58 protein-coding genes (1 of these 58 running past the window's edge) are annotated in these 56,669 nt (G+C 51.6%); 28 read left to right on the forward strand and 30 right to left on the reverse strand.

Annotation, left to right across the window (positions count from 1 at the left end; all coding sequences use genetic code 11):
• The first annotated feature begins 225 nt into the window (after positions 1 to 225).
• Together BCF53_RS00005 and BCF53_RS00010 are read left to right on the forward strand one after the other, a co-directional pair.
• Positions 226 to 960: an NYN domain-containing protein gene (locus BCF53_RS00005; RefSeq protein WP_132698587.1), complete on the forward strand. Its 735-nt coding sequence runs from the start codon at positions 226 to 228 to the stop codon at positions 958 to 960.
• Positions 961 to 970: 10 nt separating this feature from the next.
• Complete coding sequence (locus tag BCF53_RS00010; protein ID WP_132698589.1) at positions 971 to 1,207, forward strand: VF530 family protein; 237 nt, start codon at positions 971 to 973, stop codon at positions 1,205 to 1,207.
• Positions 1,208 to 1,383: 176 nt separating this feature from the next.
• Here BCF53_RS00010 and BCF53_RS00015 read toward each other — a convergent pair whose 3' ends face one another.
• The 3 genes from BCF53_RS00015 to trpB all read right to left on the reverse strand — a co-directional run bounded on the left by BCF53_RS00015 (position 1,384) and on the right by trpB (position 4,041).
• Positions 1,384 to 1,821, reverse strand: coding sequence for a hypothetical protein (locus BCF53_RS00015; protein WP_132698591.1), 438 nt, complete (start codon positions 1,819 to 1,821; stop codon positions 1,384 to 1,386).
• A 193-nt stretch (positions 1,822 to 2,014) separates the two neighbouring features.
• Positions 2,015 to 2,779, reverse strand: coding sequence for a tryptophan synthase subunit alpha (gene trpA, locus BCF53_RS00020; protein WP_132698593.1), 765 nt, complete (start codon positions 2,777 to 2,779; stop codon positions 2,015 to 2,017).
• Positions 2,779 to 4,041 (reverse strand): tryptophan synthase subunit beta, encoded by a 1,263-nt coding sequence (gene trpB / locus BCF53_RS00025; protein ID WP_132698595.1) that lies wholly within the window; start codon positions 4,039 to 4,041, stop codon positions 2,779 to 2,781. The genes trpA and trpB overlap by 1 nt, the downstream gene beginning before the upstream one ends.
• A gap of 394 nt (positions 4,042 to 4,435) precedes the next feature.
• Here trpB and BCF53_RS00030 point away from each other — a divergent pair, with 394 nt between their 5' ends.
• From BCF53_RS00030 to BCF53_RS00040, 3 genes are read left to right on the forward strand one after another with little or no spacing between them, the layout of a single operon-like run.
• Entirely contained in the window at positions 4,436 to 4,912 is a 477-nt protein-coding gene (locus BCF53_RS00030) for a TetR/AcrR family transcriptional regulator (RefSeq protein ID WP_243645739.1), read from the forward strand.
• A 38-nt stretch (positions 4,913 to 4,950) separates the two neighbouring features.
• Positions 4,951 to 5,712, forward strand: a complete 762-nt coding sequence (locus BCF53_RS00035; protein WP_132698597.1) for a hypothetical protein — start codon at positions 4,951 to 4,953, stop codon at positions 5,710 to 5,712.
• A complete protein-coding gene (locus BCF53_RS00040) occupies positions 5,713 to 6,447 on the forward strand; it encodes an NUDIX hydrolase (RefSeq protein WP_132698599.1) in 735 nt (244 codons plus the stop codon).
• Positions 6,448 to 6,460: 13 nt separating this feature from the next.
• On the opposite strand, the gene BCF53_RS00045 is transcribed toward BCF53_RS00040, so the two are convergent.
• Positions 6,461 to 7,762, reverse strand: coding sequence for a sensor domain-containing diguanylate cyclase (locus BCF53_RS00045; protein ID WP_132698601.1), 1,302 nt, complete (start codon positions 7,760 to 7,762; stop codon positions 6,461 to 6,463).
• Positions 7,759 to 8,640, reverse strand: a complete 882-nt coding sequence (locus tag BCF53_RS00050; protein ID WP_132698603.1) for a phosphate/phosphite/phosphonate ABC transporter substrate-binding protein — start codon at positions 8,638 to 8,640, stop codon at positions 7,759 to 7,761. The genes BCF53_RS00045 and BCF53_RS00050 overlap by 4 nt, the downstream gene beginning before the upstream one ends.
• A 288-nt stretch (positions 8,641 to 8,928) precedes the next feature.
• Between BCF53_RS00050 and BCF53_RS00055 the strand changes: the two genes are divergently transcribed.
• A complete protein-coding gene (locus BCF53_RS00055) occupies positions 8,929 to 10,602 on the forward strand; it encodes a methyl-accepting chemotaxis protein (protein WP_165901760.1) in 1,674 nt (557 codons plus the stop codon).
• A gap of 114 nt (positions 10,603 to 10,716) precedes the next feature.
• A complete protein-coding gene (gene zntR, locus BCF53_RS00060) occupies positions 10,717 to 11,130 on the forward strand; it encodes a Zn(2+)-responsive transcriptional regulator (RefSeq protein ID WP_132698607.1) in 414 nt (137 codons plus the stop codon).
• Positions 11,131 to 11,138: 8 nt separating this feature from the next.
• Here zntR and BCF53_RS00065 read toward each other — a convergent pair whose 3' ends face one another.
• Both BCF53_RS00065 and BCF53_RS00070 read right to left on the reverse strand, forming a co-directional pair.
• A complete protein-coding gene (locus tag BCF53_RS00065) occupies positions 11,139 to 11,630 on the reverse strand; it encodes a GNAT family N-acetyltransferase (protein ID WP_132698609.1) in 492 nt (163 codons plus the stop codon).
• Positions 11,631 to 11,648: 18 nt separating this feature from the next.
• Entirely contained in the window at positions 11,649 to 12,935 is a 1,287-nt protein-coding gene (locus tag BCF53_RS00070) for a ribonuclease J (protein WP_132698611.1), read from the reverse strand.
• Between the two features lie 280 nt (positions 12,936 to 13,215).
• On the opposite strand from BCF53_RS00070, the gene BCF53_RS00075 reads away from it, so the two are divergent.
• The 4 genes from BCF53_RS00075 to BCF53_RS00090 all read left to right on the forward strand — a co-directional run bounded on the left by BCF53_RS00075 (position 13,216) and on the right by BCF53_RS00090 (position 16,352).
• On the forward strand, positions 13,216 to 13,917 hold the full coding sequence (locus tag BCF53_RS00075; protein WP_132698613.1) for a PEP-CTERM sorting domain-containing protein: 702 nt from the start codon (positions 13,216 to 13,218) through the stop codon (positions 13,915 to 13,917).
• Between the two features lie 158 nt (positions 13,918 to 14,075).
• A complete protein-coding gene (locus BCF53_RS00080; protein ID WP_132698615.1) occupies positions 14,076 to 15,440 on the forward strand; it encodes an AlkA N-terminal domain-containing protein in 1,365 nt (454 codons plus the stop codon).
• Complete coding sequence (locus BCF53_RS00085; RefSeq protein WP_132698617.1) at positions 15,437 to 15,904, forward strand: methylated-DNA--[protein]-cysteine S-methyltransferase; 468 nt, start codon at positions 15,437 to 15,439, stop codon at positions 15,902 to 15,904. Before BCF53_RS00080 ends, BCF53_RS00085 begins: the two co-directional genes overlap by 4 nt.
• Positions 15,905 to 15,971: 67 nt before the next feature.
• Entirely contained in the window at positions 15,972 to 16,352 is a 381-nt protein-coding gene (locus tag BCF53_RS00090) for a hypothetical protein (protein ID WP_132698619.1), read from the forward strand.
• A 167-nt stretch (positions 16,353 to 16,519) separates the two neighbouring features.
• Here the strand turns inward: BCF53_RS00090 and BCF53_RS00095 are convergent, their stop codons facing one another.
• The 5 genes from BCF53_RS00095 to bfr (BCF53_RS00115) form a co-directional block, all read right to left on the reverse strand.
• Positions 16,520 to 16,666, reverse strand: coding sequence for a FeoB-associated Cys-rich membrane protein (locus BCF53_RS00095; RefSeq protein WP_165901761.1), 147 nt, complete (start codon positions 16,664 to 16,666; stop codon positions 16,520 to 16,522).
• A gap of 9 nt (positions 16,667 to 16,675) precedes the next feature.
• On the reverse strand, positions 16,676 to 18,679 hold the full coding sequence (gene feoB, locus BCF53_RS00100) for a ferrous iron transport protein B (RefSeq protein ID WP_132698623.1): 2,004 nt from the start codon (positions 18,677 to 18,679) through the stop codon (positions 16,676 to 16,678).
• 20 nt (positions 18,680 to 18,699) lie between these two features.
• Positions 18,700 to 19,017, reverse strand: coding sequence for a FeoA family protein (locus BCF53_RS00105; protein WP_132698625.1), 318 nt, complete (start codon positions 19,015 to 19,017; stop codon positions 18,700 to 18,702).
• A 296-nt stretch (positions 19,018 to 19,313) separates the two neighbouring features.
• Positions 19,314 to 19,781, reverse strand: coding sequence for a bacterioferritin (gene bfr, locus BCF53_RS00110; RefSeq protein WP_132698627.1), 468 nt, complete (start codon positions 19,779 to 19,781; stop codon positions 19,314 to 19,316).
• Positions 19,782 to 19,793: 12 nt separating this feature from the next.
• A complete protein-coding gene (gene bfr / locus BCF53_RS00115; protein WP_132698628.1) occupies positions 19,794 to 20,267 on the reverse strand; it encodes a bacterioferritin in 474 nt (157 codons plus the stop codon).
• A 175-nt stretch (positions 20,268 to 20,442) separates the two neighbouring features.
• On the opposite strand from bfr (BCF53_RS00115), the gene BCF53_RS00120 reads away from it, so the two are divergent.
• Positions 20,443 to 21,006: a cyclin-dependent kinase inhibitor 3 family protein gene (locus tag BCF53_RS00120; RefSeq protein WP_132698630.1), complete on the forward strand. Its 564-nt coding sequence runs from the start codon at positions 20,443 to 20,445 to the stop codon at positions 21,004 to 21,006.
• Positions 21,003 to 21,686 carry a hypothetical protein gene (locus tag BCF53_RS00125; protein ID WP_132698632.1) on the forward strand — a complete coding sequence of 228 codons (684 nt, stop codon included), beginning with the start codon at positions 21,003 to 21,005 and terminating at the stop codon, positions 21,684 to 21,686. The genes BCF53_RS00120 and BCF53_RS00125 overlap by 4 nt, the downstream gene beginning before the upstream one ends.
• 7 nt (positions 21,687 to 21,693) lie before the next feature.
• Here the strand turns inward: BCF53_RS00125 and BCF53_RS00130 are convergent, their stop codons facing one another.
• Positions 21,694 to 22,488: an acyl-CoA thioesterase gene (locus BCF53_RS00130; protein ID WP_132698634.1), complete on the reverse strand. Its 795-nt coding sequence runs from the start codon at positions 22,486 to 22,488 to the stop codon at positions 21,694 to 21,696.
• A 51-nt stretch (positions 22,489 to 22,539) separates the two neighbouring features.
• Entirely contained in the window at positions 22,540 to 22,998 is a 459-nt protein-coding gene (locus BCF53_RS00135) for an NUDIX domain-containing protein (RefSeq protein ID WP_132698636.1), read from the reverse strand.
• 174 nt (positions 22,999 to 23,172) lie between these two features.
• On the opposite strand from BCF53_RS00135, the gene BCF53_RS00140 reads away from it, so the two are divergent.
• Together BCF53_RS00140 and BCF53_RS00145 are read left to right on the forward strand one after the other, a co-directional pair.
• A complete protein-coding gene (locus tag BCF53_RS00140; RefSeq protein WP_132698638.1) occupies positions 23,173 to 23,412 on the forward strand; it encodes a YecH family metal-binding protein in 240 nt (79 codons plus the stop codon).
• 149 nt (positions 23,413 to 23,561) lie between these two features.
• Positions 23,562 to 24,227 carry a DUF7847 domain-containing protein gene (locus tag BCF53_RS00145; protein ID WP_132698640.1) on the forward strand — a complete coding sequence of 222 codons (666 nt, stop codon included), beginning with the start codon at positions 23,562 to 23,564 and terminating at the stop codon, positions 24,225 to 24,227.
• A gap of 10 nt (positions 24,228 to 24,237) precedes the next feature.
• Here BCF53_RS00145 and BCF53_RS00150 read toward each other — a convergent pair whose 3' ends face one another.
• Entirely contained in the window at positions 24,238 to 25,194 is a 957-nt protein-coding gene (locus tag BCF53_RS00150; RefSeq protein ID WP_132698642.1) for a sensor domain-containing diguanylate cyclase, read from the reverse strand.
• A gap of 430 nt (positions 25,195 to 25,624) precedes the next feature.
• Here BCF53_RS00150 and BCF53_RS00155 point away from each other — a divergent pair, with 430 nt between their 5' ends.
• Positions 25,625 to 26,344 (forward strand): PEP-CTERM sorting domain-containing protein, encoded by a 720-nt coding sequence (locus tag BCF53_RS00155; RefSeq protein ID WP_132698644.1) that lies wholly within the window; start codon positions 25,625 to 25,627, stop codon positions 26,342 to 26,344.
• 76 nt (positions 26,345 to 26,420) lie between these two features.
• Here the strand turns inward: BCF53_RS00155 and BCF53_RS00160 are convergent, their stop codons facing one another.
• The 5 genes from BCF53_RS00160 to BCF53_RS00180 all read right to left on the reverse strand — a co-directional run bounded on the left by BCF53_RS00160 (position 26,421) and on the right by BCF53_RS00180 (position 34,073).
• Entirely contained in the window at positions 26,421 to 28,694 is a 2,274-nt protein-coding gene (locus BCF53_RS00160) for a bifunctional diguanylate cyclase/phosphodiesterase (protein ID WP_132698646.1), read from the reverse strand.
• 132 nt (positions 28,695 to 28,826) lie between these two features.
• Positions 28,827 to 29,756, reverse strand: a complete 930-nt coding sequence (locus BCF53_RS00165) for a sensor domain-containing diguanylate cyclase (RefSeq protein WP_165901762.1) — start codon at positions 29,754 to 29,756, stop codon at positions 28,827 to 28,829.
• Positions 29,757 to 29,962: 206 nt separating this feature from the next.
• The gene (locus tag BCF53_RS00170) at positions 29,963 to 30,529 is read right to left on the reverse strand and encodes a 3'-5' exonuclease (protein ID WP_132698650.1); all 567 of its coding nucleotides are present in this window, start codon (positions 30,527 to 30,529) and stop codon (positions 29,963 to 29,965) included.
• Position 30,530: 1 nt separating this feature from the next.
• The gene (locus BCF53_RS00175) at positions 30,531 to 32,393 is read right to left on the reverse strand and encodes a DUF294 nucleotidyltransferase-like domain-containing protein (protein ID WP_132698652.1); all 1,863 of its coding nucleotides are present in this window, start codon (positions 32,391 to 32,393) and stop codon (positions 30,531 to 30,533) included.
• A gap of 96 nt (positions 32,394 to 32,489) precedes the next feature.
• The gene (locus BCF53_RS00180; RefSeq protein ID WP_132698654.1) at positions 32,490 to 34,073 is read right to left on the reverse strand and encodes a sensor domain-containing diguanylate cyclase; all 1,584 of its coding nucleotides are present in this window, start codon (positions 34,071 to 34,073) and stop codon (positions 32,490 to 32,492) included.
• 180 nt (positions 34,074 to 34,253) lie between these two features.
• On the opposite strand from BCF53_RS00180, the gene BCF53_RS00185 reads away from it, so the two are divergent.
• Positions 34,254 to 35,063, forward strand: coding sequence for a ferritin-like domain-containing protein (locus BCF53_RS00185; RefSeq protein ID WP_132698656.1), 810 nt, complete (start codon positions 34,254 to 34,256; stop codon positions 35,061 to 35,063).
• Positions 35,064 to 35,617: 554 nt separating this feature from the next.
• On the opposite strand, the gene BCF53_RS00190 is transcribed toward BCF53_RS00185, so the two are convergent.
• Together BCF53_RS00190 and BCF53_RS00195 are read right to left on the reverse strand one after the other, a co-directional pair.
• Positions 35,618 to 37,321, reverse strand: a complete 1,704-nt coding sequence (locus BCF53_RS00190; RefSeq protein ID WP_132698658.1) for a sodium:solute symporter family protein — start codon at positions 37,319 to 37,321, stop codon at positions 35,618 to 35,620.
• A 10-nt stretch (positions 37,322 to 37,331) separates the two neighbouring features.
• Entirely contained in the window at positions 37,332 to 37,598 is a 267-nt protein-coding gene (locus tag BCF53_RS00195; RefSeq protein WP_132698660.1) for a DUF4212 domain-containing protein, read from the reverse strand.
• 223 nt (positions 37,599 to 37,821) lie between these two features.
• Between BCF53_RS00195 and BCF53_RS00200 the strand changes: the two genes are divergently transcribed.
• Complete coding sequence (locus tag BCF53_RS00200) at positions 37,822 to 38,652, forward strand: mechanosensitive ion channel family protein (protein WP_132698662.1); 831 nt, start codon at positions 37,822 to 37,824, stop codon at positions 38,650 to 38,652.
• Positions 38,653 to 38,724: 72 nt separating this feature from the next.
• Here BCF53_RS00200 and BCF53_RS00205 read toward each other — a convergent pair whose 3' ends face one another.
• Complete coding sequence (locus tag BCF53_RS00205) at positions 38,725 to 38,919, reverse strand: DUF5363 family protein (protein WP_132698664.1); 195 nt, start codon at positions 38,917 to 38,919, stop codon at positions 38,725 to 38,727.
• 207 nt (positions 38,920 to 39,126) lie between these two features.
• On the opposite strand from BCF53_RS00205, the gene BCF53_RS00210 reads away from it, so the two are divergent.
• Positions 39,127 to 39,780, forward strand: coding sequence for a LysE family translocator (locus BCF53_RS00210; protein ID WP_132698666.1), 654 nt, complete (start codon positions 39,127 to 39,129; stop codon positions 39,778 to 39,780).
• A gap of 22 nt (positions 39,781 to 39,802) precedes the next feature.
• Positions 39,803 to 40,624 (forward strand): AraC family transcriptional regulator, encoded by an 822-nt coding sequence (locus tag BCF53_RS00215; protein ID WP_132698668.1) that lies wholly within the window; start codon positions 39,803 to 39,805, stop codon positions 40,622 to 40,624.
• Here the strand turns inward: BCF53_RS00215 and BCF53_RS00220 are convergent.
• Positions 40,621 to 41,394: an SDR family oxidoreductase gene (locus BCF53_RS00220; RefSeq protein WP_132698670.1), complete on the reverse strand. Its 774-nt coding sequence runs from the start codon at positions 41,392 to 41,394 to the stop codon at positions 40,621 to 40,623. The genes BCF53_RS00215 and BCF53_RS00220 overlap by 4 nt on opposite strands.
• A 12-nt stretch (positions 41,395 to 41,406) precedes the next feature.
• Entirely contained in the window at positions 41,407 to 41,901 is a 495-nt protein-coding gene (locus BCF53_RS00225; RefSeq protein WP_207902604.1) for a GNAT family N-acetyltransferase, read from the reverse strand.
• Between the two features lie 114 nt (positions 41,902 to 42,015).
• Between BCF53_RS00225 and BCF53_RS00230 the strand changes: the two genes are divergently transcribed.
• The 5 genes from BCF53_RS00230 to BCF53_RS00250 all read left to right on the forward strand — a co-directional run bounded on the left by BCF53_RS00230 (position 42,016) and on the right by BCF53_RS00250 (position 48,361).
• A complete protein-coding gene (locus tag BCF53_RS00230) occupies positions 42,016 to 42,474 on the forward strand; it encodes an SRPBCC family protein (protein ID WP_132698674.1) in 459 nt (152 codons plus the stop codon).
• A 376-nt stretch (positions 42,475 to 42,850) separates the two neighbouring features.
• Entirely contained in the window at positions 42,851 to 43,288 is a 438-nt protein-coding gene (locus BCF53_RS00235; protein WP_132698676.1) for a MarR family winged helix-turn-helix transcriptional regulator, read from the forward strand.
• A 124-nt stretch (positions 43,289 to 43,412) separates the two neighbouring features.
• Complete coding sequence (locus BCF53_RS00240; protein ID WP_132698678.1) at positions 43,413 to 45,077, forward strand: FAD-dependent oxidoreductase; 1,665 nt, start codon at positions 43,413 to 43,415, stop codon at positions 45,075 to 45,077.
• Positions 45,078 to 45,087: 10 nt separating this feature from the next.
• Complete coding sequence (locus BCF53_RS00245; RefSeq protein ID WP_132698680.1) at positions 45,088 to 46,830, forward strand: FAD-dependent oxidoreductase; 1,743 nt, start codon at positions 45,088 to 45,090, stop codon at positions 46,828 to 46,830.
• Positions 46,831 to 47,032: 202 nt separating this feature from the next.
• Positions 47,033 to 48,361, forward strand: a complete 1,329-nt coding sequence (locus BCF53_RS00250; protein WP_132698682.1) for an MFS transporter — start codon at positions 47,033 to 47,035, stop codon at positions 48,359 to 48,361.
• A gap of 414 nt (positions 48,362 to 48,775) precedes the next feature.
• Here the strand turns inward: BCF53_RS00250 and BCF53_RS00255 are convergent, their stop codons facing one another.
• Positions 48,776 to 49,459, reverse strand: coding sequence for an LrgB family protein (locus BCF53_RS00255; protein WP_132698684.1), 684 nt, complete (start codon positions 49,457 to 49,459; stop codon positions 48,776 to 48,778).
• On the reverse strand, positions 49,456 to 49,842 hold the full coding sequence (locus BCF53_RS00260; RefSeq protein ID WP_132698685.1) for a CidA/LrgA family protein: 387 nt from the start codon (positions 49,840 to 49,842) through the stop codon (positions 49,456 to 49,458). Before BCF53_RS00260 ends, BCF53_RS00255 begins: the two co-directional genes overlap by 4 nt.
• A gap of 62 nt (positions 49,843 to 49,904) precedes the next feature.
• Here BCF53_RS00260 and BCF53_RS00265 point away from each other — a divergent pair, with 62 nt between their 5' ends.
• Together BCF53_RS00265 and BCF53_RS00270 are read left to right on the forward strand one after the other, a co-directional pair.
• On the forward strand, positions 49,905 to 50,933 hold the full coding sequence (locus BCF53_RS00265) for a 2-hydroxyacid dehydrogenase (RefSeq protein WP_132698686.1): 1,029 nt from the start codon (positions 49,905 to 49,907) through the stop codon (positions 50,931 to 50,933).
• 221 nt (positions 50,934 to 51,154) lie between these two features.
• Positions 51,155 to 52,408 carry a DNA/RNA non-specific endonuclease gene (locus BCF53_RS00270; RefSeq protein WP_132698688.1) on the forward strand — a complete coding sequence of 418 codons (1,254 nt, stop codon included), beginning with the start codon at positions 51,155 to 51,157 and terminating at the stop codon, positions 52,406 to 52,408.
• Between the two features lie 114 nt (positions 52,409 to 52,522).
• Here BCF53_RS00270 and BCF53_RS00275 read toward each other — a convergent pair whose 3' ends face one another.
• Positions 52,523 to 53,446, reverse strand: a complete 924-nt coding sequence (locus tag BCF53_RS00275; protein WP_132698690.1) for a sensor domain-containing diguanylate cyclase — start codon at positions 53,444 to 53,446, stop codon at positions 52,523 to 52,525.
• A gap of 168 nt (positions 53,447 to 53,614) precedes the next feature.
• Here BCF53_RS00275 and BCF53_RS00280 point away from each other — a divergent pair, with 168 nt between their 5' ends.
• The gene (locus BCF53_RS00280; protein ID WP_132698692.1) at positions 53,615 to 54,151 is read left to right on the forward strand and encodes an RICIN domain-containing protein; all 537 of its coding nucleotides are present in this window, start codon (positions 53,615 to 53,617) and stop codon (positions 54,149 to 54,151) included.
• A 67-nt stretch (positions 54,152 to 54,218) separates the two neighbouring features.
• On the opposite strand, the gene BCF53_RS00285 is transcribed toward BCF53_RS00280, so the two are convergent.
• Positions 54,219 to 55,373 (reverse strand): FAD-dependent oxidoreductase, encoded by a 1,155-nt coding sequence (locus tag BCF53_RS00285; RefSeq protein WP_132698694.1) that lies wholly within the window; start codon positions 55,371 to 55,373, stop codon positions 54,219 to 54,221.
• Positions 55,374 to 55,479: 106 nt separating this feature from the next.
• Positions 55,480 to 56,669: the 3' portion of a hypothetical protein gene (locus BCF53_RS00290; protein WP_132698696.1), read on the reverse strand. 952 nt of this gene lie beyond the right edge of the window; 1,190 of the gene's 2,142 nt are visible here — the last part of the coding sequence; the start codon falls outside the window, past its right edge — the gene reads right to left on this strand; it ends in the stop codon at positions 55,480 to 55,482.

The raw sequence follows: 56,669 nt of genomic DNA on the forward strand, positions 1-56,669 counted from the left end.
GTCTAATTCACTTCTTGCCGGGAGCGAAAAAGACGGAGTATTGCAGGTCACCTCCATTTTTTGAATGTGTGTCGCACTTAGTTTATGAATTCGGCCATCGTAAAAGGGTGTTGAATCGTACGGCCTTGTTTTGCCTACGCCGTACAGCAACGCTGGTGCTCATTGACAACCTTAAGATTTAAACGGAAGCTAACCATTCCACTGAATGCAAACAGGCATAAATACATGGAACAACCGTACAAACAAAAAATCGCCCTGTTCATCGATGCAGATAATGCACCCGCCAAAAAGTTTGAAGACGTTTTGAATGAAGTGGCCAAATATGGCGTTGTCAGTATCAGAAAGGCTTACGGCAACTGGAAGAAAGAGTCTATAAAACCCTGGGAAGAGCATCTGCACGAATACGCGATACAGCCTGTTCAGCAGTACGATTTAGTCAAGGGCAAGAACGCTTCAGATATTGCATTGGTCATCGATGCAATGGATGTGCTGTACACTAAAGATATCGACGTGATGTGTTTTGTTTCATCCGATTGCGATTTTACACCGATGGTGACCCGCGCACTGGCCGAAGGCAAAGTGGTACTCGGCTTTGGTGAACGTAAAACACCCGCCCCCTTCGTAAACGCCTGTTCTAAGTTTTTGTTTTTGGATGATGAAAACCAAAATGGTGAAGAGACGCTCAGCAGTTCGGTTAAAAAGCAGAACAAGAATATCAAATCCAATACCAAGCTGATTAATCTGATCCGGCGCGCCATTCAGGCCACGGAAGATGAAAACGGTTGGGCACTGTTGGGCCCGGTGGGTTCTCACATTTCCAATAAGGTTTCGTTCGATACCCGCAACTACGGTTACAAGAATTTAAGCAGCCTGATCAATGCGATTGACCTGTTTGAGTTGAAGCGCGGACCGGGAAATTCCTATATGGTACGCGATATCCGAAAGAAGAAATCAAACTGAGTTAATATCAATGAGTACCGAACAACCGAACAATCCGTTACACGGTTTAACACTGGAAAACATACTGAAGCAGCTAGTCGAGCATTATGGCTGGGATGGTCTGGCCGCCCGCATTGATATTCGCTGCTTTAAGAGCGACCCATCGGTGAAGTCGTCACTGAAGTTTTTACGCAAAACAGGCTGGGCGCGGGATAAGGTTGAGAAGCTTTATGTAACGACGTTCAGTGGGGATAATCCCTGGCTTTAGCGAGCCTGTTCCCGTAATTTTGACAACTTTATCTACCGGCTTCAGTTGTCATATACATGACTTATTTATTGCAATAAGAAAGGCCGCAACTGCGACCTTAAATGTAGGCATACGTCAGCAAACGACTTCAAGTATGCTACAGCAATTAACTCGACTTAATACCTGTTTAATGCTTATTAGTAATCGCATTCAGGAGTTAAGTCAGCTTCGATCATATTCGTCTTGACCATTGAAAAACTCTCACTACCCGTCGAGAACGTATACTTACTGCCCTCTGATGTGACCGTTACATTCTCGTCGTTATATTCACTATAAAATGTGCTACCAGAGACATGCGTTAGAGTATCTTCATCATCAAAAATCCAGTAACAATCATCGTAGTCATCATAACTATCACCGGCGTAATCGAAGCTGGCAACAGAGCCATTTTCCCTAACTAAAATAAAATACTCATCAACTGTACCATCTTCATAACTATCAGAGTCATCATAAACCCCTGCAAGGTCCTTAAGGCTAGTGATATCGGCAGATTCACCGCCACCACTTTCTGACCCACAGGAGGATAATGTAACCGCTGCAATTGCCAATGCGACAGATAGAATTTTCTTTTCCATTCCAATTATTTCCTTATTACAAGTTGGAATCGGGAAGTCTCCCACCTTGTCAGCATCAGGTCAATATATTGAATGGATAATGTGCAGGCTGTGCAGATAATATGTAGAGAAAAATAAAAAAAGGCCGCCATGGCGACCTTAGTTTCTATATATGCACCTTATTGAATCAACAGACTCGATCCCGACCCGAAATTTAAGCCAACTCCGAATCCACCAACAGCTGCTTCATCTTCGCCGCCGCCTTCTCACTGCCTTCTTCCCGTTGCCATTCAATATATTTAGAACAGAACGCAGCAATTTCTGCGGTGCCGGTCAGCGCTTTTAAATCTTCTGCGGCGCGAACACCAAAGCCGATGGCAAGTGGCAAATCGGTATGCGCACGAATGCGGGCAACGTAAGCTTCAAACTCTTCGCCCCATTGCGTTTGCTTACCGGTCACGCCCATGCGTGAAACCACGTAAATAAAACCGCGAGCAGATGCGCAAATTTTTGCAACACGCTCTTCACTGGTGTTTGGCGTCACCATTAAAATAGGTGCAATGCCAAGTGCATCTAACTTAGGTAACCAGGGTTCAATTTGCTCAACAGGCATATCCGGAATAATCATGGCTTTAATGCCCGCAGCGGCGGCATCTTCAAACAGTTTTTCCAGGCCGTAGCGGTAAAGCGGGTTTAAATAGCTCATTAAGATGAACGTTGCCTGCGGGTGTTTTTTAGAAACCTTCGCAGCCAGTTCTAACGTCGCTTTTACGGAGCCGCCGGTTTTTAAGGCATCGTAACAGGCGTTCACCAGGGTGTGGCCATCGGCCACCGGATCGCTGAACGGTACCTGCAATTCAATCATGGTGACGCCGGCTTCAACCAAGCCAGCAATGGCTTTTTCGTTTTCATCTAACGTTGGGAAGCCAACAACAGCGTGTGACATCACCTGCAATTTTTGATGCTGTGCTGGAATCATTATTTCTCTCCCTTAGTTGCTTCTTCCAGTTCTTGTGCACGCTTGGCTTCGCGTTGCAGAAACTGTGTCCATTCCGGTTGCGGGAAGGCATGAGCGATGTTGAAAATGTCTTTATCGCCGCGGCCGGATAGATTGATGACGATGTGTTGATCGGGACTCATTTCCTTGGCACGTTTAAAGCCGCCAGCCAGTGCGTGAGAAGATTCCAGTGCGGGAATAATGCCTTCGGTTTTCATCAGCAGTTTAAAGGCTTCAATCACTTCGGTATCGGTGGCGCTGTCGGCTGTGACACGGCCGGTACGCGACAGGTGCGATAGGATCGGTGACACGCCAACGTAATCGAGACCGGCGGCGATGGAATGGGTATCGCCCAACTGGCCGTCTTCGTCCTGCAGGAACAGGGTTTTGTAGCCTTGGGCAATGCCGTCTTCGCCGGTATTCGGCAACATACGGATGGAGTGTTCGCCCGGCAGGAAAGAACGACCGCCGGCTTCTACGCCGATCAGCTGTACGCTTGTATCGTCTAAAAAGTTACTGAATGCGCCCATGGCGTTAGAGCCACCGCCCACGCAGGCACAGACGGCATCCGGCAGTCGGCCGATTTGATCCAGCGCCTGCTGTTTCATTTCCTGTGAGATCACGCTCTGGAAGTAAGTGACCAGCTCCGGGAACGGTGCAGGGCCACAGGCGGTGCCCAGCACATAGTGTGTGGTTTCAACGGTGGCGGCCCAGTCGCGCAGGGCTTCATCGAGCGCTTCCTTCAGGGTACGGGCACCGGTTTCTACGCCGACCACTTCTGCGCCCAGCTGACGCATCCAGAAGACGTTGGAATACTGACGTTCAATGTCGTCGGCACCCATGTAGATGGTGGCCTGTAACCCTAAACGGGCAGACATGATGGCGGTAGCCAGGCCGTGCTGACCGGCACCGGTTTCGGCAATCACGCGCTTTTTACCCATGCGTTGTACCAGCAAGCCCTGGCCAAGTACGTTGTTGACCTTGTGTGCGCCGGAGTGGTTCAGGTCTTCACGCTTCAGCCAGATTTGAGCGCCGCCGAGCTCTTTGGAAAGACGACGCAGCGGTGTGAGTGGCGTTGGGCGGCCACTGAATTCCTGGCACAGGCCGACGTATTCCTGCCAGAAGCTTGGGTCGTCGCGCAGATCTGAAAACATTGTTTCCAGCTCCTGCAGTGCAGGGAGCAGAATTTCCGGCACGTATCGGCCGCCAAATTCACCAAAATAGCCTTCTTCGCTACGTATCATTCTCTATTTTCCTCTTCGACAGAGCTTTGTGCTTTCGTTACGGTTTGCTGCCGGATCATCTTTTTACAGGACGCTCAAGTACATCCTTGTATCGCTCAACCTCGCACATCCATGTGCTCAAATGCCTGTAAAAAGATGATCCGGCAGCAAACCTCTATTCAGTGCCATTAGCAAGCTTCCAACTAAATGTATAACGTGCCAAACATGCTTCACTAAGGCTGGTAATCGGTGCGGCTTTCAATGGGCATCCGAGCACATGGATGTGCGAGGTTGAGCGCTACATGGATGTACTTGAGCGACCATTGAAAGCCGCACCGATTGCCAGCCTAACCACCGACCTTAACTTTCCCGTGACTTTAACTAAACGGTTTAGTAAAGTTTGCGCCAGATATTCATGAGATTCAAGACCGAAATGGCGCAAAATTCAAAAAAACTGCAAATCGCCGAATCTGCCCTGCCCCTGTTCCTGGAAAACGGCATTAAAGGCACCTCAGTCGATATGGTGGTGAAGGCTTCGGGCGTGTCCAAGCCTACGGTATACAACCACTTTCCGGATAAAAGCTCGCTGCTGCACTACACACTGCAATGCTGGCTGGAAGACCAGCCGAAGCCCACGTTTGATGCCGCCGATGAGGATACCCTACTCTCGCAAATTGAAAACCAATGGTTAACAACGGCCGCCACCCGGCTATACGGCCTGTTCATGGGTGAAGGCAACCGAGCGCCGGAGGCCCGGGAACTTTTCAGTACAGTGTATGATCAAACCCGAAGAGAACTGCTCGCTGCATGGGCTGCTGCCCATAACCAACCCAATGAAGGGTGGCAAGCAACGGTAAGTCATCTTATCTTCAACAGAACACTCTACGCTTAGTAGAAACTGTGCAGCAGACGATTTCAGGGATCAACACTATGCGCGTCATACTTTCATTGCTGGCAGCCCTATTGCCGGTGCTCAGCGTTGCCGAAACTGGCTGGTCTGTCGGGCTAATTTCAGCCAGTGCCGATAACTACGAAAGCGATGCCGAAAGCCAGCTGTTGTTCCCTCCGATCATTCACGCAGATGATAAAGATTTTCTGTTTATACCCAACGTTCAATACGACTGGCAACAATGGTCCGCCGGGCTTACCGGCATCAGCTGGCACAGCAAAGAGGTTGAAAACAAACCCACCACCACCGTCAAGATTGGTTATCCTTTCTCGTACATTGATGTTTCCGGCGGTGAAGGTTTTAAACGCTACGGCGTTCGTGCCGGCACCCAATACGATGACGGCTTTATCGGCCAGTTGAATCTGACCGGCGGGCCGCTCGATTACATATTGCAGCAGGGTTTTGGCGAGCGCGACGATCAGTTTGGCCAAACCGTTCGATTATCCGCACCGGTTTATTTCAGTGAAGGTCGCCCTTCCGTGTTTGCCAATGCATCACTCACCCTGAATAACGCCGAACTGGAGCAGCATAATCTAGACCTTGATTATGCTCTGAGCGAAGATAACTACCTGCACCCGGCGATCGGTGTGTTTGGTTTTTACGATTTCACTGCCAAGCTCTCGATTTTCCAGTCATTTGAATTGCGGTTAAACAGCAATAAACTGGTTGACGAAGTAGACGATATGAAACGGTTAAGCTTCAACTATGTCACTGTGCTGACCTATAAATTTGGTAACGAATAGATGGATGTTTTTGAAATAACTTTTAACCCGTTCAACGGTGCTGAAGTTTCACATACCGGCAAGACCATTTGTGATCAGTCGATTAACAATTTGCTCATGGCCATGCGCGAATTAAATAAAGATTTAATCTGGCTGACCATCAGTATTGAAAACGCTTACGCCATTCCGTTACTGACCAGCGCCGGTTTCGTTTTTCACATCTGTCAGGAAGATAAAATCACGTTAATCCATCGCCTCACCGATGGCGCACTGGCACCTTTTGCACCCACCCATACCGTCGGCGTTGGTGGTTTTGTGCAACGTGAAAATGGTGATGTTCTGCTGATTCGCGACCGAATGATGAACGGCAAAGGTTTTAAACTACCCGGTGGTTATGTCGATGCCGGCGAAGGAATAGAACAGGCCGCCCAACGCGAAGTGTTTGAGGAAACCGGCATCCATGCTGCTTTTGATAGCCTGGTCGGCATGGTTTCTAAGCACCCGCATCAGTTCAACAAAACCAATCTCTATATCATTTGTGCGCTCAACCCGAGCAGCTTTGAAATAAATATTCAGGACACAATGGAAATTGAAACTGCTGTGTGGATGAGGCCGGCAGACTTTATTGCCGACAACGACAGCAGCCGTTTCCATCGCCACCTGGTAGAAAGCCTGATCGATAAAAATGGTTTGGGAAAAAACAGTTTTAGGTTTGAATTTCAATCGCAAGCGATGCGGGAAATGTTTTTAATTTAGTGCAGCTTCAATTTTATTCTTCGCCGTACATCTGCACCTGATTTTTCCCTTTATGCTTGGCGGCATACATGGCAAGGTCGGCGTGAATCAGCAGCGTTTCCAGATTACTGCCATGCTCAGGAAAACAGGCACCGCCCACACTGACACCAATTTCACAAAGCGCCTGCTGCACACGGAACGGCTGAGCCGTGGCTTCCACTAAGGTATTGGCAACCTTTATGACGTCTTCCTGTGTAATGACATTACGCAGTGTCAGTACAAACTCATCACCACCAACACGGTAGAGCCTGAAATCATTCGCACCGGTTAACGACAACCGCCCAATCGCACGGTTACCAAAAGCACTCAACAACTCATCACCAATGGAATGCCCCTTGGTATCGTTAACCGCTTTAAAATCATCAAGATCACAAAACAGAATACAAAAGGGTTCACCCTCTTCAATCAACCGTTCAACATCATTGTGAAACTTGTGGCGGTTGGGCAGCTCTGTAACTTTATCGAAGTAAGCCAGCCGGCGCTGTCGGGAGTTTGATGTTCGCAACATGGCTCTCATGGTATCGAGCGATTGCGCCAGATCGACAAGTTCTTCGTCGGCCAGCAGCTTTATTTTTTCATCATAGTTCTGCAACCCGACCTGATGCGCTCGGGTGGCAAGGTACTGCAGCGGCTTCAACAGGTAACGGGTAATGGCATAGTTGTAATAGAAGCTGGTGGCAACCACCAGAGCCGCAGCGAGCAGCAAAATAATACTCAGCTGCGTAATAAAATCATTGCTCATGTCTTCAAACTGAGAGGCAATTTTACTTTCAACAACCTGCTTTGAATCCAGGCTGACAATCGCCACAACATAACCCAGCTGCACAGACTGGCTGGCCACCGGGTGGACAAACAGCAGATCGTCTCCAAACGGCAACGAGCTGATCATTTGTAACGGCGTGGTCTTTATCAGCTGCAGCAGTGCAACCTCATCTTCAACGGTTTGGTTAAGATTCACCAACAGCCTTGAGTCGTTATCGAAAATAAAAACGTTAGAAACTTCGCGGTTACGGGCAACCGATTTCAGAATTATTTCCATTTCGTTGAAATCGTAATTGTAAATAGGATTGAACAGGCTTGATGCCATTGAATCCATCAAAATAGAAACCTTCTGTCGCACCTCTGCATCGAGCGCGGCATCCACGGATTCAACAATTAATACCTGCTGATTTTTACTGACCTGAAAAAAGGCAAAAACAGACAGGCCCATAATCGCAAATACCGATACGATCATGACCAGCAGGTAAAATTGCTTTATACGTGTACTTAGTTTCATTCAGCCCGATCAGTCAACACAAAATCGTAGATGGATTTCAGGTTCTGGTAGTCGTCCGCATTCAGTTCATCAAACTGGTAAGATTTTTCATACGCTTTTAACACCGGGTGCTCACCCTCTGCGGCCAATGCGTACAAGGCGGAAATGATCTTCCCGATGTTTTCCTCACCCAGCTGTTGAGAGAACAATTCAACGGCACGCGGGTAATCCGGTGATTGCCAAAAGCGTTTCAGGTGAGCGGCCTGCGGCTGCTGTAAATAGCCCTCGTCTTCCACATCGGTACTGCTGAAGATAGCGCTGTCGGTCAAACCGCGGGAAAGCCAGGCCCAGCTGTTCTCCTCATCGCTACTGAAAACAATATTAACGTGATCTGCCGATTTGGTATCTCTCAGGCCACTGAGAAAGTTAATCGGCAAGCCCTGCTCACGCAATTGACGGTAAACCAGAAAGTAACCACTAAAGCTGCCATTATCTTCCGCGGTGATACTTTTACCCAGCAAGTCCGCCCAGTCGTTTATCTGGTCATTACTGAGCAGTACCGATCCATAACTGGCCACGCCCTTTTTATGGCGGCGCAGATAGGCCTTCATATCGCTTTCCGAGTGAATCAAGGCTGCGGCATAGGCGGATTCTGACACCCAATGCACCTTGCCGGCCTTGACCTCTGCCAGCAGAGCATCAAGGTTTGGCATCACCTTAACCTCAACCCGATCGAACTGACTAAGCCCGGCCTGCTCGATCACCGTTTCAGCAACCGGCTTGAGTGAGTCGACGACCTTTTTGGTATTGTTTCCAACACGGGCAACAACAAAGGGTTCTGCCCAGGCAGAAGAAAAGAATATCCATAGCACAACTAAAGAAATGAATCGTATCAACACGCTTGTCTCTGCTTCTTAATCTTAGAGTGATAAAAAAAATATAGCAGTGAAAACCCACTAAAACGATTGGTAAAGTTAATTCGTACATAGTTCAAATTCGATTAGCTGCTGCAATCCACGATAAAACGGTCGGTTGCACCGGCAGATTTAGCATTTAACAACTAAACTCCCCGAAAACAGCAGTGCTTTGTTTTCGTTTGCTGTGCAAACCGATTGCACGGCCCGCCTAAAGCTTGCTGTTGAATTGTCGATAACAATAAAAATACCAATGCACAGAGGATGTCCAACATGTTCAAATCTTTAAAAGTACAAATGTTTGCTCTGGCATTAATTCCATTTGTCATTATTTCTATCACCAGCCTGTTTATTCAAAGCTATGCACTGAATAAATTTGATGACAGCGTCTCCAGCCTGACCGAGAAAAACCTGCTCGAAGCCAACAAGGTTCGCTTAAAATCCATTATGGAAAGCGTTGAATCGTTGTTAGAGCCTTATACCGCAAAACCCGGTAAAGAAGGTATGGAAGATGCTCTGAATATGCTTAAGGGCTTTGCCTTTGATGGCGGCAGCGGTTACCTCTTCGGTTACGATGGCAAAGGGAACCGGTTACTGCTGGGCACCTCTGACACCGGTATTGGCACCAACTATTGGAACCTGAAAGACACCAAGGGCAACTTCCTGGTCCAGGACCTGATGAGAGAAGGCAAGGCCGGCGGCGGCTACGTTACATACTGGTTCCCAAAACCCGGGTCGAATGTCTCCGAGCCGAAATACGGCTACGCCATTTATGTTCCTCAGTGGGATTTAATGCTCGGTACCGGTTTTTACATTGACGGGCTGGAAGAGAGCCTCGCTGAAATCAATAGCAAAGCCGTGGAAGCCAAGAAGCACGCAGGAACAATTTCCTCCATTGTTACGTTGCTTATTGCAGCCGTTATCGTTGTGGCACTGATACTGTTCATCCGCATGATCAGCAGCAGCCTGAATAACTTTAAACAGTCGGTTCAGGCATTGGCCAGTGGTGAGGGTGACCTGACCAAGACCATTGCGCCCAGCTTTATCACCGAACTGAACGAAATTGCCAACGACTTCAACACCTTCCTGGCGTCTATGGCCGGCGACATTCGGGCGCTGATCAGTTCCAGTGATTTGCTGAGCAGGCTGGCCAACGATTCAATGGAGCGGCAACAGCATCAGGTTGAATCGACCGAGCAGCAGAAGCAGGAAACCATTCAAACGGCCACCGCGGTTGAAGAGATGGTTGCCACGGCCAGCGAAATAGCCAACAGCGCCGAGGTGACTCGCGGCGCAACGGAAGATACCGAATCTGAAATCACCAACGTACTTACCCAAGTGCATCATTCCGGCGAAAATCTGGATGAACTCAGCGAGCTGCTCATGAACGTGGAAGCCAGTGTTCAGGAGCTGGGCGCCAGTGTTGATTCCATCAACGAGGTGCTCAGTGTGATTCAGGGGATTTCTGAACAAACCAACCTGCTGGCGCTCAATGCTGCCATCGAGGCCGCCCGCGCCGGTGAACAAGGCCGCGGCTTTGCCGTGGTGGCCGACGAGGTGCGCTCACTGGCGCAACGCTCACAACAGAGTACCATCGAGATTGGCGAAATTCTGGAGAAGCTACAGAGCAGTGCCGGCCGCACCGCACGCGACATGAAGCTCTCGACAGACAAGCGACAGACAGTGGTCGACTCTATGAACAACATCCGTGAGTTGATCGATTCGGCGACGGTATCCATTAAGAAGCTGACAGAAATGAACGTTCAGGTCGCCACGGCGGCGACCGAGCAATCGGCTGTTGCCGGTGAGATTTCCGGCTCAGTCAGTGGCATTGCCAACCTGGCTGAAGACATTGGCCTGAGCGCGACCCAATCTAAAGAGAAGTTTGAAGAGCTGCACCAGATTGCCGGCCAGCTAAACGCCATTTCCGCCAAGTTCACCGTTTAAAGACAGCGATCAGGCAACAGGCCACAGCGTTGTGGCCTTTTTTATGCCCGCCGTAGCAACCCTAAACGTTAGACTATACTCCTAACTTCTTTGATCGAGACTGAGGATCCTGCAATGAAAATCGGGCAACTGGCCAAGCTTTCCGGTCTTTCGGTGCACACACTGCGCTATTACGAAAAGTCCGGCTTGCTCAAGGCTTCCGGGCGCAGCAGTGGGAACTACCGCATTTACAGCCAGGACGATTTAGCCACCGCGCAATTTATCAGACGGGCGCGCAATATTGGCTTCAGCCTGGAAGATGTTGCCGAGTTCCTCTCTATCCGGGCCGACCTTTCCGGCCACCAGTGCGGCGATGCCAAGGCACTGGCCGATCAGAAAATTACCGAAGTGGAAGCAAAAATTGCCGAACTGCAGCAGGTGCTGGCAGCACTGCACCGGCTTTCCGATGCCTGCTGCGGCGGCAGTAAGAGCGCGATTCACTGCACCATCATGGAAGCCCTGGATGGCACCGACGCGCTCACTCCCTAAGGCCCGGGTTACAGAGCCAGGCGCATCTCCTGCCAGCTGAGGCCGCCGTGGTCAGAATCGGACGGGCCCAAATCCTGATAACCGAAACTCTGGTAGAAGCCAATCAGCCCCGTCTGGCAAATCAGATAGATAGACGCCTTCTGCATGTGCTTCATGCGGCGAATGTACTCGTGCATCAGCTGCTGTGCATAACCACGGCGCTGAAACGCCGGGTCTACCACTACCGACATAATCACAATGTGGCGGCCTGCCGGGTCATGGCCGATCAGTTCTTTGAATTCTTCATCTGACAGCTGCACGCTGTCGGTCGCGCCGCCATTGATAAAGCCAGCCACCTCGCCAGCCTGCTCCAGAACAATAAAGCCCTGTGGATAAGTTTCTATACGTTTGGCTATTTTCTCACGACTGGCGGCCTCATCACCGCCGTAGCCCAGGGTTTCAATTTCAAAACAACGATCCAGGTCAGCCATGGTGACCGGGCGAATTTGCACTTCCTGCATTCGGGTTCCTGCTTATATTTACGATTGATTAATGGCAATGCGACCGATGGTCACCTGTTGCGGGCGAACACCGACAGGCTCATTGAGAATAAAGATATCGCCATCCTTGCCGGTCAGTTGCCGCTGCACGCCCGCCCTTCTGGCAATGGAGGCATTCGCCAGTAAGTGCTCACGCTCACCATGCACCGGTACCGCAACCTTCGGCTTCACCCATTCATAAAGCTTGGCAAGCTCATCGGCGCAGGGGTGGCCGGAGGCATGAATCAGCCATTCAGAATCTGCCGACTCAATCACCCTGATCTCTTTACGCTTCAGCTGCTCCACCAGCCGTTGCACCGGCTGTTCATTGCCAGGAATCACCATGGAGCTGAATATAACGGTATCGCCGGCGCTGATTTCAAAGTCGTAAAACCGGTCATTGGCCAGGCGGTTCAGCGCCGTTCGCGGCTCGCCCTGACTGCCGGTTGCCACCGCCAGAACCTCTTCCGGCAACAGGTATGAAAGATGGCTGGAATCCGCCAGTGTCAGATCTTCCGGCCATAAGCCGGCCCGCCGCGCGGTTCGATACATGGTCTGCATGGAGCGGCCCAACAGCGCCATATAGCGCCCGGTTTGCTGAGCAATGCGGCCCAGCGTAATCAGCCGCGCAATATTACTGCCAAAGCAGCTGACAACAACTCTGCCCTTTGCCTGCTGAATATGATTCAACAAGCCTTCGTAGCAATCGCCTTCCGATTCTGAGTGCCCCGGCTTCACAGCATTGGTGGAATCACACACCATGGCAGTGATGTTCTCCTGCGCCAGTTCTTTAAACTGATCGGCATTGAACGGGTCACCCACCACCGGGTCGGGATCAATCTTCCAGTCTGCGGTATGCAGCACATTGGCGGCTGGGGTGCGGATAACAATGGAGTGTGAATCGGGAATGGAGTGCGTCACCGGCAGCCATTCAACACAGAAGCAGCCCATCTCCACCCGGCTGCCCGAAGGCACGACCGTTAGCGGCACCTTACTGAGCAAGCCTTCACTGTTGAGCTTGTTGGTCAGTATCTCTGCTGTGAATGCCGTGGTGTACACCGGGCACTGCAGTCGTGGCCAAAGTTGTGCAACGGCACCGATGTGGTCTTCATGGCCATGGGTGATCACCATGCCTGCCAGCTGTTCTTTGCGATCTGCAATAAACTGAGGGTTGGCGGCCACCAGCTCGTGCAGCTGCTTACTGTCGGGCGTCAACGGTTCGTTAAAGGTCATGCCACAGTCGACAATCAGCCACTGGCCGTTGTGGCCGTATAGGTTCAGGTTCATACCGATCTCACCGGTGCCACCTAAAGGAATAAACCAAAAGTCCTTCTCACCCGGCGTCAAAGTTTTAATGGTTATTCTCCCGTTTACTGAGCCTGAAGCTATTTATAGAGTGCATTTTAGTGAAAAAAACGAATAAATCGCAGCGTTATGCCTGAAAAGCTTCAGCAAAGTTCCCACTTTAGTGGCAGAACACTGACAGAAGCGTGATCAAATGTTTACTTAAGTTGTGATACGCATCACAATAACGATCGATTAATTATTATCCAAGAAGGAAGCCACCATGACCAAGCTCGTCAAGGCAGGCGTAATAGCACTGGTTACACTGTTTTCTATTGGCGCACACGCCAACCTGATCACCAATGGCTCGTTTGAAGCTAATGATGTGGACAGCATTAACAATAACGGCGGTTCCAGCTGGGAAGTGTTCGAGTCCATTGATGGCTGGACAACCTACAGCGGTGCCGGCATTGAGATTCAGACCAACGACACGCTGAGCAAGCTGGACACGCCCTTTGGCGATCAGTATGTCGAGCTTGATTCTGCCAATGTATTTCGCACCGGTCGCAACACTAACAGCCTTATGGCTCAAGAAGTGACCGGATTAACAGTCGGCAGCTACTACGAACTGTCTTATTGGTACATGCCTCGTACAAGTACGACTAACGATAATGGCATTAACGTGTACTGGTGGGCCGATGGCGATGCGGTCAATAACAGCATCGTTGCAGATGCCGTTGCAAATTCAGTTTTCTATAGTGGCATAGACTGGGAAGAGATAACCAGTACACTGCTGGCCACCGCCGAAACCATGTACCTGGGCTTTGGCGCCTTTGGTCGCGACAATGCTGTTGGTGGCCTGATCGATAACGTCACGTTGGTGGAAGTACCCGAACCCGCCACCCTGGCTTTATTTGCCATCGGCCTGATCGGCCTCGGTGCCGCGCGGCGCGCCAATCGAAGCGAAGCTGTAAACACGCCATAGGCTTCACAGGCTAAGTTTTCACAGACACCCGCTTTTTCGCGGGTGTTTTTGTTTTCAGACCCGGTAAATTTCCCGCCTTAAACCTTCAGTTCCGAAAATGGCTAAACTTCACGGCTCAATTCGCTAGACTCCCTGTATCTTTTACCGAGTTGACCTTCATGGAACTGTCTCTGACCGCTGAACAATGTCAGGCCGCACGGCTGGCACGCGACCCACGCTTCGATGGCCGCTTCTTTACCGCGGTAAAGACCACCGGCATATTCTGCCGCCCGGTCTGCCCGGCAGTGGCACCCAAAGAAACCAACGTCGAGTATTTCGCTAACGCCACCCAAGCGCTGCAAGCCGGCTATCGCCCCTGCCTGCGCTGCCGCCCGGAGAGTGCGCCCGGCTCCCGCGCCTGGTTGGGCACAACCACCAGCTTCCGGCGCGCAGTGCAATTGATCGATGAAGGCGCACTGCAGGAGCAGAGCTTGCCCGATCTGGCCGAACGGCTGGGCATGACAGACCGGCACCTGCGCAACCTGTTCCGTCAACAGATGGGTTTGTCACCAAAAGCCTATGCCACCCTGAGTCAGCTGCTGTTTGCTAAGCAACTGCTGCACAACAGCAACCTGAGCATTAGCAACATTGCCTTTGCCGCCGGCTTCAATTCTGTACGCCGCTTCAATGATGCCTTTCACAAACATCTGAAGCTAACACCCAGCGCGGTCCGTGATCAGCCGTCAGTATCCGCATCCGCCAATAAGCTGGTGCTGACACTCAAAGAACCCTTTAACTGGCAACAGATGCTCACCTTTTACCGGCTGCGCGCGATTGACAAGGTAGAGTCTGTCAGCGATCAAAGCTACGGCCGAAACTTTCGCCTCAACGGCTCTGATGGCTGGTTTAACGCCACACAGGCAGCAGCCAACAAGCTGGAGATTGAGTTTACCCTCAGTGATATCCGCCAGCTGAAATCCGTTGTCGCCAACATTCGTCGCATGTTCGATCTGGATGCAGACACCCAGCAGATTGAAGAGCAACTGAACACCAGCGCCCTGGCCGGCCGGCTCACCACGGGGCTGCGCATTCCCGGTGTCTGGTCACCGTGGGAGGCCGGCGTCCGCGCCATTCTTGGTCAGCAGGTCTCGGTCAAAGCCGCAATTACCCACTTAAACCGACTGGTAGAGAGCCTGAACAGCCATCAGCGTGAAGACTGGCAGTTCCCAAGCGCCGAACAGATAGCCCAGGCCGATCTCTCCGTTCTGCGTATGCCCGATAACCGAAGACAAACGCTGCACCGATTTGCATGCTATGTTGCCGAACACGGCGATCACCAGCCGGAAGACTGGCTGCAGCTTAAGGGCGTCGGCCCATGGACAGTCAACTACGCCCGGCTCAGAGGTTTATCGGAACCGGACTGTTTTCTATCAACCGATCTGATCGTTAAGAAGGCGTTGTCGGCGTTAGGCGCTGAGCCACACACCCGTTTTTCCCCGTGGGGAAGCTACGCCACCTTTCATTGCTGGAATTTAGCCCTATGAAATACACCACCTGCCCCAGCCCGCTCGGCATCATCACCCTGCAGGCCAACCGCCATAGCCTGACCGGTGCCTGGTTTGAAACCCAAACGACCCAACCTGCGAATCTGGGGAATGAAGACAGTACGGACCCCGTTCTGCAACTGGCGGTCACTGAGCTAAAGCAATACTTTGCCGGCACACTGACCCGCTTTACCGTGCCCTGTGCGCCAAGCGGTACGGCATTTCAGCAGAGCGTCTGGCAAGCATTGAGGCAAATCCCCTTCGGTGAGACACGAAGCTACCAGCAACTGGCCGAAGCCATCGGCAACACCAAAGCGGTGCGGGCGGTGGGCCTGGCTAATGGCAAAAACCCGGTTTCGATTATCGTGCCCTGCCACCGGGTGATTGGTAAAAGCGGAAAGCTCACCGGTTACGCCGGCGGTGTTGAGCGCAAAGCCTGGCTACTGAATCACGAAAGCTCTTAAGCGAACGAACTATGCTGCTATCGTCCGGTCGAACAAACCAGCTGCACTTTTATGGAGGCTTATCGCTATGGGAAAACTACTCAGGTTCAGCACACTGATACTCGCCACACTGCTGCTGACTGCATCGCCGGTGTTCGCGGCGGAACAGCAATACCCGGATGTTATCGAGGTTGTCATCATTCCAACCGGCACCAGCTACACCTTTAACGTCACACTGTCTTCACCCTACGATTCTGCCAGCCGCTATGCCGATGCCTTTCGGGTCATGTCTGCCAATGGCGAGGTTTACGGCGTACGTGAGCTACTGCACGACCACGCCTACGAGCAACCCTTCACCCGGGCGTTGCGTCAGGTTGAGATTCCACAAGGGGTCGCCGAAGTTATCGTAGAGGGGCGTGACCAGAAATACGGCTGGGGCGGCAAGACAGTAACCATCAGCCTGCCCTGACCTGAGCCAGCTGCTGCAACCCACGCCTTACGGTTGTGAAAAAACTCATCTTAGTGGCAGCCGTTTCAACTATTCCGTTGATGCCGACGATTGGCTTGTGAATTTGTTTTTCAAACGGGCAAAAAAAAGGGCTCCTGTAAGAGCCCTATTATTTTTTAAAGCGTTAGTTAATCAGTGTTTTTAGCGGAACTGCAACCGGATCCGCCCATCGAACAACCCACGCATTTTGCGCCCTTGCGTTTTTCATGAACAATGCGGGCAATGGAAATGGAAACAATTGCGAGTATGACCAGTGAGACAATCAGGTTTCCCATCATTTGCTCCTATACAGCAAACAGCTCAATTCGGTCGGCGGCAACCCGGTTGCCTTTACGCACGGCATAAACCAGTACCGCGAGCAGCGCACAACACACGACGGCACCGAATACAAAGCCCTGGCCAAGCGCACCGGTGGTAAACAGTGTACCCAGCTGATAGGTCATGAACGCCACGAAGTAGCCCATACCAAACTGGAAGCCAACACCACCCCAAAGCCACTTTTTGTTTTCCATTTCCGCGTTCATAGCACCAATGGCAGCAAAGCATGGCGGCGTAAACAGGTTGAACATCAGGTAAGCCAGCGCAGCCACAGAAGACAACCCCATAACACTGGCAACATCGGCACTGCCGGTGACCAACGCCAGCTCTTCGGTATCAATAAAGTTGGTAATGCCATACACAACAGCCAGCGTACCCACGACATTTTCTTTAGCGATAAAGCCAGTGATCGCGGCGGCAGCCAGCTGCCAGACACCAAAGCCCAGTGGAATCAGAATCAATGCAAACGGTGATGCAATGCTCGCCAGAATACTGGTACCTTCAGCGCCTTCAGCTACCACCTGGAACTGCCAGTTAAAGGTTTGCATGATCTGCACGATGGCGTTACACAGCAAAATAATGGTACCGGCCTTGATGATGAATGCCTTACCACGGGTCAGCGTTGAAACAAGCGCGCGCTTAATGCTGGGAATACGGTATTGCGGCAACTCAATGATGAAGGGTGCACGTGTACCCTTATCGCCGGTGATGCGCACAATCAACAGTGCACCCACAATAATGATACCAATGCCCATAAAGTACATGGAGGTACCCACCCAGGCGGCATCGTTGAAGAACACGCCGGCAAACAATGCAATCACCGGCAGTTTGGCACCGCAAGGCATGAATGGAGTAAGCATGGCTGTGGTTCTGCGCTGACGCTCATTCTTGATGGTACGGGTCGCCATAACACCCGGAATAGCACAGCCGGTGCCGATCACCATAGGAATAATCGACCGGCCGGAAAGGCCCACCTTCTTGAAGAAGCGATCCATCACCACGGCAACGCGTGCCATGTAACCACTGTCTTCCAGCAACGCCAGCAGGAAGAACAGCACCATAATCAGCGGCAGGAAGCCAACCACAGCACCGACGCCACCAATGATGCCATCCAGCAACAGGGCACTTAGAATCGGTGACACACCCTCACCCAGCGCACCTTCAACCAGGCCATAGAAACCATCTATCCAGCCCACCAGAAGATCGGCCAGTACCGGGCCGGCGTGTGTCTGTGAAATAGAGAATACGCACCACATTACAGCAGCAAAAATTGGCAGACCCAGCCACTTGTGCGCCAGAATCTGATCGGCCACATCCTGTTTGTTGATGGCATTGCTTTTCACTTTTCGCACTTCAATAGCGGCAACCACGTCTTTAACAAAGCCGTAGCGCTTTGCATCGGACGCCTGAACGGAATCAAGATCGCGCAGATCGACATCAGTATCTACAAACGGTGCTGCCTGAGTACCACCGGCAACTTCGACGGCTTTCGCGACCAGTGCATCCAGGCCGTTGCGCTGGCTCTGGGAGGCTGTTGTTTCTACAACCGGGCAAGACAGCTTTTCACTGAGGTCGGCAACATGAATCTTGGTATCGTTCCTGGCGGCCAGGTCCATCTTGTTCAGCGCTACCACAACCGGAATGCCCAGGTTCAGCAGCTGAGTGCTGAAGAACAGGCTGCGGTTCAGGCTGGTCGCATCGACAATGTTGATGATCACATCCGGCTTTTCGTTATTAACGAAATCGCGGGTGATGGTTTCTTCAGAAGAAAAGGGAGACATCGAATAGGCGCCGGGAAGATCCACCACCGTGATGTCGGCCTCGGTATTCAGCAATGATTTTTTCAGCTGGCCTTCTTTTTTGCTGACGGTAACGCCGGACCAGTTGCCAACCTTTTCCATCTTTCCGGTCAGGGCATTAAACAGCGTTGTTTTGCCACTATTCGGATTACCTGCGAGTGCAATTTTCAATGTCGGACTCTCCTAAAAATTCAGACAGTGGCGGCGCTAAGTTTGATAGCTTTCGCCAGATCAATATCAATGCTGTATCGGGCATCTTTGACTGCAATGGTGTAGTTATCGGATAACACAGAAATGAGCGTAATGGTTTCGCCCTGGAAGCAGCCCAGAGTAAATAAGAACTGAACGATTTGTTTGTCGTCAGAAACAACGCCTTCGATGAGGTATTCCCGGTTGACCTTTGCTTCAGAAAGGTCGCGGGCGACGCGCGGTTGTTTATCTTTATGTTTGAACGCAGGCCAGCGAAAAGAAAATCCTGGTCGAACCGCAAAAACGTGTTGTTTCGTCATATTGATTTATTCCTGTACCGCTGAGGTGTGCCTGGCATTTACATTCTTTAACGTGAATGCCAATCACTATCGTTTGTAAGCTGGGGTCGAACTTAAGTGATATTCATTCTCACATCAACGGCTTCATCGAGTCAGTCAATGAAAGGTTGATTAGGGTCAACTCGGCGAAAAAACAGCAACGGAAAGGCTTATACCACTGATCAGTTTTGCTGATTTGGCGCAGGCCTGCAGAGGTGATTCAGAGGAAATAAAAAAAGCCTGCTCGTAGCAGGCTCGGAGAGGGCTGATATGGCAGGTTACATTTGTGACTGGATATAGTTTGGCAGGCCGACTCTTTTGATTAAGCCCAATTGTTGCTCCAGCCACCAGGCATGATCGACCTCGGTATCGTCGAGCAGTTTTTCCAGAATTTCACGGCTGTGGTAATCCTGTTCCTGCTCGCAAATCTTGATGGCATCGAGCAGCGCCTTTTGAACATCGTATTCCACCTGCAGGTCGTTCTGCAGCATTTCGGGAACATCCTTACCCACACGCAACGGGTCGCGGGTGACCATATCCGGCACGCCTTCCAGAAACAGCATGCGCTCGATCAGGGCTTTGGCATGGCCCTTTTCATCTTCAAACTCGTGGGCGATACGCTCATAAAGCTTTTGCAAACCCCAGTCGGCATACATTTCACTGTGAATGAAGTACTGATCCATCGCGGTCAGCTCCAGTGCCAGCAGGCCGTTTAACGCATCGATAACCTTCTGATTGCCTTGCATAACGCTCCCCTTTTAGTCGTCGTGAATTTGAGATTGCAGATAATTTTCAATACCGGAGTTTTGAATCAGGTATTGCTGCGATTCAATCCAATCGATGTAAGACTCTTCATAAGTCAGAATCTCTTCCAGTAACTCGCGTGATACATAATCACTGCTGGATTCGCACAGCTCAATCGCTGCCTTTAAGGCATCCACCTGCGCTAACAGTGCGTTCATATCGCAGGTCAGCATTTCTTCGGTATGCTCACCAATTTGCAGCTTGCCCAGCGACTGCAGGTTCGGTAAACCTTCGAGGAACAGTATCCGGTCAATCAGCTGATCGGCCTGCTTCATATCTTTGATGGATTTTTTGAATGACTTTTCGTTTAAGCCTTCCAGACCCCAGTTTTTATACATTCTGGCGTGCAGAAAAAACTGGTTAATGGTGGTCAGTTCAATTTCCAGAATCTTGTTGAGTACCGCTATAACCTGCCCGTTGCCCTTCATTTTCTCACCCGTTCATGTGAAAGCCAGATCCAAAAGATAGGCGGAACTTTGCGTAAATGAAAGGTTAATTAGTGGGAGCCTGAGGTAAAACGCCTTCATTCAGGCACGACAAATTGTCAGGCATCTTTATTGCAATTACAGATTTCTGTTAGACGAAACCTGACAAGGAAGCGACATGATTCGCACCAGCGAAAGCCATCCGCTGCAGATAGCCGAGGTAAAAACCAAGCTGATGGCCGGAAAAATCGGCATTACCTTTTGCCCCGGCAAGCACGACAGCATGGCCCTGAGCGGCAAGTGGCAAAGAGACTTGGAAACCGATTTAACGGCGATTAAAAACTGGGGTGCCAAGCTGGTGCTCACCCTGATTGAACCGCACGAAATGAAAATGCTAAAGGTGCCCCTGCTCGGTGATGAGGTACAGCGGTTGGGCATGATTTGGGTGCACCTGCCCATTCACGATTACTCCGTCCCCTCTGCTGCGTTCGAAAAGAACTGGCTGATCTACGGCAAGTACATTCGTACCCGCCTGCGCAGTGGCGATGCTATCGTCATACACTGCAAGGGTGGGCTTGGCCGGGCGGGCATGATGGCGGCGCGACTGCTGGCAGAACTTGGCATCGACCCGGAGCGAGCCATCCGGCTGGTGCGTATGGCGCGTGACGGGGCCATTGAAACGCCCGGGCAACTGGCCCTGGTACGCAAAACCACCCCCATTAACGATGAAGCAGAGCAATGAGTTCACAACCACCGCTAAGCCTGGCCACACTCACCCGAGTGGGCAGTCAGCTGGGCACCAACCCGGCCAGTATTTACCAGAACAGTGCCGGCGAGCGCTTTTACCTGAAGATGCTGGAGTCTCCCATGCATGCCCGAAACGAGTGGATCGCCGCACAGCTCTATAAGCTCGCCGGTGCACCGGTATTTGAATACCTGCGCTGTGAAGACAGCTGCCATGTGGCAACGCGCTGGTTGACGCTGGAAAAGAAGTCAATTGCCCAGCTCTCGGCGGAAGAACGCCAACAGGCTCAACACTGGCTCGGTGTGCATGCCTGGTCGGCCAACTGGGATGCCGCCGGCTTCAACGGCGATAATCAGGGCGCGTTTGAAGGCACAGTGCTGACGCTGGATGTCGGCGGAGCACTCTGCTACCGCGCACATGGCGACCCAAAGGGTAAAGCCTTTGGCACCGAGGTGAACGAGCTGCAAACACTGCGCTCAGATAAAGACAACCCTCATGCCGTTAAGCTGTTTGCCGGCATGACCGATGCTGCCATTGCTGAGGCTATCCGCGTGGTGACCGAGCTCAGCGACACGGCAATTCACCACACCATCACCTGCAACGGCGGCAGCCAGAAGCTGGCCGATAAGATACTGGCACGCAAGGCCGATATGGCCCGGCAGCTTGCTGCAATGTAAAGCGCGGTTATTTATCGAACACCGTCACTACCTGACGACTGACGGCAATCATCTGACCGCTTTCGGAATAGATTTTAGCGAAGGTATGGGCATAGCCATTCGACGCCTGACGGGTTTCGCAGTGATAGGCCAGCCAGCTCTCACCGGTGATCAGCGGGTGCGGGTGAATAAACTCCACGTTCCAGCTCAGTGTGCTGACCGGCGCCGGGCGCTTCAGCTGCTGGGCAACGGTTGGCGGCCAGGCATCGATCAGGGTAATCAGATGAGCATCGGTGATTTGCTGCGGCGCATCCTTAAAGCGCATCCAGCCTCGGTATGAAGCGGTTTTCCGACCGGTAAAGGGGTAGCCACCGTCGTCGATTCGGATATCGATATAACGGAAGAACTTCGGCACCACCTTAGGAATCTGAGGAATCCAGTTGCCCTTTTTGGGCGGGCTGTCGACCTCTATACACGGCGCCGGCACCGAGATATTGGATTCCCGGTCGACCCCGAATGCGGCCATGCTCTGCACCGCGACCTGATCGCGCTGAATCAACTGTGCCTGTATCTGGGTGACGTTCTTACCGTCGCGCATGTGAATCACGTTCACCTTGAACGGCTCGTCGGCATACAGCGGGCCAATAAACTGGGCATTCTGCACGCGCATCTTGCGGTCATCCGGCAGCTCGCTGGTCATCGCCTGATTCATAATGGCTGCGCTTAAGCCGCCAAAAACGGTTCGCCCCTGACCCCAACTGGCTGGAACGGTCATGGTAGCGCCCTGACGGGCCTCGGTGAGAAGGGTGTCGATCTGAGCCAAAACTACGTCCTTTTTCAATAACTACAGTGCTAATAACATGCTCAGCCAGCGTTAACGCAGACTGGCCAGCACCAAAAGCGCGTCTTCATAAAACAGCCTGGTGTGATGCATACGAATTTTGCGCTGCTCATACAGCTGGTAAAACTCGGCCTGAGAGAAGTAGCGGGCTTCGGCTATTTCGTCTGCCAGGTGCGGAACGGCGGTCTGCCCATCCGCCACCTCGGCCAGCCAGGCATGACGCAATACCAGGCCGTCATCCGGATACTTGCCGATGTAGGCCCCGATAAAGGCCTTCAGCTGCACATGCAGGCCGGACTCTTCAAAGGCCTCGCGCACGGCGGCCTGTTCCAGCGTTTCGCCTTCTTCCACCGTGCCCATGGGTATGTGCCACAAATCCTTCTTTGCCCCCTGCTTTTCTTTCACCAGCAGAATGCGCTGCTGATCATCCAGCACCACCACGCCTGCACCGCGGCCGACGACCGCGACGGAAAAGCTTTCATCAAATTGCATCGCTAACTCCTTGATCTGCAAACAAAATAAACCATTTAAAATATATGTTTTTATCTGCCTGAAACACCGATTGTTTACCAATTCGGCTGACACAACGCAAATAAATGAGAACAGTTCTCTGCTTCAATTCGCTTTCTAAACATCAACCCATTGCAGAATACAGATAGGTATCTTATGTCCAGCATCCACGGCCACGAAGTTATGAACTTCATGATTGAAAGCGATGAAAGCTACACCCGTGAAACCCTGATTGAAACCATCCAGCAGAAGTTTGGTGCCGAAGCACAGTTTCATACCTGCTCAGCAGAAGGCATGAGCGCTGAGGCTTTGGTTGATTTTCTGGAGCAACGCGGCAAATTTGTGCCCAAGGCAGATGGCTTCTCAACCGATGCCAGCAAGGTTTGCAACCACTGAGTGCAAACAGCCAGATGTAATACGGCCGCAGCTTTGTGGCCGCAGCTTTGTGGCCGCAGCTTTGTGGCCGCAGAGTATCGGTTTCGCTATAAAAATTCAGATAATGTGCTAAATTTTGCCGCCAAACTCTGATAAGTAAAATTACATCAATGCTTTATTCCCTACTGCGTGATTCACTCCGTTTTTATCTGAACCATTTCATCCGGTTTGCTCAGATCGTTTTACCGTTCACCATTCCGCTTGGCCTGTTCAGCCTGCTGTACGATAAGTTTCTGCTCACCAACCCGGAAAGCGCCCTGCAGGTTTACTTCCCCATGGCGGTAGCCTTTCTGTTCCGGCCGGTTTACCAGCTGGCGCTGTTGCAGTCTATCTCCCAGTCGCTGCAGCACAACTACCCAACGGTCGGTTCACTTTGGCAAATGGGCTGGTCGAAGTGGGCACCGATGTTCATCGTCAGCTTACTTTATACCGCTGCGGTATTCTCCGGGATGATGATGTTTGTTATCCCCGGACTCTATCTGGCGATTAAGTTCTGCTTTGCTGAAATCTTTGTAGCGGTTGAGGGCTGTGACCCGGTGGAGGCCATGAAACGGAGCTGGAAGGCAACCACAGGCCGCCTGCTGCCGCTGACGGGAGGCTTTATTCTGATCTCTCTGCTGCTGATTGTGCCTTCCATGCAGATCGCGAACTATGTCACCACGGCAGGCATACCGGATTTCATCGGCAGATTCATTCCGTCGGTTATTTTCAGTCTGCTGGGTGTGTTCTACACGGTGTTTACCTACCGCGTTTTTGATCAGGCCAGAAAGGCCTGATCAGCCTGCTTTACATGGCCTTGGGCAGCTGCTGCAGGTTGTAATTCGCCATCTTCACCAGCGTACTCGAAGAAACCGGGTTTTGCGGGTCGAACTCGGCCACCGCGTGCTTGAAGGCGATGATGTTTGGGTTATCCACTTCAGCATTGTATTCATCGATGGACGCCTGCAGCTTGCGCACGATTTCATCCACATGCTGCGAGCGGGCGTTGAGCAACAGCGCGGTAAACTCATCACTGCCCAAACGCCCGACAATATCTGAGCGCCTGAAAAACTGCTTCAGCTGCTCGGCAAACATCTTCAGGCGGATATCCTTCTTGATTTTCGATTCTGCGATCAGAGCATCCTGCGGTTGGTGCAGGTCAAATACGATGGCCACGGCCGGCGCATCCTGACGCACACACACATTCAGGCCCTGCTCGGCCAGGCTGTGAAAGCCGTCATTGATGGAAAGCCTGGTCAGCCGATCCCGGGAGGTAACTTCCAGATACGACAGCTCATTTTCTACCATATCCGCCAGATCACGAAACGCCGATTGATCATGAGCGCTGAGTGAACCGGGCTGGCGATCCGCAATGCTCAACACGCCGACCCGATGCCCGCTTCTGGAATGCACCGGGTAGGCCGCGAAGAAGCGGATTTTGGGGCGATCGACAACCAGCGGGTTGCCGGCAAAGCGGCTGTCTTTCAGGGTATCGGGGATGAGAAACAGCTCATTCTTGAGAATGGCGTAATTTGCCAGTGAGATATCCCGCGGTATCGACTCCAAATCCAGCCCATAGCTGGATTTCAGCAGCTGCTGGTCGGCGCTAATAAAGGAAAAATCAACCATCGGCACGTTGAACATCCGCTGCGCAATCCGGGTCACACGGTTAAACCGCTCTTCCGAATCACTGCTCAGGTGAATAACCTTTTCCAGTGCCAACAACCGATCTTCGTCATCGTATGGCTTTACTGTCTGTTTCATAAGCGCTCCTGACCACGACAGCCCAACAGCTAGCAGTATAGTTGGATATTTTTTAATCAACGGCTTGGTTACATAATTAAACGGGGCAAGCGCTTCGGCTAAAACGCAGGCCCCGGCTACGACTTAAGGAGGTGTCGATTTTTTATTCAGTCAAAATAATGAGCTATAAACGCCGTTTGTCCTGTCAAAAGTACGACCATTGACCTGAGAGTCAGGTACGACAGCACCTTTCTATCAATGTTCACTTGTCGTCATCTGCAAGTTAATTGCACACTTATGTCGGTTTTTTTTACATCTACTGCTCCAGCGCAAGTTGTCAGGCCACTAAAACATCGACCCCGTCACACTATAAGGATTTTGGCACCATACCTGCTAACAAATTGATATGGGCAGCTGAGATGCCAAATACATTTAACGGGAGCAACAAAACATGTTTATCAAGACATTACTGAAAGGGACTTTCACCGCCGCCGCGCTGTTGGCAGGAACAGGTGCGATGGCCTATGTCATCGACTTTGACACCGATGCCAACGGCAACAGCATTTCGAACGGGCAAATCATCGATGACGAGTATTCTGCCTGGGGCGTTACCATCAGCGGAGACAATCCGTTCAGGAGTTTTGACTACGCCGTTGCATTCGACAGCGACTTATCCAACACCCGCGACGACGATCTGGAAGCGCCGTTCACCAATAGCGCGGGCGTAACCCTGAACCCGGGAAATATTCTAATTGTTCAGGAAAACGACAATTGCAACGGTATCATTTGCAACCAGCCAGATGATGAGGGTACAAACAGAGCAAGCAATGCCTCTTTGACTTTCAGCTTCGACAGTGCGGTTACGATCGATAGCCTGAACCTTTTCGATATTAACCCGTCCAGAAGCAGTGAGCAGAACGGCACAATCGAATTCTATCTGGCAGACAGCTCCAGCGTTACTGTCAATATCCCGCTGACGGGTGGCGATAATAGCTGGGCAGAGTTACTGCTGGGTGTGACTAACGTTCAGTCATTCAGCGTGTTCTTAGACGGCTCTGGCGCGATTGATGATATTGCCTTCAGCGTTGATGTTCCGGAGCCTGCTACGCTGGCCCTGTTCGGTCTCGGCTTAGCTGGGCTGGCTGCGGCGCGACGCAAAAAGGCCAACTGATTCGTTCCTGCACAGTTTCCAAGGCAACACTACAACCGCAGCCAAGGCTGCGGTTTTTCGTTTCAGCACGTTAATATCAACTCTGCAACAACATCTGGAAAGGCTCGGCAATGGCCTTCTCAGCAAAGGGCAGCAGCTGCTCACAGGTAAGCGGTTTGGAGAAGTAGTAGCCCTGAAGAATGTCGCAGTCCAGGTTTAGCAGCAGCTTTTTCTGCTGCTCCGTTTCAACCCCTTCGGCAACAACGGTGATGCCTAAGTCTTTGGCGATGCTGAGAATGTTCCGCAGCATCGACAACGATTTGTCCTGCTCTTCAACCTCCGTCAGAAAGCTTTTGTCGATCTTCAATTCATCAATTGCTATGCCGTGCAACACACTGAGTGACGAGTAGCCGGTACCAAAATCATCCAACGAAACGCGAATACCGTAGCCGGTCAACGTTCGGCAAATGGTCTGCACCCGGTTAAAATCATCAATAAAGTTATTTTCTGTCAGTTCAATGGTAATCAGTGAATAGGGAAGCTGGTACCTATCGATCGCCGCCACCAGCCGTTCAACGAAACGGCTGTCACTGAACTGTTTAAGCGAGATATTCACCGACAGGTTGAGTTCCGCAAGACCGCGGCGATAGATTTCAGCAAAGCCTTTCAGCGCAATGTCCAGTAACACCTCACCCAGCGTGACCATCAGGCCACAACGTTCGGCAATGGCAATGAACCGGTCCGGCGGAACGGTGCCGAGCTGTTCATCCTGCCAGCGGGCCAACGCCTCTACACCATAAAGGTGGCCGCGCTTATCGATTTGCGGCTGATAAACACAGCTCAGCGATCGCGATACAATGGCTTCGCGCAGGCGCTGCTCCAACTGAACGGTGGCGTAGTGTTCGGAAAGCATGTCTTCGGTGAGCCAGGCAATGCTATTGCGATTGTTTTTGGCCGCGCGCAGGGCCACATCTGCGGCAGCGATCAGGTCGCTGAAGTCTTTACCGTGCTGCGGATAACAGCAAATGCCGATGCTGGCCGTCATATGCACATGGTTTTTAGACTGCAGGTATGGCCGCGCCAGCTTGGTTTTGATGCGTTCGGCCAGGCCCTTCACCGCCTTCTCATTTTTGCGCAACGCAATAAAGATGAAGCCATCACCGGATTCACGAATCAGCAGCTCATTGCCCAGTAAAAAGGATTTCAACCGCGTACTGACTTCAATAAGAATGCGGTCTCCAAAGGCCATGCCAAAGGCATCGTTCACGGTTTTGAAATCATCGATGTTGATACTGATAAAATAAGCGCGGTCTTGCTTTTCCAGCCATTCGCTGAAGTTATTCCGAATAAAGATACGGTTCGGCACCTGGGTCAGGTAATCGTGTTCTGCCTGGTAAGAAAGCGCCAGCTGTTTTTTGTTCTCGCTTTCACTGATCGAGCGTACCAGCAGGCCAAACAGCATCAAGAACCCGAGCAGAATAAACAGCGGCAAAGCCAGCTGTTTCAGATAGGCCGCCATGATCGAATTACGGGGCATGCCGGCAACAATCCAGCTGTTGAGCAACTCACTGTAAGAGACCGCCACTTGAATATCTCGGCCATTACGCGTCAGCTTTTTAAAGTAGATGTCATCCCGGCCCTTCAGCCCCGGTGAATTGCCACTCGCGCTAATGGCGGTAAGGTATTCAGCGGCAACCGGTTGGTTATATTGCTGCAGATCACCGGAAACATATTGGTAAAAGCCATCGGCACGGATCACTTCCAAAAAGCCTTGCTGATCATCGGCAGTCATTTCCTGATACAACGGCATATAGTTGACATTCACGCCGGTGGTCATTATAGCCTGCGGCTGAGCACTGCTGCCTACCGGCAACACCGCACGCTGCACCGGTATCACAATAATCGGCTGATCATCCTGATAACTGAAGTGGCTGGCGCCAAGCGAAAAAGGCTGCTGCCGATCCCGTTTGAAGGTTTCATAGCGAACCGGGTCTTCACTGATTCTGGAATGCTTCGGATAATCAAACCCGGAGCTGATCACCAGCGGGTCTCCGTCATAGCTGATCAGGCCAATCGCCTTCATGCTCGGGTTTACCGCCACCACATGGTCGAACAGTGATGAGGTTTCCACCTCGTCCGGCAGGCTATCGGTCGCGATAAAATTGGCCGCCAACAGATCGAGAATGACCAAATGGTAGGAAACAAAAGATTCCATAGTGACTTGCAGAAGCTCGGTCTGTGCAGCCTGCCGGCCGAGCGTATGATGAACATGGGCACGCCAGAGCTTGGCGGCATAGGCACCATAGAGCATCACGCCCAACAGCGTGAGCGCCCAGAAAACAGTCCAAATATTTTTCTTAAAACCTAACAATGAGAAAACCTGAAGGCTTTCGGACTCATCTCGCGATAGCTCATTTAACCTGTTGAAAATCCTTCGCTAAATTAGATAAAAAAAACAGCCTGTGCAACGCTTGCTGTACAGGCTGCTTATGGGCTTGTGGCTCTATTGAAACAGATCATCCTCGGCGGTTTCAATCAATTGGTGAATCGTTCTGGGGTGCTCGGCTGTAAAGGCTGCCACACCCGCGGAAAACACAACGGGAAACTCCGGCGAATGCTTGGCACAGAAGTGTTCAACCTCTGACTGCAGTTTGCCGATCACACTGTAGGCTGCGTCGACACCGGTTTCATGGAGCAGTACAACAAATTTATCGGCCACCAGCCGGCCAACTAAATCGGAATTTCGGAAAAACTGTTTCAACAGCTGGCCAAAGGCCTTCAGCATCGCCTCTTGTTTTGCCGCAAAGTTGCTCACTCCGGCAACATCAACCGGGGCCACCTGCATAATCACCAGCGTGGCCTCGGTTTGGTAACGCATGGTCACTGAAAGGCTGTGTTCGGCGATCAGGTAAAAACCTTTCCGGCTGCTGATGCCGGTCAGTTCATCCATGGTGGATTCCTGAGCTTCGGCGATTTCTTTTTCAACGATGCGGGCAATGTCTTCCAGCATGGCTAAATCTTCATCGCGGAACACGCGCGTGGTTCGGTCAACAATGCTCAGCGTACCAACCACATCGCCACTGACTGAACGCAACGGCACACCAACATAAAAGCGCACGTTCTCAGCACCGGTGACCAGATCGGTCTCTTTCAGGCGCGCGTCTTTTTCGGCATTGGTGATCACGATCGGCTTTTTGAACTTAACAATCTCGGCCAAAACCGGAATGGAACTGCTGACTTCACTCAGCTCCAGACCGAATCGGGATTTAAACCAATGGCGATTTTCATCCACCAGGCTGATAAAGGCGACGGGCACATCAAACATACGCCTGGCCATTCGGGTAAGGCGATCAAATCGTTCTTCCGCTTCGGTATCCAGAAGGTTCAGATTCCGAACGGACTCCAGGCTGGAGGCTGGGGCGGTCGTTTCCATATGCATGGTTCTAACTCTACTTTTTATCGGTGACGATTGATTAACTTTCAGGCTTCCTTATTAACAGGGTAGTCATCATCCGAACGAAACGCACACAATTCAAAAGCTTCGTTAATTTCGGAAAAAATGCCGGTAATCCAGAGTCAATTCGAGGGCATTTAGTAACAAATAAAAATAACAAAAATCTGGTTTTTCTAAATCAAGAATCAATTAATCTTATTTTGTGCCAACCACAACTCTGCCGTGCCAATGGCATCGCTGAGAGCATGATGCTGACGGTACTGCGGCAGGCCATAGCGTTTTCTGCAACTGCCCAGATTGAGCTGGGCATAGCTTTCCAGATGCGTTCGGTCATGTTTCTGCAATTCAAAAACAACGGTGTCGCAGACCCTCACCCTGGGCAGTTTGATGCCAAAGCGCCGGGCATTTATTTTTAGAAAAGGCATGTCCACCTGAGCGTAATGAAACACCCAGGCATCGGCTAGCAGACGGCCGCTTAAATCTGCAAGCCAGTGCTGCAACGGCTCGCCTTCGCGTTCACGTTGCTGATCGGTAATCATGTGAATGTGTGCCGTCGGTGCAACGTCTTCTGCCATGATGGAGGTTGGCGAAAAGTAGTGATGCTCGGCGCTGCCCAACTGAATGCGTCCTTCGCTAATCATCACCGTTCCGGCGCTGATGATGGCATCCTCTTCGGCATCCAGCCCGGTCATTTCCATATCAATGACCAGGTAGCGCGTCTGCTCAAACGGCCGGTTTTTATTGGCAAACAAGCTAAACACCGGCGCCCCGCAAATAGTGCTGCGCCAGGGCTTTCTGCGCACGCGCTATCACCTGAAAGGCATTCTTCAACTGCGCCCTTCGCAGTGGCGATAAATCATCGGGGTTAAGAAAATTACTCACCGGCTCACCGGCTTTCAGTTGCCGGGCCTGGTACTCCAGCTTCAAGTCGTTGAGTTGCAGCCAAGCCTCTTTCAGGCTTTCGCGCAGTGGCTTTTGCAGCAGCTGATCACCGGAACTCTCCAGCCGGCCGATGGTTTGCGGCCCGGTATGGCCTTCGGCAAGCGCCAGGATTCGCGCCATATCGTTCACCAGCGCAATGCCCTGCTGTTTAATATCAAGCTCATGCTCGTGCTCACCATGATCATTAACGATAAAGGCGCGGAAGATTCCCAGCGGTGGCCGGGTACGCAATGCGTTGCGCGTCAATTGCATAAAGAAGATATCCGCCTCGATCAGTTCATGGGCAAGGTCCGCCTGCAGTTGTTCCAGCCATTCCGGCGGCCCGTAAACGGCCCGCAGATCAAAAAAAATGGTGGCGTGCAGCAGCGCCTCCGGCTTGGGAGACTGAACCCACTGGCTGAACAACTGCAGCCATTGCTGCCCGGTTTTCCGCCACTGCGGGTTAGAGGCCATGATATTGCCCGGACACAACGGGTAACCGATCTGATCAAGCAGGTGACAGACGTTGCGGGTCAGCGCAGCAAAGTAGGCGTCCTCTTCGCGGTTCGGCTCACGCTCCAGCAACAGACCGCTGTCCTGATCGGATGAAAAAGACTGATCTTTACGTGCCTGCGATCCAAACGCCAGCCATGTGAATCGCATCGGCGGCTCGCCCTGTTCGATAACCGCCAGTTGAATGGCCCGGCGCACAAAGGCATCTGCGATCACCGCCAGCGACTCACCGATATCCAGGGGTGAAACATCGGCCTGAATCCAGTAATCAAACAGGCCGGGCATTTCGGCGTGCAGCTTCGCCAGTGCTTCGGCTGTTTGTTCACGAAAGATCCGGTCGACGAAATGGATAATGCTGACGCTGTGTGCCCGCACAATATCGGTCGCGGTGATCACCCCGATCGGCACATTGTTTTCCAGCACTGGCAGATGATGTATGCCATCGTTGCTCATCTGCAATTGGGCCTCAATAATTGAAGCGCTCGATGCGATGGTTAAGGCGTTCATGGTGGCGATTTCGGTGACGGGCAGGTTGACATCCAGCGCCCGGGCGACCACTCGGTTACGCAAATCCCGGTCGGTAACGATGCCGGTCAGTGTTTTACCTTCCATCAGCAGCAAACAGCTGACTTTGTTTTCCTTCATGATCTCCGCAGCTTCACGAATGCTGCTTTGTTTATCGCAATAGATCAGTCGGTTCTGAATCAGGCTTTTTACCGGGCGGGTATGCTGCACACTGAGCGTTTGCCGCGCAGAGGCATCATCAAAGCTGTTGGCACGGTAGCCCGCCAGCTTGGTAAAAAAGTTTCGGATGTTTTTATGTTGCTCGAGTAACTGCAGAAACTGCGGCCCCGCCATGCGGTACACCAGAGAGTCTTCAATGGCATGAACCTGCAGATGCTCGGGGTTGGCGTGCAGCAGTGAAGAAACGCCGAAGCATTCACCCTCAGCGAGCCGGTCGACCAGCGTCTGATTTTCATCGGTAATTTCAAAGGCACCGGTGCGAATCAGGTAAACACTGCCATCGATGGCCACGGGTCGCTGCCGGTGTTTGGGGATGTAATCAATTTGCAGATCACGCGCCAACAGCAGCTTCGCCTGATCATCAAGCGAGGAAAACGGAATGACACTGCTAATAAAATCAATGACATCTTTGAGGTCGTCGCTAGTGGCCTGGCCCATACCCACCCCGCTGCTTTTATTGTTTACAGCAGTATGGCGACTGACCGGCAAAGCGCCATTAGCCCTTAGGCTAACGCCACTGACGGGAGCGGGCCATCAGGCCCTGCGGAAGTTGCCGGTGCCGCGGCTTTTCGCTTGATACATCGCGGCATCTGCTGCCGTGATCAGCGTATCGATATCCTCACCGTTTTCCGGATAGGTGCTGATGCCGATACTGGCACCCACGCTGGCTTCAACCTTCGCGCCATCGCTGTTCAGTGTGAACGGCTTGCTGACTGACGAGATCACCTTCTTCGCCACCGTATAAACCGATTCCAGATTTTTCATTTCCGGAATCAGCAACACAAATTCGTCACCACCAAAGCGGGCGACGGTATCCGGCTTACGCAGAATGCGGCGCATTCTTCGCGACAATTCCAGCAATAGCGCATCACCGGCTTCATGGCCCAGCTCATCGTTCACCTGCTTAAATTTATCCAGATCGATAAAGAGTACAGCAAAACCGCGCTGCATACGCTGAGACTGAGCCAGCACCTGGGAGGCCCGCTCGTAGAAAAGATGGCGATTGGCCAGGCCCGTCAGCGGGTCTCGGGTGGCCTGCTCTTTCAGCTGCTGCTCGGCCAGCATTCGCTGGCAGTTTGCCTTGGCGTTATTCCATGAATACACCGCCAGCACCACCAGCAGGATCAGCCCGCCGGAGATGTAGGAAGCCAAAATCCACGGATGAATCACCGGCGCAGCAATAAAAGAAGCCGCAAACCAGTAATTGCTCAATACAGCGGCCCCGGCCGGCGCCGGTATATCATCCGCACCGCTGCTGGCGCAGACCACCGGGCAAAACCTCTGGAAGGTAAAGAGCCCTTCATCTGCGATAAACTGGCCCGAGTCGGCACTGTTGAACTGCTGCCATGCCAGTGGGAACTGGTTCTTGAAGTTAACGTCCTGCTTATCAGCAAACATAAAGCCCCACTCATCCGCCTTATTAAGCCCAAGCAGGTAGTAGCTTTGGTGGTCGAGCAGCAGGGTCTGCGCGCTTTCATTGGCATCAGAGTCTGCCAGCTGGCCCAGTATATGGTCCCCCGAGTAATTGATGACCACCACGCCAGAGTTGATGCCATTGCTATCGACAATCGGCGCTGAGATGCGCAAAGTGGGCTTGAAGGGCCGCTCGATAACACCCTGTTCAATATTCAAGTCCAAGCGTGAAAGGTAAACACCGCCATCCGGTAAGCCAATTGTTTCCTGAAAATAGTAGCGGTCTGCTTTGTTCTGAAGGTATTCATCGGAAATAACCATGATCAGGCTTTGCTGACGGTCGACACGAACCCGCTCCTGACCAGTGACATCAAGAAACCGAATCTGGTTGTATTGGCCGTTCACCAGCAAAACATTAAAAAAATCTGTCACTACCTGCCTGCCGCTGGCAGTATCACCCTCAATAAAGCGGTGTAAGAATTGATTCCTTGCCAGCATCTTCAGGTTATTTACCGCATGCTGAACTTCATGATTAAGAATCTCCTTCTTCTGATCAATATTCTGGTGCTCTGTCAGTTTTATTAAATCCAGACGGCCACGGCTGTCGAGCGAGTACACCACGGACAGAGTAGCCACCACCAGCACAGCCAGAGGCAAAAAAGAACGCATAAACAGCCGCGTGATCTTGTCACAATATCGAGTCATAAAAAGCCAAACCAGATCTATAAAGCAATGGAATAAGCACAGATGCTTCCGGCAACCGTCCTTAACTACAACCTAGATGATATTACATAAAGCGCACGCCTGAGCGCTGCTTTTTGCGTGAAAGTGCCAGAAAGACCGGCTTGGGTTAAAATCGCGATACATTTTACCGGCTGCCCGAACATGAATAATCTTTACGACCAGGCTAAGCACTGCTTTTTAACCGCCGACCCGGCTGAAAAGGTTGCCGCCACCTACGAGGCCTGCAGCCTGTGGGACGGCAACAAACTGGAATGGCAGGACGGTGCCGCCCCCCTGTTGCTGAACGAGCCGGGCCGTCTGGATAAGCCTGAAGTGGTGATGCCGCGCGATTTAGGCAAACGCAAAATGACCAAAGAGGAAGGCCGGGCATCGCTGATTCATTCACTCGCCCACATCGAGCTGACCGCGGTCAACCTCGCGTGGGATTCCGTCTACCGCTACCGCGACATGCCACTGGAGTACTATCAGGACTGGGTGCAGTGCGCCAAAGAAGAAGCCAGCCATTTCATCCTGTTGCGCGACCGACTGCGCGAGATGGGCTACGACTACGGCAGCTTCCCGGTACATAACGAGCTGTGGAAAATGGCGGTAAGCACTGCCGATGATCTGATGGACCGCATGGGCATTGTGCACCGGGCCTTCGAGGCACGGGCACTCGACGTCATCCCCGGCACCCTGAAACGCTTTGAAAGCATGAACGATACCGCCATGACCAAAGCGCTGACCATCATCTGCAACGAAGAGGTCGGTCATGTCAGCTCCGGCACCCGCTGGTTCCGCTACCGCTGCGAACAGCAACAGCTCGACCCCGACACCACCTTCTTCAGCCTGCTGGAAAAGTACATGAAAAAGCCACCGTCCGGCCCGTTTAACAATGAGGCCCGACGGAAATGTGGCTTTACTGAGGCGGAGCTTGCGTATTTGGAGCGGAATGATGGGCGGAAGACGTGAGAGGCTAGATGCTAGATGCTAGATGCTAGATGCTAGATGCTAGATGCTAGATGCTAGATGCTAGATGCTAGATGCTAGATGCTAGATGCTAGATGCTAGATGCTAGATGCTAGATGCTAGATGCTAAAGGCTAGCATCTCGTATCTCGCATCTCATACCTCAAATCTAGCAACATCCCGAATCAGAGCTACCAGCCGGGACTTTCTGCGCAGGTGCCGAGGGGTGTCTGAGCGAAGCGAGTTCCCGAACACCTAAGCAGGAAGTACCGGTTGGTGGCGCGTGGCGTGGATTGTGAGACGTTAGATGTAAGACGTTAGATGTTAGATGTTAGATGTTAGATGTTAGATGTTAGATGTTAGATGTTAGATGTGAGACGTGAGATGCTAGATGCTAGATGCTAGATGCTAGATGCTAGATGCTAGATGCTAGATGCTAGTATCTCGTATCTCGCATCTCGTATCTCGTATCTCGTATCTCATATCTAGAAACTAACCGCCCCAAACAAAAGCCCCGCACGACCTGGCGAGGCTTTTCACTTGAGCTACAACTGAACGCTAGTGAGCAGAGGCTTCACCGGCACCCTTCGGATAGCGAATGCTCTCCACCACATCCTGCACATCATCCGGTGCATCGCCGGTCACCTTATGCACCGCAAAGGCCACGACAAAGTTCAGAATCATCCCCAGCGTACCAATGCCTTCCGGTGAAATACCCAGGAACCAATTATCCGGAATGTTCGCCGCCGGATTAATGAACTTGAAGTAGATGATATACGCCGCGGTAAAGGTAATACCCACAATCATGCCGCTGAGCGCGCCTTCTTTGTTCATACGCTTATGGAAAATACCCAGGATAATGGCCGGGAAGAAGCTCGACGCCGCCAAGCCGAACGCAAAGGCCACTACCTGGGCAACAAAACCGGGTGGATTAATCCCCAAATAGCCCGCAACCACCACCGCAACCGCTGCGCTCATGCGGGCAAAGAGCAGCTCCTGTTTATCCGTGATATTGGGCATCAGGTTTCGTTTCAATAAATCGTGCGAGACCGAGGTCGAGATCACCAGCAGCAAGCCCGCCGCTGTGGATAACGCCGCCGCCAAGCCACCGGCCGCCACCAGCGCAATTACCCAGTTTGGCAGCTGAGCAATTTCAGGGTTGGCCAATACCATGATGTCGCGGTCGATCTTCATCTCGTTACGCTCATCGGCTGCGTAGAACATACGGCCGTCACCGTTTTTGTCTTCCCAGCTAATCAGCCCCGTGGTTTCCCAGCTCTTAATCCAGCTTGGCGCTTCCGAATAAAGCGCACCGGCACTGTCTTCACCATTGATGGTGTTGATCATATTCACCCGGGCAAACACCGCCACAGCTGGCGCAGTGGTATACAGAATGGCGATAAAGATCAACGCCCAGCCGGCTGAACGGCGTGCGCCGGCCACGCTTGGCACAGTGAAGAAACGCACGATGACATGCGGCAGGCCCGCGGTGCCGACCATCAATGCCGCAGTGATAAAGAACACATCAATCATCGGCTTAGTGCCTTCGGTATATTGCGCAAAACCGAGCTCGGTCGAGAGTCCATCGAGCTTATCGAGCAAGTAACCTTCCCCGCCCGAAACCTGCCCACCAAATCCGATTTGAGGAATTGGGTTGCCGGTCATTAACAGCGAAATAAAGATGGCAGGCACCATGAACGCGAAGATTAATACGCAATACTGTGCAACCTGGGTATAGGTAATGCCCTTCATGCCGCCGAGAACCGCATAGAAGAACACGATCACCATACCGATAATAACCCCGGTATTGACCGGCACTTCCAAAAAGCGCGAGAACACCACACCCACGCCGCGCATCTGCCCAGCCACATAGGTGAACGAAACAAAGATAGCGCACACCACCGCAATGGTTCGGGCGGTCTGGCTGTAGTAACGGTCACCAATGAAGTCGGGCACGGTAAACTTACCGAACTTGCGCAGGTAAGGCGCCAGGCACAATGCCAGCAGTACATAGCCACCGGTCCAGCCCATCAGGTAAACCGAACCGTCGTAACCGGCAAAGGAAATAATACCGGCCATGGAAATCCACGACGCCGCCGACATCCAGTCTGCAGCCGTTGCCATGCCGTTGGCCACCGGCGGAATGCCGCCACCGGCCACGTAAAATTCAGACGTAGAGCCAGCCCGGGCCCAGATAGCAATGCCAATATAGAGCGCAAAACTGGCACCAACAAGCAGGTAAGTGAGTAATTGAATATCCATGGGTCAGCCCTCAATCTTCATGTACGTTGTATTTGCGGTCGAGTGCGTTCATTTTGCGAACGTACACAAAGATCAGCACGATGAAGGTGTAGATTGACCCCTGCTGAGCGAACCAGAAGCCCAGTTTGAATCCGAACAGACGAATTTCGTTTAACGCATCCACCAGCAGAATTCCGGCGCCATAAGAAACCGCGAACCAGACCGCTAACAGCGTCAGCATTATTCGCAGATTTTCTTTCCAGTATTGTTTGGCGTGTTCTTTTGTTTCAAAGCTCATCGCATTCCCCTCCGGTTTTGTTTTAGTTAGATGGAGATAAGCCTTTTAAAAACTAACACCGGTTCCGGCATTCAGCTTTTCGACTTTGGTCGCGAATAGACTAAAGGCTAACGCCCTGACCAGCTGGGGCAAAATCAGCGCATACAGAATACTTATCCCGCTTCTATGCTAGGCTGACCAGCGATAGATGCTTTTCTAAACCAGAAAAAACAGGGAGTTCACCATGAATGAATACATTGAAAAACTGGATGTAAACCAGTATTTGCCGGGCGTAATTGCCTGGGGCACAAATATATTACTGGCAATAATGATCCTGATCTTTGGCCTTTGGCTGGCAGGTAAGGCCTACAAAGCAGTAGTTAAGATTGGCAAGAAATACCAAAAGCTCGATGACACGCTATTCAGATTTTTAGGCAGCATGGCCCGCTACACCATTCTGGCTTTTGTCGGCATCGCCATTCTTAATCGCTTTGGTGTACAGACGGCATCAATCGTTGCGCTATTAGGTGCCACCGGTTTAGCGATTGGCCTGGCCCTGCAGGGTGCCATGTCAAATCTGGCTGCTGGTGTGATGCTGTTAATATTCCGCCCTTATAAGGTCGATGATTTTATCGAGTCAGCCGGCCGCTTCGGCAAGGTGACTGAAATAGATATGTTCACAACCATTCTGCAAACATTCGATAATCAACAGATCATTATTCCAAACAGCCAGATTTGGGGAGCTCAAATTATTAACCATTCACACTACCCGGTTCGGGGTGTGGATATGACCTACGGCGTTTCTTACGATACCGATATCGATAAAGCCAGAAAGGTGATCGATAAAGTGCTGGCCGAGCACCCTCACATTCTGAAAGACCCGGCACCCTGGGTTGAGGTTTCTACCCTGAACAACAGTTCGGTCGACTTTGCTATCCGCCCGTTCTGCAAAGGCGAACACTACTTTAACGTGCTGTATTCCGTGCCCGAGCTGATTAAAAAGGCTTTTGATGAAGCCGGTATTGAAATTCCTTTCCCTCACAGAAAGGTGATCGTTGTAAACGAAAACGACTAGCAATTTTTTTTCAGAGCGCACAGAGACCTGTGCGCTCCTGCGATTGATCGCAGAATAGGTCTTACAGACCCATTAACCCTTTTCGGTTACCGGGCTTTCTTCACCGGAAGCGTCTTTAGCCAGTGCATCTGAACAGGGTGTTTTTTCTTCCTTTTCAGGGTCGAAACGAACCACCGGAACGCAACAGCGTTTTTCATCGGTTTTAATACCCATCGATTCACACCAATTGTCGTAGCGGTTAACCAGAGATTTAATTTTTTGAAGCATAGCGCCTCCTGTTTTTTATTTTTAGGCCGAGCTTAACTGGAACAACAGAGAGTAACTCTTTCGCCCTGATAACTCTATCGCCCTTATGGTGCTACAAGCTAACGACAGAATTCTTTCAACACATTATTACTAACCGCAATTTCATTCAATACAAGGTTAATTGAACTGAATATCCTGCCCGAAACCAGATAACGCAGGCGCATTTCAGTGGGTACACATCTCCTCGGCTTATTCCTTACCGTTGCATTCGCGCATTTTTTAGCATTGCTCAGCCCAGGGCCGGATTTTATCCTGGTTGTAAAAACCGCGTTGAACGCCCGTCGAATAGACGCAATAGCGATAGCCGCCGGCATCGCAAGCGCCAATGCTATTTATATTTCAACTTGTCTCATTGGCGTCGGAGCACTCATTGCTGCGAACAGCCAACTCATGTCGCTACTCAGTTTGGCTGGCGGTGCTTTTCTTATATACCTGGCCGTTCATGCTCTTTCCGCCCGAAAACAAAACTATGCCATCGCTGATACAGCCTCGCTACCGACCAGCGATAGGCTTAAAAGCAGCTTAACGGGAAAGTTCTTTACTGGATTTGTATCTGGCATACTGAACCCGAAGAATCTGTTTTTTTACCTCAGCCTGTTCACACTTGTATTAACCAATGATGTTAACTTGCTTTTCAAAGTAGTTCTGGGTATCTGGATGACTGCTGCTGTTTTCCTTTGGGATGCCGCGCTGGCATTCTTTCTTTCAGCACAACCGATGCAGCGCCGGTTTATTCGCATTGCTTACTTCATCGATAAAATGAGCGGTGTGTTATTAGGTGCGATTGGCCTTACTATTGTTAAATCTGCGCTATTGAACTGAACCAAAGATACGTTACTTTTCTATGAATCCTAACACCGTTGAACTTCGAAATAGCCCGGCCATTCCTGGCATTGAGTTGCGCAAAGCACTTCACTCGGCGGCCTGCTACGGCGAGCACACGCACGATGAGTTTTCACTTGGCGCTATTGATTCAGGAAGTTCAGTGTATAAGGTTGGCAATCAACGTTATTCGGCTTATGCCGGTACCGTCGTGCTGATCAGCCCCAATACATTGCATAGTTGTAATCCGGACAATGACACCTGGTCTTATCGAATGCTTTATGCAAATGCTGAACTGATAAAGAATATTCAACAGGAAATTTTGGCGACCGAGCTATCACAGGCTTTGCCCTTTGATAAGCCCTATGTGAATCATCCATCCTGCTTTCAACTTTTTAGCAACCTGTTCGATTCCCTTATCCACAAGGAAGATACGCTACAAGCTGAAAGCTACCTTTTGGAATTTATCCAGAAAACGCTGCCCAAAAACCTCACTATCACACCTGCAGAACCCGACCGGCAAAGCCTTGCGCTTGTCAGGCGCATCATACTCAAGTCACCCGAGCTCAATCACAGCCTGGAAAATTTAGCCGCCGAATGTGGGCTAAGCCGTTACCATTTGCTGCGCAGTTTCAAAGATACCTATGGACAAACACCGCACGCGTTTCAACTGGATACGCGGATAAAAATAGCGAAAGAAAAGCTAAAACAAGGCCATTCACTTTCAGAAATTGCCAACAACCTGGGCTTTGCTGATCAAGCCCACTTTCAGCGTCAGTTTAAAAAACTCACAGCGATGACACCCAAGCTGTATCAAAAATTTCTCACCGACCCTTCTGATTAAATTGCATCATAAACATCAGCATAGCTAAACGCATAGTTCAGTCGCTTTTTCACCTTTTCATTGCTGACAATTTTACCGCCCTGCCCGGCAAGTTCTGAAAACTCCGGCGCTGGCCGGCCCAGTTTTTCTGCCGCCGCGCTGTAGAACTCACGTTTGCTAGGGTGGGTATCGGCGCAGCCATTGAGTACTTCGCCCCAGCAATTCTGTTGAATGATCTGATCAATAATTCCAAGGCAATCCTGCTGATGAATCAGGTTCACCGGTGCATCCGGATTTTGCACCACCTTACCGTTGCGGAAGAAACGGCCGGGGTGTCGACCGTCGCCAATCAAACCGGAAAAACGTAACAGCGTTGCTGAGCAGCCTGGAACATCTGCCAATATTTTTTCAATGTCTAACAACGGGCTTTGTGATTGCAACTCTATATCGGCCTCGCTCACCACCTGCGGCACATTCTGATAGACCGATGTAGAGCTGACGAACAGCACATGCTTTACCGGCGAGGCTTCAATCGCAGCGGCCAACTGTTTAAAACCGTCGATATTCTTGGAGGTAATGTTGATGATCAGAATACTGGCATTAAGAAACGACTGTAGGTTGCTGCTCAATGCATCGATATCGATAAGAAATGGTTTAGCCCCGCTCTCATCCAGCTCAGGAATACGATCGGCCGTGCGGGTTGAAAGGTTAACCTGAAAACCCTGCTTCAAAAAATGTTGTGCCAGCGGCATGCCCAGCCAGCCACTGCCCAGAATGCTTATGGTTGTCATATCACCTCTCACTTAATTCACCTGGAATCGTAAAAAATCCATCTCAGTACTGCGGTAACGCTCAAAGCTTTTAACCAACTCACCCGCGGTAACGGCTGCTATGACCTTTGGCCAGAATTGCTGTGCCGGGGTGTTTTCCGGCAGCATACGCACCAGCCAGTCACCGGGGTGTTTTTCCACTGCCAGCTTGAATGCCTGCCTGCCTATACCCCGGCCTTTGCAGGCTTTGAGGACAAAAAACTGCCCCATATCGTAGCGGTTGTCTTCATAGGGGTATTTTCTCACCAGACAAAAACCCGCCAGTCGCTTATCCGCGTATATCAGATAGGGGTAATGCTCCGGCAGGCTCCAGTATTCACGAACATCGTTCAGCGCTTCATCATAAAGGTAGGTGCCTTCCGGGGTGGGCTGCAGGCCGATGAACTCGGACATGTCGTATATATAGTACTGAAACAGGTTTTCGATCAGCCGGCTGTTATTAGCCCGGATCAGCTGAACATTCATCATTGGCCCCATCTATGCTATTCAATAACCGAGTTTACAACTAATAGCCGACTGCTATCACGCTTTCTACACCGTAATCTACAGTGATATTTCCGGCCGAAACATTCGGAGAGCGCAATGTCTATCCCCTTCACTGTTGAACGATCCATCACCATTAAAGCCCCGGCAAAAGAGGTTTACTGCTACATAGCAGACTTCAAAAACTGGCCAAGCTGGTCTCCATGGCTGACGCAGGAGCCCGACTGCCCGGTGGAGATTACCGGTACGCCGGAGGCGATTGGTCACACCCAGTCGTGGGATGGCAAGAAGATCGGCTCTGGCCATATTGAACTGACCGATCTGATCAAAAGCCAGCAACTGGTCTACGATCTGCATTTCCTGAAGCCTTGGAAAAGCCATTCCACGGCCGGTTTTAAATTTCAGGAGACTCATGGCACAACTGAGGTTACCTGGTACATGCAAGGCACTTTGCCGTCTATGATGTTCCTGATGAAGAAGAAGGTTTCAGATATGGTCGGCGCTGATTATGAAAAAGGCCTGGCCATGCTGAAGCAGACGATAGAGAGCAATAGCTGAATTTCTGCTTCAGTACTTATAAGCCATTCTCATTCCCCTTTACGGGAAAAAACGTCAATAAACAGACCTAAATCATCATCCGTGCAATGCCCGTTTGCACAGATGAAACGGCCAAACCTATAATGCTTTCCAGGAGCAATTTTGGCCGTTTTGCGCGCATAAATCCCTTCCAGCAATAATGCCTACAGCCCCGATGATTACTGACTTACAGAGCGATACTGGTCGGCTGCTTCAGTGAACGCCATAACAACAAAAACACCAGGCGTTTTAAGCTCGCTGCCAAATGAGAATGATTCAGCGCAGATAACTGAATCCTACCCCATTGAATCAACCGAGGTCTTATAGTTTCCTACAGAAACTGTAATTAACAACAACAATGAATTACGAATACACATTAGATTGCCCGCACTACTTAACCGGTGTTATTCACAAACATCTGAGAGAAGGGCTGGAAAAAAACTTAAAGAACGAAGGCTTTTATTTATCCCATCAACAGATACATCTTTTGCTTTATCTGTTTGAGGAAGATGGCATCAGCCAAAAGCGGCTGTCTGAACTGACCCGGATGAATAAGATTTCAATCGTTAAGGCGTTAAACCTGCTGGAAGCCAACAATCTTGCTTTCAGGGTTCAGAACGATGTTGATCAGCGAAATAAGAATATTTTTCTGACAGCAGAAGGCAAAAAATTAAAGGTGCCGGTGCGCCGAATAATAAATCAGCACCGAGCAGCGGTCTTCAGCGGCATAACAGAGGAAGAAGCCGATATTTATAAAACTGTGTTGCGAAAAATGCTGAAGAACATGACGACCTGAATTTTTTTGCCCAATTAGTTTCCCTAGGAAACTAATTAAGAATTAGAGCTGAAAACAATAATAAAACGGCAGCCGCTTCACTAATGGCTGCTCAGTTTAAAGAACTCGATCAAAGGAGAAGTTTATGCCCGTAAGAAAAATAAAAACGGAAGACTGCATAGGTTGCGGAACCTGTGTTGAGTCTTGCCCTATGGATGTATTCCGGCTGGATACATCCGCCGAGCAGCCAGAGGTCTCTCCGTGTAGTCAGGACTGCCCGCTTGGGTTGAACCAGCGCGAATACCACTACCTCATTAAGCTGAACCAGGTGAACGATGCAGCGGTAGCCCTTCAGGCCAACCACCCGATGCCCGCGATCACCGGCCGTGTTTGCCCGCACCCATGCGAAAGTGCATGCAGCCGTGCGCAGGTAGACAGCGCCATTAACATCAACGGCATTGAACAGTACTTAGGTGACATCGTTCTGAACAATGCTCAGGTTGAAAACATGGCCAAAGGCGACAAGGTTGCCGTCATCGGTTCCGGCCCTGCCGGGTTAAGCGCTGCGTTTAATCTGACCCGGAAAGGCTATCAGGTCACCGTCTTCGAAAAAGAACAGAAGCCCGGTGGTCTGCTGCAGTACTCGATCCCTGCGTTCCGTTTAGCAGACGAAGTAATCGATCAGCAAATTGCCTTCTACAAAAAGATGGGTATTGAATTCAAAACCGGTGTTGCCGTTGGTAAAGACATCAGCAAGGCAGAACTGGAAGCCGAAGGCTTTAAGGCCTTTGTTGCCGCAACCGGCGCAGCCAAACCAATGCTGCTCAATGTTCCGGGTGCCGATGCTGAAGGCATCAACACCGCGATCAAATTCCTCAAAGATGCCCGCACCGGCGAAGCGACCCGCGTTGATGAGCGTGTGGCGGTAATTGGTGGTGGCAGCGTAGCACTGGATGCCGCCCGCACCGCGATTCGCTTGGGTGCGAAAGAAGTCCATGTGGTTTGTTTAGAGCGCATCGAGCCTGGCCACAAAGACAACATGCTGGCCCTGGCTGAAGAAATCAACGAAGCCAAAGAAGAAGGTGTGATCTTCCACACCCAGCGCAGCGTCAAGGCGTTCAACGACGACAATGGCAAGCTGTACGGCATCTCCCTTGTGGAATGCGAAAGCGTGCGTAATGCCGACCTAAGCTTTAACCCTTGCATCGGTGCCGATGTGGTTGAAGAGCTGGAAGTCACCAGCGCCATTATGGCCATTGGCCAGACTGCCGACGCCGAAATTGTACCGGCCGAAGTTGCCACCAATGAACGTGGCTATATCAATGCCGACCAAAAAACCCTGCAGGTGGATGCCAGCCTATTCGCCGCTGGCGATGGCGTGACCGGCCCAAGCACCGTGGTTGAAGCGCTGGCCTCCGGCAAGCGTGCAGCAGTGATGGTTGATCGCTTCCTGAAGGGTGAAGAACTTGCCCAACCGGAAGCCCAAGCGCCCGTTGCCAAGCCGGTTCCAAAAAACAATAACCTGTACATCGAAGAGCGACAAGAGCGCGGTTCAGTCGACAGTGCCATCCGCGTCAGCAACTTTGCCGAGACGATTCAGCCGTTCACCCGCGCACAGGCTCACCGCGAAGCGGAACGCTGCCTGACCTGCGGCAGCCGATCCAAGATCGCCTATGTCGATGACTGTCAGGTTTGCCGGCTTTGTGCGCACTTCTGCCCCGCAGACTGTATCGAAATTTCCGAAGGTGCCTATATGACCTCGTTGCATAACTTCGATGTTGTCACCCTTGGCAAAGATCTGAACAAATAGGAGACCGGTGATGACTGATAGCAAAAATTATAAAATTAACCTGATTGAAACCGATGTCTTCGTGATTGGTGGTGGCTTTGCTGGCTGTTTCGCAGCAGTCAAAGCAGCCGAAGCAGGTGCAAAAGTAACCATGGCCGTTAAAGGCCGGACGGGTCGCTCCGGTTTAACTCCCTGGGCAAACTCCTGGTTTGTTTACGATGAATACCACGGCAAGATCACGCGTGATGACTACCTAAAACAATTTAAGCTTTCCGGTGAATACCTGAACAACCTCGACTTCTCCAACCTCTTAATGGATGAAGCACGCGACCGTTTTGAAGAAGTTCGCGAGTGGGGTACCACCACGGCTCTGGATCACCCTGAAGAAGGTCGCCCTTATTACTACCAGCACGGAACAGTATCCCGTTCAATCGAGTACTGCGCTGCCGGCGACCCAATGCGCCGCAAATGCCTGTCGGTAGGTGTCGAGATGATTGAGCGCGTCATGATTGTCGAGCTGATCAAAGAGGACGACAAAGTTATCGGCGGTATGGGTTTCCATATGGAAACCGGAGAACCTTATGCAATTCTCGCCAAAGCAACAATCCTCTGCTCTGGGCCGTCTTCTTTAAAACCAGTGGGTATGGGCTACCCATGCTCTTCAACCACGGCCGATGGTGATGCCATGGCGATTCGTGTAGGTGCACAGATTTCCGGCAAGGAATTCAACGATGCCCACCCATCACGCCCATTCAGCTACCTGGATGAATCTGGCCTGCAGCGCGCTTCCGGCGATGCAACCAGTAAGAAAACCGTACTGGGCTTAGGCGGTGGTCCGCCAAGCCAGGACGGCCCAATGAACCCTGCCGAATTAAACGGCGGTCAAATGGGTCTGCGTATTGATACAGCAATCGGTATCAATATCGGTGGTCAGCCAATGGACCCTAAATACCTAAAAGGCCCAGGCGGCACAGACCATGTAACTAGTGGGTCCGGTACCGCTGACATGATGAAGATGGGTTACTCCACAACCGGCATGGGCAACCACAAAGGCGAAGGTGTATTCCCTCAGGACATCAACGGCCGCTCAAATATTGAAGGCTTGTGGGCAGCGGGCGATGCCATGTGCTCCATGCAGAATGGAGCTGGTTACGCTGGCTTCGGTTCATCTTCTTCAGGTTCTGCTGTACAGGGCGCACGGTCTGGCTGGGCAGCCGCTGATTATGTAAAAGATCAGCCCGCACCTAGCATTGACGCTGCAAAACTGGAAGAAATCAAAGATCGCATGCTGTTCCCTATGAACAATGAACAGGGCTTCAACCCGAACTGGGTCACCCGAATCATGCAGGGAATTATGTACCCGTACTACGTGATGTATACCAAAGAGCAAGATCGCCTGGAAATCGCTCTGAAGCAAATCAAGTATTTGCAGAAGAAGTTCTCCAACAACCTAAAAGTAGATAACCCTCACGAACTGCGTAACGCACACGAATGCCGCAACATGCTGCTCAACGCCGAAATGAAGTTAATTGCAGGCATGGAGCGTAAAGAAAGTCGTGGCACTCACTATCGTGAAGACTACCCATACCGTGACGATTCTAAGTATCTGGCATGGGTGAAGTTAACTCTAAACGAAGATGGCGATGTTCAGCCTGAACTGCATCCGATCCCTGAAAAATGGCACCCGGAACCATCTCTGAGCTATCGCGAAAAATACGCCTTCGTTTACCCAGGGGAAGACGAAGCACGAGAAAAAGCAGGAATTACAGACTAGAGCGCGGCAACCAGGGTCTGTTCGCAGGCCCTCTCGCCAAACACCATTTAAGGGGGGCAAGTAGCAATACTTGTTAAGGCAATAACAAAAATCAGTGAGCCTTATCAAGTGGAAATCAATGTGGCCGGAATAACTTATTAAAAGCATAAATTTTGGCTGCGCTCACAAATATATAAAGACAATAAATTGTTGAGAGGATTTTATGGAAGATAAACTGCAGAAGGGTTTTAAACCGCAGGCGATTGGCGTAATCGCTTATGTGTTCATCACTATGTACTTGCAATTAACCATTGCTGGCCCAGATAGTATGAACATCCTTATGCCCGCACTTATCGAAAAATTTGGCAAAAACCCGGGTGAAATCATGGGTGCCATTTCCGCTGTTCGTTTGGTTGGTGTTGTCGCTGGTATCATCGCTGGTGCGATCATCATGCGAACCGGATTCAAAAAACTGGGTGTACCTTCAGTAATTATTGCAGGTATCTCCGTTGGTATGATGGGTCGCGTTGATTCTTGGATGGGTATCATGGTCATCCAAACTATCCTGACCATTCTTACACCTGTTCTGATGTTCATTCAGGGCGGCCTGATTGCTAACTGGTTCGTACGTTACAAAGGTATCATCTTTGGTATCGTAACGATCTCTGCGCCACTCAGTACTGCTACCTTCACTCCAATCGGTATGCCTATCTTCATGGAAGTAGGTTTTGCAACTTTCTACACTGGCCTGGGTGCTATCATCGCATTCTTCGGTGTTATCGGTATTTGGGCAATGAAAGAACGCCCAGAAGACTATGGCTTCGATCCAGACGGTATTCCATTTACTGCTGAAGAAAAAGTTGAACTTGAAGCAATGCGCACGAAAGAAAACAACCACATAACTGCATGGCCTCTGAAGCGCCTGCTGGTATGTAAAGAGTTCTGGTATGTCGCAATTCCATGGAGCTTGATCGGCGGTATGATGATGGCGGGTATCATGAGCCAGGTGATTCCAATTCTGACCGGTTCCGGCGTCGAAATCGACAAAGCACTCACTCTGATGTCTGTTATGGCCATCGCGGGTATGCCATTGAGTTACTTCTGGGGTTGGATGGACGACAAGATTGGCACACCTAAAACCAATGCTGTGTTCTCACTGGCTTATGTACTTGGCTCTGCAGGTTTCGCATTTGGTGGTCCAGATTCCATGTGGATGGTTTACGGCGCTCTGTTCTGCATCTCCCTGGGTGTAGGTGGTATGCCTAACCTAATGCCTTCTCTGATGGCTTACGTATTTGGCCGTGACGAGTTCGTAAACATCAACCGTTGGGTTTATGCATTCCAGATGATTGCTATGAGCTTTGGTATGACTTACCTGGCCGTTATGAACGACATCACGGGTTCTTACAGCATGTCCTTCATTACCTTCATCCCACTGGCAGCAATCTGTGGCTTGATGTTCCTGGGTATTAAGAAAACCCACGATCCGGAACGCCAGCGTTTGGAAGCACACAAGTCTGCGGATGCCAAACTGGCTGAAGCGATTGGTTGAGACGTGGGACGTGAGATGTGGGACGTAAGACGTAAGACGTGAGACGTAAGACGTGAGACGTGAGACGTGAGACGTGAGACGTATCAGAGCTGCCAGCCGGGGCTTTCTGCGCAGGTGCAGAGGGGTGTCTGAGGCCGCAGGCCGAGTTCCCGAACACCGGAGTGGAAAGTACCGGTTGGTGGCGCGTAGCGTGAGGCATGAAGTGTAAGACGTAAGATGTGAGACGTATCAGAGCTGCCAGCCGGGGCTTTTGCGCAGGTGCCGAGGGGTGTCTGAGGTCGCAGGCCGAGTTCCCGAACACCGGAGTGGAAAGTACCGGTTGGTGGCGCGTAGCGTGAGACGTGAGTGGTCCGGCATCCCGGCGTGAGACATCATGATCGTAAAGCCCGCTAAATCAAGCGGGCTTTTTTTTGTTTAAAACAAAGCACTGATCAGCGGCACAACGACCGGGCAGACCAATGCGCTGAAGATGGCACTGAGCACCAGCGAAAGCGCGCTGTATGCCCCTTGAGTTGCACCCTCTTCAACAATCCGCGCGGTGCCTAAAGCATGGCAGGCGGTGCCCATGGCAATGCCCTGAGCTTTCGGGTCGGTAATCTTCATGGCTTTCAGCCAGGGCACGCCAATCACCGAGCCAACCAGGCCAGTCACAATAACCGCAATGGCGGTGATGGAAGGCTGGCCGTTCACCTGCTCGGAAATCAGCACCGCGATCGGTGTGGTCACCGACTTCGGCGACAGAGAAGCGGCAATTTCCGTACTCGCGCCCAACACCAGCGCAACGGCGGTGGTCGAAGCCACGGCGACAATAACCGAGACAAAAACCGTTAACAGTATTTGTGGCAGCTCACGCTTAATGCTGTGCAGTTGCTGGTAGAGCGGCACCCCGAGTGCAACCACGGCGGGCTTGAGAAGATCGGTGAGAATGCCGGAAAAACGGTTGTAGGCTTCGTACTCAATACCGGCAAACAACAACAGCGCGACCAGTGCCAGCAGCGTCACCAAAACCGGATTCAGCAACGGCGTATTGATGCGCTTTTGCAGTTGCTGCGCCAGCAGATAAAAACCAATGGTCAGCGGTAAATAAACAAGGCTCATCGGGCTTTTTCCTCTGCTCGCTTTTGTGACCACTGCACACCCCAGCCAATAACGGCCAGCAGCACCAGCGTGGCGACCACACAGGTTACAACGATGGCGGCCAGTGCACTCTGCAGAACATCCAGCTTTTCAACCAAGCCCACCCCAATAGGGACAAACAGCAGTGACATCCACTTCACAAACTGATTGGCGGTACGCTGAACCCATTCCAGCCGTATAAAACCCATTTGCAGGGCGATGGTCATCAGCACCATGCCGACAATGGAGCCGGGCATAAAATCTCCGGTGAGGTGACTGAGGAACTCACCAAGCCATAACAGGCCGACAATAATCAGAAAACCCAGAACCAATTCCAGAAGCGGTTTTTGTAACTTTTTAATCATAATTGCAGCGCATTTAGCCCCGAGATAAGATGCTTTGTAATTTTATTACAACAAGGTGACTTATGAAAATTTGTCTTTTCAGTGCCAAGCGATACGACCGTGACAGCTTCAGTAAAAGAAACACCAGCCGGCCCGGTGCTGCCGACCAGCCCATTGATATCGAATATTTTGAAACCCACCTGAACCCGAAAACCGCCAGCCTGGCGCAGGGCTTCGATGCGGTGTGCGCGTTCGTTAACGACGACCTGAGTGAGCCGACTCTGTCAGCGCTGAAAGAAGCCGGCATCAAGCTGGTGCTGATGCGCTGTGCCGGCTTCAACAACGTAGACATCGACGCCGCCATTAAACTCGGCATCAGCGTTTACCGCGTACCGGCTTACTCACCGGAGGCCGTTGCTGAACACGCCATTGCCCTGATGATGACCCTGAACCGCCGCATCCATAAAGCTTACCAGCGTACGCGTGATGCCAACTTCTCGCTCGAAGGATTAACCGGCGTTAACATTTTCGGCAAAACCGCCGGTGTCGTCGGTACCGGTAAAATCGGTTTGGCAACGCTGCGAATTCTGAAAGGCTTTGGCTGCAAACTGCTCGCCTTTGACCCTTACCCCAACGAAGCTGCAAAAGAGCTCGGCGTGGAATACGTCAGCCTTTCCCGGCTGTTCAAAGAGTCCCACATCATCAGTCTGCATTGTCCGCTGACCGCCGAAAACACCTATATGATCGGCCGCTCGGCATTCAGCCAGATGCAAAAAGGCACGCTGCTGATCAACACCAGCCGCGGCAAACTGGTCGACAGCACCGCCTGTATCGAAGCGCTGAAAGACGGCACGCTGGGTGGGCTGGCACTGGATGTTTACGAGCATGAGCAGGAGCTGTTCTTTGAAGATCTTTCTGCCGAAGTGATTAAAGACGATGTCTTCCGCCGCCTGTCGGCCTGCCACAACGTGATCTTCACCGGTCACCAGGCATTTTTAACCGAAGAAGCACTGCAGAACATCGCCGACACTACCCTCGGCAATGCGCTGGATTTTGCCCACGAGAAAGACAACGCCAACGAAATTACACCGGCCGTGTTCGACAACAGTTAAGCCGCAGGCGACGCGCCAAAAATGTGATCGCCTGCCGCTTATTTGTCACATTGGCCGATTACAGTTCGGCCTGATTCCAAGCAGATTGCGCCACCGCGGCACGGCGCAATCGGCCACCCCGACGCCGTGACCAACCATTGGTACTGATCAACACGCAGTAACGCAGACCAAGCCTTAAAGACAAACCGGTTCAACCACATCATTGTTTTCGGAGGCACACTATGAACACAGGTTATCAGGCAGACTTTCTCGGTTTGGATTTACCCCTGCCCAGCTTCAGCGCAGCACTGGCGGGTGAGATCCATCAACAGAACGAACAGCTGCGCGACGGTTATATCGCCGATTACATTCACTATTCGGTGGTGCAGAATGGCTCCAACGATAAGCGGTCCCCTGCCTTTGTGGCGCTGAATATCGATCAACGGCAACTGAGAAGTGCCAAACGCCGCGATAACTGGCGCACCGACAGCCGCATCCCTGCAAAGCTGCAACTGAACAACGACTACTACGCCAATAACCCGTGGGATCGTGGCCACATGGCGCGGCGCACCACCGCCGCCTGGGGTGACAGCGCCCGTGAAGCGCAACAGGCCTCGAACGAAACCTTTTACTTCACCAACGCCACGCTGCAGCACGCCAACCTCAATCAGGATGAATGGCTGGCACTGGAAAACTGGGTACTGGAATTGGGCACCGCCGCCGGCGGATTAATCACCGTTTTCAGTGGCCCGTTTTATGCCGATTACGACCGCACCATTAAACCCGGCGGGCGCACACTGGCGCGCATACCGAGCGGCTTCTTCAAGGTGGTGTGCTTCAAACACAAAATCACCAGCGAACTGGATGTTCGCGCCTTCGTCATGTATCAGGATGTGGAAGCACTGAAAGATAAAAATGGCCATAAGAAATACAACAACCAGAGCTATCAGACCACCATTACCGAAATTGAAAACCTCACCGGGCTGCAATTCGACAGCCATGTCTACAGCGCCAACCCACTTTTTTACCATCAGGCGAATGCGACGCCGAACCTGAACATTCAGGCACCGGAAGAGCTGGAGGTCGGCAAGGCCAACGACATCATCAGCGACGGCTCGGTGCGTGACGTCATCGCCGATGACGACGTTGATGTTTACATTGCCGCGGCACTGGTCAATCCAGAAGGTGGCGATGCCGGCAACGAATGGATTTCCATCACTAATTTTTCCAACGACATTGTCGACATCAATGGCTGGGTACTGGAAGACAACTTCAGCAAGCTGACCATCTCCAACAAAAAAGTAAATTGCCTGATGAATGCCGGCGACACCATCGTGATTCGCAACATTCTGCCGATCAAACTGGGCAACAGTGGTGACATCATTCGGCTTTACGACGACACCGGGCGGCGCATCGATTACGTCAATTACACCGCTAACAATGTGACGGCGGGCAAGCCGGTAATGTTTTTGGAGCCGAGGAATACGTTACGGTAGCACGCCAAGTTTAGGCGCAGGGCTGAGGCATTGAGCGCCAACAAAACCACCGACTTATTTCGGTTAAGGTTTAGCAAACCCCTCCGGCGAAGAAAGGCATACCGTTTCAATCGATCAGTCAGGCGACTCAAGGTACAGCTGATCACGCCCGTTTTTCTTTGCGGCGTACAGTGCCATATCTGCTTTCCTGATCAGCTCTAGCTCGGTATCACCGACCTTCGGAATCATGCTGGCCATACCAATGCTGGCGGTCAGCGTGGTGGAAATTTTTGAGTCGGAATTTTCGATTGCCAACTCGCGAATCTCGGCCAGCAGGGTTTCCATCATCGTCGCGATATCCGGCAGCTCCGAGCCGCTGTAAACCAGCGCGAACTCTTCGCCGCCATAGCGGGCACAGATATCGTTCGGCCGGTTGGCATAATGACTGAGCAGCTCCCCGATTCGCTGCAGGCACTGATCACCCAACTGATGGCCGTAGCGGTCGTTGATCTGCTTAAAGAAATCGAGATCCATAATGGCCAGTGTCACCGGCGCTTTCAGCCGCTGGCAGCGACGCCATTCTGCGTTCAGGAACTCGTTAAAGTAGCGGCGGTTCGCCAGACCGGTCAGGCCATCGTTCCGCGATAGCTCAATGGCCGTTTCTTCGGCCAGTTTGCGCTCGGTAATATTCAGGTGAGAGATGATAAACAGGGGTTCGCCGGGCAGAGACAGCGTGCTGACCCGCATCAAAAACCAGCGTTTTTCGTGTGGGCTGTGGCAAGGGTATTCAAAATAAAACTCATCCTGCTGCCGGGTGATAACGGCGCGGATACCCGCTGCGGCGTTCACACCAAAGCTGTCGCCACGCTGCGCGGCACTGTCGCATTCCGCCAGATAATTCACACCCTGCCAGCTTTTTGCCACCGCACAGGCATTACTCTGCCCGAACTGCATCCAGCTGCGGTTCACGTACTGGATGACGCCCCGGCGGTCGATAACGACCAAGTGCTCGGACAATGAGTCTAAAATAGAAGCCAGCAAGGCTAATGAGGGCTGCATGCAAGTTCTCTTGTTTCTGGCATAGTCTCATAGTAAGCAACCCATTGGCTCTTTGTTAGCTTTGGCGTGAATATAAGACCTATTAATGAGCAGCAGTATAGTCAGAATTAAAACAGCAGCTGTTACAGTCAGTATTTTCCACGCAATACTCTCTACAACGGGCAAACTATGAAATTCACCCTGATCCCTGCCAGCTTTCTGATGCTGGCACTTTCTTCCCTGGCCTCTGCTGACGAGGTTGAAATTACCCTGAAACATAATCTCGATGGTTATCTGAGCGGCTACTGCCTGGACATTAAAGGCGGTGGCCCGGATGTTGACCCGGCCAACGGCCTGCAATCGCACACCTGCTACAGCTACCGCGGCGATTTAGGTACCGACCAGATCTTTGAAACCGATAAGTTCGCTGATAATCAGCTGTACATGCCCGAGTTTGATGTTTGCGCGACCCTTACCGGTATTGAATCCGGTGCAACGCTGTCGCTGGCTGCGTGCGATGGCTCAGCCGAACAAAGCATTCAGTTCAGCGAAACCGGCACCCTGAGCCCCACAGCGGATACCAGTCTGTGTTTAACGGCTGGGCTGGCCACCGATCAGGGCCGCGGTGGTACATCTGAGCATCAGATTAAATCACTGACGCTGCTTGCCTGCAGTGACGACCGTGCCATTTTCCAGCAGTGGCGCACCCGTACACAGGCAGATTGATTGTTTAAACGCGGAGTTTAAAACCAGCCGGCGATGGTGATGCTCAACCGGCTTTTTTAGTAAAGCCTTATAGGCCAATGGCGTATGTGAGCACCTTACGCTTCAGCGGTTCCAGTCGGTCGGCCGTTTTCAGCGCGGCATTCCTGGCCAGCTTCAGCGGTAGCAGGTCATTGCTGAAACCAAAATAGAACAGATCCATTCCCGCCTGCATCAGACGGTTATCGCTCATACGCTTGCGCTGGTATGTTTTCAGGGCTTTAGCCAGCGGCTCATCTTTGCTCAGCACATGCAGCAGGGCTTGCACATCTTTAAAGCCGAGGTTCACGCCCTGCCCGGCGAGCGGGTTAATGGTATGGGCCGCATCACCGATCACCACACAGTGGTCACTGATGTAGCTTTTGGCGTGCCGGCGGGTCAGCGGAAAGCTCGCCCGGCTGATCACCCGGATGCCACCCAGCTCCTCGGGGAAGTGCTGCACGATTTGCTGCTGCAGTTCCGCCAGCGGCAATCGCATAAGCTGCTGTATGGTTCTGGGCGAGTCGTACCAGACCAGCGAGGCCTGATTTCCGGGCAATGGCAGGAACGAACGCGGACCACTTGGGGTAAACCACTGCCAGGTGATGTCCTGCTGGGGCTGTTCTGTTTCAACGTTTACCAGCATGCAGTGATGGTTATAGTCAAAGCTGGTTAAGCCAATGCCGGCCAGTTTTCTGACCCGTGAATTCGCACCATCGGCGCCGACCACCAGTGCGGCGCGCAGTTGCTCGCCGGTGGTCAGCTGCAATTCATTGTCGCGCTCATGAAACGTGATCGACTCAATGCCGGACGGACAGAAGCAGCTTAGGTTTTCGTACTGCGAAAACTGCTGCCAGAGCCCCAGTTGAATCAGCCGGTTTTCAACAATAAAGCCCAGCTCATCAATACCGAGAGATTCTGCCGAAAAACGGATGCGTGAGCCCTGCTGCTCCCAGGTTTCCAGCCGCCGGAACGGTGCCAGGCGCATGCCTTCAATGGCATCCCAGGCGCCGAGTTGCTGCAGCAGCCTTACCGAGGCACAGGAAATGGCCGAGACCCGGTTATCCATGGGCTGATCCGCCGCGAAGGGCTTGGGTTCCGTCGCTTCCACCAGCGCGACCCTTTTACCCTGTTGGGCAAGGCCCAGTGCGGTTGCCGCACCCACCATACCACCACCGACCACCGCGACATCGAAGCGTTGTTTCATTCTTTATTCCTGTCGAGTTTTACGGCTAAGTGTAATGCATTCCGAAGAGAGATGGCGGTCAGGGTGCAGAGCCGCACCCTGACCGTTATTGGCGTGAGGAGAATCCTTACAGCCGGGTATAGCGATACAGCTCTTTGCCATCGCCATTAAACATCACGCATTCAAAGCCCTGCTCTGAATAGCTGGTGACCACGCAGTTGTATTCGCTGAAGTCATCTTGCGTATATTCGGCATCGACCAGCCATTCGGACGCGCATTCGTCACGCGTATAGGCTTCGGTTTCCTGAAAGCTTAAACGCATGCCATCGAGCTGCCAGTTGTAGTTCAGCTTGTTGTAGGCACATTCGTCGCCATCGAACCGGTAATCGTAGTTGCCAGTGGTCTGCGCAATCTCTTCGTGACCGAAGGTGACCCAACCGCAGCCATCTTCCTGAACCTCAACCAGATAAGAGCCCACCGGGTTGAACGGTGCCTGTTCGCTTACAGCCATGCTCATGTTGATGCTGTAATCCATTTCGTAGCCGTTTTCAGTAAAGGCATCGCTGATTGTGGCCTCGCCATCAATCGACGCATAGGTATGCTTGATCAGATAGGCTTCTGCACACATCGAGGCATCGGTGTAGTCACCGGCAAATGCACTCAGGTCAACCTTATCGGCCGCTTCACCCAGCTTGGTGTAGTTGAACGAGGCAGACGTCATACCGTTGCTGTTCAGTGGCTGCTTCGCTTCATCGCTGAAAGCAGCGGCCGATTTTTCACCGGTAAACAGGCCAATGTAATTGCCGGCGACCGAGGCTTTTAGATCGATCAGCAGAGGAAGCGGCAGCTGCAGGCTTACGGTTTTGCCTTCTTCCAGTTCCATCAGGCCTTCAATCGGCGCGAACATTTTAACCATGTTGACCAGGGCCATCGGGTTTTCTGCAGCCACCGTCACCAGCAGATCAAAACTGGTATCGTAAATGGAGCTGCCCGGGGTAATGTCGTACAAACCTAAGCCCATGCCCTGCACACCATTGAGAGTAGCGGTGCCCATCAGGCCCTGGCGGATCTTGCCATCCAGCAGCACCTGCTGAATGTCACTGAGGAAGGCACATTCGTAGCGCGTTTCAGTGGCCTTGTTGAGCAGCGAACCCAGCGCGGTAGAAAGCTTGCTGCCGTTAAAGCCAAAGCCCATGGCGGCAATTTTATCCGCTGCGTTCAGCACGTAAGCGCTTTGATGGCCATTCAGCGAAATTAGATCCTGTACAACATCGGCACGCGTCAGCTCGGTGATAAACTTCACATCGGCGCTGTAGT

Origin of the sequence: Reinekea marinisedimentorum (assembly GCF_004341165.1) — a bacterium.
In the GTDB taxonomy this organism is placed as follows: domain Bacteria; phylum Pseudomonadota; class Gammaproteobacteria; order Pseudomonadales; family Natronospirillaceae; genus Reinekea; species Reinekea marinisedimentorum.

Bases quoted from the DNA above. Each gene is read 5' to 3' on its own strand.
- BCF53_RS00005 (WP_132698587.1), top strand. From the start codon at position 226: ATGGAACAACCGTACAAACAAAAAATCGCCCTGTTCATCGATGCAGAT.
- BCF53_RS00010 (WP_132698589.1), top strand. From the start codon at position 971: ATGAGTACCGAACAACCGAACAATCCGTTACACGGTTTAACACTGGAA.
- BCF53_RS00015 (WP_132698591.1), bottom strand. From the start codon at position 1,821: ATGGAAAAGAAAATTCTATCTGTCGCATTGGCAATTGCAGCGGTTACA.
- trpA (WP_132698593.1), bottom strand. From the start codon at position 2,779: ATGATTCCAGCACAGCATCAAAAATTGCAGGTGATGTCACACGCTGTT.
- trpB (WP_132698595.1), bottom strand. From the start codon at position 4,041: ATGATACGTAGCGAAGAAGGCTATTTTGGTGAATTTGGCGGCCGATAC.
- BCF53_RS00030 (WP_243645739.1), top strand. From the start codon at position 4,436: ATGAGATTCAAGACCGAAATGGCGCAAAATTCAAAAAAACTGCAAATC.
- BCF53_RS00035 (WP_132698597.1), top strand. From the start codon at position 4,951: ATGCGCGTCATACTTTCATTGCTGGCAGCCCTATTGCCGGTGCTCAGC.
- BCF53_RS00040 (WP_132698599.1), top strand. From the start codon at position 5,713: ATGGATGTTTTTGAAATAACTTTTAACCCGTTCAACGGTGCTGAAGTT.
- BCF53_RS00045 (WP_132698601.1), bottom strand. From the start codon at position 7,762: ATGAAACTAAGTACACGTATAAAGCAATTTTACCTGCTGGTCATGATC.
- BCF53_RS00055 (WP_165901760.1), top strand. From the start codon at position 8,929: ATGTTCAAATCTTTAAAAGTACAAATGTTTGCTCTGGCATTAATTCCA.
- zntR (WP_132698607.1), top strand. From the start codon at position 10,717: ATGAAAATCGGGCAACTGGCCAAGCTTTCCGGTCTTTCGGTGCACACA.
- BCF53_RS00065 (WP_132698609.1), bottom strand. From the start codon at position 11,630: ATGCAGGAAGTGCAAATTCGCCCGGTCACCATGGCTGACCTGGATCGT.
- BCF53_RS00070 (WP_132698611.1), bottom strand. From the start codon at position 12,935: ATGAACCTGAACCTATACGGCCACAACGGCCAGTGGCTGATTGTCGAC.
- BCF53_RS00075 (WP_132698613.1), top strand. From the start codon at position 13,216: ATGACCAAGCTCGTCAAGGCAGGCGTAATAGCACTGGTTACACTGTTT.
- BCF53_RS00080 (WP_132698615.1), top strand. From the start codon at position 14,076: ATGGAACTGTCTCTGACCGCTGAACAATGTCAGGCCGCACGGCTGGCA.
- BCF53_RS00085 (WP_132698617.1), top strand. From the start codon at position 15,437: ATGAAATACACCACCTGCCCCAGCCCGCTCGGCATCATCACCCTGCAG.
- BCF53_RS00090 (WP_132698619.1), top strand. From the start codon at position 15,972: ATGGGAAAACTACTCAGGTTCAGCACACTGATACTCGCCACACTGCTG.
- BCF53_RS00095 (WP_165901761.1), bottom strand. From the start codon at position 16,666: ATGGGAAACCTGATTGTCTCACTGGTCATACTCGCAATTGTTTCCATT.
- BCF53_RS00105 (WP_132698625.1), bottom strand. From the start codon at position 19,017: ATGACGAAACAACACGTTTTTGCGGTTCGACCAGGATTTTCTTTTCGC.
- bfr (WP_132698627.1), bottom strand. From the start codon at position 19,781: ATGCAAGGCAATCAGAAGGTTATCGATGCGTTAAACGGCCTGCTGGCA.
- bfr (WP_132698628.1), bottom strand. From the start codon at position 20,267: ATGAAGGGCAACGGGCAGGTTATAGCGGTACTCAACAAGATTCTGGAA.
- BCF53_RS00120 (WP_132698630.1), top strand. From the start codon at position 20,443: ATGATTCGCACCAGCGAAAGCCATCCGCTGCAGATAGCCGAGGTAAAA.
- BCF53_RS00125 (WP_132698632.1), top strand. From the start codon at position 21,003: ATGAGTTCACAACCACCGCTAAGCCTGGCCACACTCACCCGAGTGGGC.
- BCF53_RS00135 (WP_132698636.1), bottom strand. From the start codon at position 22,998: ATGCAATTTGATGAAAGCTTTTCCGTCGCGGTCGTCGGCCGCGGTGCA.
- BCF53_RS00140 (WP_132698638.1), top strand. From the start codon at position 23,173: ATGTCCAGCATCCACGGCCACGAAGTTATGAACTTCATGATTGAAAGC.
- BCF53_RS00145 (WP_132698640.1), top strand. From the start codon at position 23,562: ATGCTTTATTCCCTACTGCGTGATTCACTCCGTTTTTATCTGAACCAT.
- BCF53_RS00150 (WP_132698642.1), bottom strand. From the start codon at position 25,194: ATGAAACAGACAGTAAAGCCATACGATGACGAAGATCGGTTGTTGGCA.
- BCF53_RS00155 (WP_132698644.1), top strand. From the start codon at position 25,625: ATGTTTATCAAGACATTACTGAAAGGGACTTTCACCGCCGCCGCGCTG.
- BCF53_RS00165 (WP_165901762.1), bottom strand. From the start codon at position 29,756: ATGGAAACGACCGCCCCAGCCTCCAGCCTGGAGTCCGTTCGGAATCTG.
- BCF53_RS00175 (WP_132698652.1), bottom strand. From the start codon at position 32,393: ATGGGCCAGGCCACTAGCGACGACCTCAAAGATGTCATTGATTTTATT.
- BCF53_RS00180 (WP_132698654.1), bottom strand. From the start codon at position 34,073: ATGACTCGATATTGTGACAAGATCACGCGGCTGTTTATGCGTTCTTTT.
- BCF53_RS00185 (WP_132698656.1), top strand. From the start codon at position 34,254: ATGAATAATCTTTACGACCAGGCTAAGCACTGCTTTTTAACCGCCGAC.
- BCF53_RS00190 (WP_132698658.1), bottom strand. From the start codon at position 37,321: ATGGATATTCAATTACTCACTTACCTGCTTGTTGGTGCCAGTTTTGCG.
- BCF53_RS00195 (WP_132698660.1), bottom strand. From the start codon at position 37,598: ATGAGCTTTGAAACAAAAGAACACGCCAAACAATACTGGAAAGAAAAT.
- BCF53_RS00200 (WP_132698662.1), top strand. From the start codon at position 37,822: ATGAATGAATACATTGAAAAACTGGATGTAAACCAGTATTTGCCGGGC.
- BCF53_RS00205 (WP_132698664.1), bottom strand. From the start codon at position 38,919: ATGCTTCAAAAAATTAAATCTCTGGTTAACCGCTACGACAATTGGTGT.
- BCF53_RS00215 (WP_132698668.1), top strand. From the start codon at position 39,803: ATGAATCCTAACACCGTTGAACTTCGAAATAGCCCGGCCATTCCTGGC.
- BCF53_RS00220 (WP_132698670.1), bottom strand. From the start codon at position 41,394: ATGACAACCATAAGCATTCTGGGCAGTGGCTGGCTGGGCATGCCGCTG.
- BCF53_RS00225 (WP_207902604.1), bottom strand. From the start codon at position 41,901: ATGATGAATGTTCAGCTGATCCGGGCTAATAACAGCCGGCTGATCGAA.
- BCF53_RS00230 (WP_132698674.1), top strand. From the start codon at position 42,016: ATGTCTATCCCCTTCACTGTTGAACGATCCATCACCATTAAAGCCCCG.
- BCF53_RS00235 (WP_132698676.1), top strand. From the start codon at position 42,851: ATGAATTACGAATACACATTAGATTGCCCGCACTACTTAACCGGTGTT.
- BCF53_RS00240 (WP_132698678.1), top strand. From the start codon at position 43,413: ATGCCCGTAAGAAAAATAAAAACGGAAGACTGCATAGGTTGCGGAACC.
- BCF53_RS00245 (WP_132698680.1), top strand. From the start codon at position 45,088: ATGACTGATAGCAAAAATTATAAAATTAACCTGATTGAAACCGATGTC.
- BCF53_RS00250 (WP_132698682.1), top strand. From the start codon at position 47,033: ATGGAAGATAAACTGCAGAAGGGTTTTAAACCGCAGGCGATTGGCGTA.
- BCF53_RS00255 (WP_132698684.1), bottom strand. From the start codon at position 49,459: ATGAGCCTTGTTTATTTACCGCTGACCATTGGTTTTTATCTGCTGGCG.
- BCF53_RS00260 (WP_132698685.1), bottom strand. From the start codon at position 49,842: ATGATTAAAAAGTTACAAAAACCGCTTCTGGAATTGGTTCTGGGTTTT.
- BCF53_RS00265 (WP_132698686.1), top strand. From the start codon at position 49,905: ATGAAAATTTGTCTTTTCAGTGCCAAGCGATACGACCGTGACAGCTTC.
- BCF53_RS00270 (WP_132698688.1), top strand. From the start codon at position 51,155: ATGAACACAGGTTATCAGGCAGACTTTCTCGGTTTGGATTTACCCCTG.
- BCF53_RS00275 (WP_132698690.1), bottom strand. From the start codon at position 53,446: ATGCAGCCCTCATTAGCCTTGCTGGCTTCTATTTTAGACTCATTGTCC.
- BCF53_RS00280 (WP_132698692.1), top strand. From the start codon at position 53,615: ATGAAATTCACCCTGATCCCTGCCAGCTTTCTGATGCTGGCACTTTCT.
- BCF53_RS00285 (WP_132698694.1), bottom strand. From the start codon at position 55,373: ATGAAACAACGCTTCGATGTCGCGGTGGTCGGTGGTGGTATGGTGGGT.